The sequence below is a fragment of the Bacillus cereus group sp. MG1 genome (genome assembly GCF_040460035.1).
GTDB classification, from domain to species: domain Bacteria; phylum Bacillota; class Bacilli; order Bacillales; family Bacillaceae_G; genus Bacillus_A; species Bacillus_A cereus.
In genome coordinates this window covers 2,072,672-2,130,342 of sequence record NZ_JARVGY010000001.1, presented here as the reverse complement: position 1 = coordinate 2,130,342, position 57,671 = coordinate 2,072,672, and the positions used below count along the sequence as shown (strand labels likewise).

The following is a 57,671-nucleotide window of genomic DNA, read 5'->3' as shown; positions in this document are numbered from 1 at the left end:
GCATAAAAATTCCGATGGGATGCAAAAGGAGAGAATGACTATGAATAAGACATGGTGGAAAGAAGCGGTTGCTTATCAAATTTATCCACGAAGCTTTATGGATTCAAATGGTGATGGTATTGGAGATTTACAAGGTATTATTGCAAAACTGGATTATTTAAAAGATTTAGGTATAGATGTAATTTGGATTTGTCCAATGTATAAGTCGCCTAATGATGATAATGGTTATGATATTAGTGATTATCAAGATATTATGGATGAGTTTGGTACAATGGCAGACTTTGATGCTTTACTAGATGAAGTTCATAAGCGTGATATGAAGCTTATTATTGATTTAGTTATTAATCATACGAGTGATGAACATCCATGGTTTATTGAATCACGTTCATCTAAAGATAATCCGAAGCGTGATTGGTATATTTGGCATGATGGTAAAGATGGTGCGGAGCCAAACAACTGGGAAAGTATTTTTAATGGTTCGGCATGGGAATATGATGAAGAAACAGAACAATATTATTTACATCTATTCTCACGTAAACAACCAGATTTAAACTGGGAGAATAAAGAAGTTCGCGAAGTACTATATGATACGGTTAATTGGTGGCTTGATAAAGGTATTGATGGTTTCCGCGTTGATGCGATCAGTCATATTAAAAAAGAAGAAGGCCTCAAGGATATGCCAAATCCAAAAGAGTTAAAATATGTGCCATCTTTTGATAAACATATGAATGTGAAAGGTATTCAACCTTTATTAGAAGAGCTAAAAGAAAATACATTCTCTAAGTACGATATTATGACTGTTGGTGAAGCAAATGGTGTTAAGATTGAAGATGCTGAGCTTTGGGTTGGAGAAGAGCAAGGTAAGTTCAATATGGTATTCCAGTTTGAACATTTAAGTTTATGGGATGCAGAGAAGAAGAAAGACCTTGATGTTGTAGGATTGAAAAAAGTATTAACGAAATGGCAAAAAGGATTGGAAAATAAAGGATGGAACGCTTTATATATTGAGAATCATGATAAACCACGTATCGTTTCAACATGGGGAGATGACAAACAATATTGGCGTGAAAGTGCAACAGCTCTAGGAGCGATGTATTTCTTTATGCACGGTACACCGTTTATTTATCAAGGACAAGAAATTGGTATGACAAATGTTCAGTTGCCAAATATTGAAGATTACGATGATGTAGCAATTAAAAATTTATATCGCGAGAAAATTGCAGAGGGCGTACCACATCAAGATATGATGGAGATTATATGGGCTTCTTGCCGCGATAATTCCCGTACACCTATGCAGTGGAATGATGAGATGAATGCTGGTTTCACAACGAGTACACCTTGGTTTAGCATGAATCCAAATTACAAAGAAATTAATGTTGAGAAGCAAAAAAATGAAGAAAAGTCTATTTTCAATTTCTATAAGAAAATGATTGCTCTGAAAAAAGAGCACGATGTACTGAACTATGGTACGTACGATTTACTTTTAGAAGAAGATCCACAAATTTATGCATATACACGTACGTTACAGGATGAAAAAGTCATTGTAATTAGTAATATCTCAAAAGAGGAAGCTGTGTATAATGAGGGTTCATTTGCACTAAAACGCAAACGTTTGCTTTTAAATAACTATGAAGTTGCGGAACATGAAGAAGTAACAACAATTGCTTTAAAACCTTATGAAACAAGGGTTTATCGCATTTCATAATAAAAAAGGATGCTCTTTGAGCATCTTTTTTTATGAAAAAAATAAATTTCTATTGCAAAGTGAAAACGCTTTTATTAAAATAGATTTATGAAAACGGTTGCGCAAAGATAAAAATAAAGTAATATAAGGAATCGTTTTCATAAAGGGAACAGAAATTATAATTTAAATCATTATGTTGTTATAAATAAAGGGGAGGAAGAACAGATGAAAATTACGTCTTTTGATTTTTGGCAAAAGTTCGGGAAAGCTTTATTAGTTGTTGTAGCTGTAATGCCAGCAGCTGGTTTAATGATTTCCATCGGTAAGTTAATTGGTATGTCTGCTGGGGATGTTAACGCAGTTCATACAATCGCTCGCGTAATGGAAGACATCGGTTGGGCAATCATTACAAATCTACACATCTTATTCGCAGTAGCAATTGGGGGATCTTGGGCGAAAGATCGCGCGGGTGGTGCATTTGCAGCGCTATTAGCATTCGTCTTAACAAACCGAATTACAGGAGCTATATTTGGGGTAAACGCTGAAATGTTAGCGGATTCAAAAGCGAAAGTTTCTTCAGTAATAGCGGGAGATTTAATTGTAAAAGATTACTTTACTTCTGTACTTGGTGCACCCGCATTAAACATGGGAGTGTTCGTAGGGATTATCACAGGTTTCTTAGGAGCTACTTTATATAACAAATATTATAACTATAATAAACTGCCACAGGCATTAGCATTCTTTAATGGAAAACGATTTGTACCATTCGTTGTAATTCTTTGGTCTACAGTTACTGCGATTGTATTATCACTTCTATGGCCATTCATCCAAAGTGGGTTAAATGAATTTGGTCGCTGGATTGCAGCTTCAAAAGATAGTGCACCAGTTGTTGCACCGTTTGTATATGGAACGTTAGAGCGTTTATTATTACCATTTGGTTTACACCATATGTTAACGATTCCGATGAACTATACAGAGCTAGGCGGAACATATACGATGCTAACTGGTTCAAAAGTTGGACAAGTTGTAGCAGGACAAGATCCATTATGGCTTGCATGGATTACAGATTTAAATAATTTACTAGCAAATGGAGATACGAAGGCATATAACGATTTATTAAATAACGTTGTACCAGCTCGTTTCAAAGCTGGACAAGTTATCGGCTCAACAGCAGCGTTAATGGGGATTGCATTTGCGATGTTCCGTAACGTTGATAAAGAAAAGCGTGCAAAATATAAACCAATGTTTTTATCAGCAGCATTAGCAGTATTCTTAACAGGTGTAACAGAACCAATTGAATTCATGTTCATGTTTATTGCTCCAGTATTATATGTTGTATATGCTATTACAACAGGACTTGCATTCGCGCTAGCTGATTTAATTAACTTACGTGTTCATGCATTTGGATTTATTGAGTTAATTACTCGTACACCAATGATGGTTAACGCAGGTTTAACAAGAGACTTAATCAACTTTGTTATTGTTTCATTAGTGTTCTTCGGTCTTAACTTTACACTATTTAATTTCTTAATTAAAAAATTCAATTTACCAACACCAGGGCGTGCAGGTAACTATATTGATAATGAAGATGAGGCATCAGAAGGAACAGGAAATGTAAAAGACGGTTCACTAGCAACAAAAGTTATCGATTTATTAGGTGGAAAAGAAAATATTGCTGACGTAGATGCTTGTATGACGCGCTTACGTGTAACAGTAAAAGATTTAGATGTTGTTGCACCAGAAGCACAGTGGAAACAAAATGGTGCTCTAGGGCTTATTGTAAAAGATAAAGGTGTACAAGCGGTATATGGTCCGAAAGCTGACGTATTAAAGTCAGACATTCAAGATATGTTAGGTGCGTAATAATATGAAATTGCTAACTTTAAACTGTCATTCTTGGCAAGAAGAGAATCAAATAGAAAAGATACAATACCTTGCTAAAGTAATTCAAGAAGAAGAGTACGATGTCATCGCATTGCAAGAAGTAAGTCAGTCCATACAAGCTGAAAATGTATGCGGTAACAAGAAAGAAGATAATTTTGGACTTTTACTATTAGAAGAGTTAAAAGCGCTACATGTAAAAGATTACAATATTACTTGGGATTTCTCTCATATTGGTTATGACGTGTATGAAGAAGGATTAGCGATTATAACGAAGCATAATATTATAAAAGAAGATACGTTCTTCATTTCAGAAAACGAGGATACAACGTATTGGAAAACACGTAAAATTGTAAGTACAACAATTGCTTATAATGGTAAGGATATAACGTTTTACTCTTGCCATCTCGGTTGGTGGAATGATGAAGAAGAGTCATTCAAAGGTCAAGTTGATCGTTTGATGGAGCGTGTAGATAGCAATAAGCTCGCCTTCTTAATGGGGGATTTTAATAACAATGCTCGGTTGGAAGGCGAAGGTTATGAGTATATGATGCAAAAAGGGTTGTATGACACATATGAATTAGCAATAGAGAAGGATGAAGGAACGACTGTCCAAGGTGAGATTGCTGGTTGGGATGAAAATAAACATAATTTGCGAATCGATCTAATATTGTGTAACCAAAGTAAAAAAGTTCATTCTTCAAAAGTTATTTTTAATGGTACAAACAGAAATGTAATTTCAGATCATTTCGGTGTAGAGGTTCAATTGGATATATAATAGAAGAAATCCTCACAGAGAATAAAAGCTGTGAGGATTTTTTTTAGGAATACAAGTATTTCCAAGAGAAAATACTTGTATTTTTTATGACATTTCATATATATTTGTTATTATTGAATGTAAAACCGATTTGGTCATTTTGTATTCATACTTTGACTCACTTCGTTATATAATGAAGTAAGTGAAAGTTAATGGGAAAAAATAGTACGTTTTTGGTTAATACACGATGTAGAAAGTGATATAATTGCAAAATGCATGTATCATTTTCTAAAGAAGGAAAAATATATAATTAGGTGATAACTTCTATGAAACAAATTTGGCGTATTTATAAGACAGATTTACGGAATGTAGCCAAACATTGGGCTGCAATTGTTATTGTTTTAGGATTAATGATTTTACCATCGTTATATGCATGGTTTAACATTAAAGCTTCTTGGGATCCATATGGAAATACAAAAGAGGTTCCCATTGCAGTTTCCAACCAAGATGCAGGTTCTAATTTAAGAGGGAAAGATATTAATATCGGGAAAGAGATTGTAGACTCCCTTAAGAAAAACAAAAATCTTGGCTGGAAATTTGTAGATGAAAAACAAGCAATTTACGGAGTTGAGCGTGGGGATTATTATGCAAGTATTACGATTCCAAAAGACTTCTCTGAAAAAATTGCAACTGTTCTGGATGAAAATCCGAAAAAACCAGAACTGGATTACTATGTGAATGAAAAAGTAAACGCGATTGCACCGAAGATTACAGCAAAAGGTGCATCAGGTATTACAGAAGAAATTAGTAAAAACTTTGTAAAAACAGCAAACGGTGAGATTTTTAAAATTTTCAATGACCTTGGAATCGATTTAGAAACAAACTTACCAAGTATCGAAAAAGTAAAAGATCTTGTATTTAAGTTAGAAGCGCAGTTCCCAGAAATGAATACACTTATGGATAAGGCGTTAGATGATGCAACTCGAGCAGAAGATGTTGTGAAAGTAGCGCAAAAAGAGTTGCCGGTTGTAGAGAGTGTTATGAATGATGGGCAAGAGGCGTTAGGGAATTTAGATAAATTCTTTGCGAGAAATGATGAAACATTGAATCGCGCTCCGGGAACTATTAAAAATAATTTAACAGTAATGCAGCAGGGATTGGATGCTGCAGCGAAAATTACGGATTACTTAAAAAATCCGGCATTTGACTTTAATCTGACATTGCCAGATCCAGCTAAATTACCAGTCTTACCTAATATAACTATTCCACAAATACCAGAGATTCCAGCATTACCACAAGTGAATGGTGAAGGGTATAAAAATATTGCTAAAAATATTGATCAAACTGTAAACACTGTTTTCAATTCTACTCGTGTTGGAACGGCATATGTAAAGAGTGTTATGGATGGCCTTCAAAATAAAGGCGTGGATCCAGCTGTAGCACAGAAAAATGTGCAGGATGCTTCAAAGCTCCTCCAAGAGCGTATCGATAGTGTTTCATATTTGATTGATTTCTTTACAGCTTTCAAGGAATCAGCTTCCACGGAATTCGGTAAACAGTTCTTTGGAAACAGAGTGGAAAGTTTAACGGTGCTTAAAAATTCTATGGTGGACGCTAACAATAGGGTTAAGCATGTAGGAGATTTAATTAGTTCCGGACAAGAAGTTAAACAAGATGTGCGAGATGCTGTAAATCAAAAATTAGATGCAGTAAATAATTTAGTAAATCAAGCTGAAAAGGATTATAATGCAACGTTTGTAGCTGATTTTGAAAAAGCAGTAAGTACAGCTGAGCAACTGAAAAGTAAGGCTGAAAATGCGCAAGAAAATGCACAGCAGCTTAGAGGCAATTTAAATCAAGATATAAATAAGGCTAATGAGATATTAAACAATGGTAGAGAGAAATATGATAAAGCTGTAAATGATTACAGTAGATTAAAAACGGAGCTTGAAAAAGCAAGAGAAGACTTAAGTAACAAAGGTGTTAACGGATTAGATTCTACAAAAGTAGCCTTAAATGATTTGAATGGGCAGTTCAAAGCAAGTTGGAATTTAGTTAATGACATGATTCCAGTTCTGGAAAGTACAAATAAAGTGTTAGCTGATGTGAATAGTGATAAAAATCTTAATGGTACAATTTCTAAGTTAAATAAAGCAAAAGATGGTTTGCAAAAAGGAATGGATTTAACTGATAAAGGAATTGACGCTATTAATAAAGGTCAAAAACCAGCAGCTGATGTTATTGAAAGTATTAATCAAGTGTCTAAAAGTGTTTCGGGCCAAATTGGTGACATTTTAGCTAAATATGACTCAGAAATCACTCCAAATTTCAATGCAGCAATTGCTCGCACAAAAGAGATGTCTAAAAATACATCTCAAATTTTAAAAGAGGCAGACAAAAAGCTTCCAGATGTTAAAAAATTACTAGAAGATTCATCAAAAGGTTTAGTAGATGGTAAAAAGAAATTAGCAGACATTAAAGCTGAAATGCCAGCTACTGAGAAAAAGATTAAAGAATTAGCAGATAAAATTCGTGATTTTGAATCTGAAGAGGATTTAAAAGACATCATACGCTTATTGAAAAACGATGTTGAGAAGCAAAGTGATTACTTTGCGAATCCAGTAAATTTAAAAGAAAATAAATTATTTGCGATGCCGAACTACGGTTCAGCGATGTCACCATTCTATACAGTGCTTGCATTATGGGTAGGCGCATTATTAATGGTTTCATTATTAACGGTAGAAGTACACGAAGAGGGCGCGAATTATAAGAGCCATGAAATTTACTTCGGACGTTTATTAACATTCTTAACGATAGGTCTTTCACAAGCGTTTATCGTATCGATGGGAGATATATTCTTACTCGGTACGTACGTAGTCGATAAGTTCTGGTTTGTGTTATTTAGTTTATTTATTGGTGGAGTCTTCGTTTGTATCGTATACTCACTCGTTTCTATTTTCGGAAACGTTGGGAAATCGATGGCGATTATTTTACTTGTACTACAAGTAGCAGGATCGGGCGGAACATTCCCAATCCAAATGACACCAGCGTTCTTCCAAGCGATTTATCCGTTCTTACCATTCACATACGCAATTAGCGCAATTCGTGAAACAGTTGGTGGAATGCTTTGGGATATCGTAACGCGAGATTTACTTGTGTTAAGTGCTTTCGTAGTAGTTATGATTGTTGCTGCGTTATTACTGAAAACACCAATTAACAAATCAAGTGAAAAATTTGTTGAGAATGCAAAAGGAAGTAAAATCATTCACTAAAATAAAAGGTTCCTACCGATAGAGGTAGGAACCTTTTTGTTTAATCAAATTTTAATTTTTTTAATGCTTCCGCGAATGGGTTATTTAATGGTTCTTCTTCTTTTTTCTGTTGTTTCATATATTTTTGAACGTCGCGTTTATCGGCTTTGTTTCCAGATTCTTTTTTACGTCGCTCTTGGAATGTTGATAATTTCTCGCGATAGCCACATTTACATGCGAAAATTTGGCCTGCACCCTCACCACGTAATTCTAGTTTCTTTTTACATTGCGGACAGCGAGCATTTGTTGTACGAGATACATTTTTACGATGACCACATTCACGGTCTTGGCATACGAGCATTTTCCCCTTTTTTCCATTTACTTCTAGCATTGGTTTACCGCAATCTGGACAAGACTTCGTTGAAATGTTGTCATGTTTATATTTCTTATCACTCGATTTAATTTCAGCAACAATTTCTTTCGTATAGTTCTTCATTTCCGAAATGAATACTTCTTTCTTTAATTTTCCTTTTGCAATTGCTTCAAGTTTTTGTTCCCACTCACCAGTTAGTGTAGGTGATTTTAATTCTTCTGGTACTAAATCAAGTAATTGACGACCTTTTGATGTAATGTGAATATCTTTACCACGTTTTTCAATTAAGAAAGAATTGAAAAGTTTGTCGATAATATCTGCACGTGTCGCTACAGTACCTAATCCACCAGTCGATTTTAACGTATCAGCAAGTTGTTTATTTTGCGTATCCATATATTTTGTAGGATTCTCCATTGCTGAAAGTAAAGTTGCTTCATTAAAGCGTGCAGGTGCTTTCGTTTGACCTGATGTTTGCATAAGTAACTTTACAGTTAATGTATCGCCCTTTTCAATGTGAGGTAGAATCTGCTCTTTTACGTCATCAGTTACATCATCGTCTTCAAATCGATTTTCGTATACTTCCTTCCAACCAGCATGTAAAATCGTTTTTCCGCGTGCAATGAATGTTTCATTGCCGACCTTTGTGCGTAACGTTAGTTGTTCGTATTCGAATGCTGGGAATAAAACAGCTAAGAAACGTTTTACAACTAAATCATAAATTTTGCGTTCTTTATCTGTGAATGCTGCGAAGTTAACGTATCCTTCTGTTGGAATAATCGCATGATGATCGCTTACTTTACTATCATCAACAAATGATTTGTTAGGTTTGATAGGCTTTTGTAATACTTTATGTGCGAAGGGACGGTATTCTCCAACACCACATGCTTTTAGACGTTCTGGAAGTGTTCCAACGATATCAGATGAAATGTAGCGTGAATCTGTACGAGGGTACGTTAGTACTTTATGCTGTTCATACAATTTTTGCATAATATTTAATGTTTCTTTAGCAGAGTAACCGAACTTTTTATTTGCATCACGTTGCAATTCAGTTAAATCGTAAAGACCAGGAGAGAATGACTTCTTCTGTTTCTTATCAATTTCCACAACAGTAGCATTTTGTTTATCTAAACTTTTTACAATACCATCGATTTTTTCTTTATTAAAACTACGGCTATTGCCATTTGCATCTTGCCAAGTAAGTTTGAGCTTCTCCATTGTTTGAGCTTCGATGCCGTAGTAAGTTTGAGCTTTGAAGTTCTTTATTTCATCCTCACGACTAGCAATCATAGCAACAGTAGGGGTTTGTACACGGCCGCAATTTAACTGGGCATTAAAGCGAGTCGTTAAAGCACGAGTTGCATTAAGACCGATATACCAGTCAGCTTCTGAACGTGCAACTGCTGAAGCGTATAAATTGTCATAGGCTTTACCTGGTTTTAAATTTGCAAAACCATCTTTAATTGCTTTATCGGTTACAGAAGAAATCCATAAACGTTTGATTGGTTTATTTAGCTTAACTTTATCGATAATCCAGCGTGCGACTAATTCCCCTTCACGTCCAGCGTCTGTTGCTACAATAATTTCATTTACATCTTTTCTAAGTAGCTGACTTTTTACAGCATTAAATTGTTTACCAGTTTGTTTAATAACCGTTAATTTCAAACGCTCAGGTAGCATCGGTAAATCTTCTAAATTCCACTTTTTATATTTCACATCATAACTTTCTGGATCTGCTAATGTAACGAGATGACCTAAAGCCCAAGTTACAATATATTTACTACCCTCAAGATAGCCGTTTCCTTTTTTATCACACTTCAGTACACGAGCAATATCTCGTGCAACGGAAGGTTTTTCAGCGATTACAACGCTTTTTGACATATTAAAAACATCCTTTCAAATTTCCATAAGTTAAATATAGCATACATCTTCTTGAGATTCAGTTTCGCTCCATATTTGATCGGTTTTTAGTGGGATGAACAAAACACTCACTGATTAAAGTTTCACTTGATTATGTTTATTGTTATATAGGTTGCTTCTATATTAAATAGAAAAGTAAAGAACTTGTTATTTTACTAGAATAAGAGTAGACTTTGAAGTAGATGAATAATAAGCACATGGGAGTTTGTGGATACAAACTGAGAGTATGACTACTAGTCCGTCATTGACCATTTGAACCTGTTGGATAATGCCAGCGTAGGGAGAGTGTAAAAGCACATGTTCAGGCACTTTGCGTACGCGCAAAGTGTCTTTTTGTGTATCTCCCATCATTATAGTTAGGAGATGAAAAGGATGAATATGAAAGAAATTAGTAAAGTAGTGGATTTGGTGAGAGAATCTAATCCGCTCGTTCATAATATTACAAATGTTGTTGTAACAAATTTTACTGCTAACGGTTTGTTGGCACTTGGGGCATCGCCTGTAATGGCGTATGCAAAAGAAGAAGTAGCAGAAATGGCTAGCATTGCTGGAGCGTTAGTATTAAATATGGGGACACTTCGTCCTGAAGAAGTAGAAGCGATGTTACTTGCGGGTAAATCAGCAAATGCGAACAATGTGCCAGTACTATTTGATCCAGTTGGTGCAGGAGCAACTTCATATCGAACAGAAGTTGCGAGACATATTCCGGCTGAAATCGATTTAGCAATTATCCGCGGAAATGCAGCTGAAATAGCAAATGTTATTAATGAGAAATGGGAAATTAAAGGGGTAGACGCTGGTACTGGAAATGGCAATATTGTAAGTATTGCAAGGCAGGCAGCAGATGAACTAAATACAGTTGCGGTCATTACTGGAAAAGAAGATGTTGTTACAGATGGAGAGAGAACTATTGTTATTCGAAATGGTCACCCTATTTTAACGAAAGTTACGGGAACAGGTTGTTTACTAACTTCTGTAATAGGAGCATTTGTAGCAGTGGAAAAAGATTATGTTAAAGCAGCAGTAGCCGCATTAACGTTTTATGGTGTAGCTTCGGAACTGGCAGCTGCTAAGGCGGTAGAAAAAGGGCCTGGTAGTTTCCAAATTGAATTTTTAAATCAATTAGCGAATACAACTTCAGGTGATATTGAGAAGTATGGGAAGATTGTGGAGTTAGAGTAAGAGGGAGTGAAAGAAATGGCACGCATTGAAATAGATAAAATGTCTAAGCTATTGCAAGTGTATTTTATTATGGGAAGTAATAACTGCACGAGGGATCCTTTAGCTGTATTGAAAGAAGCGTTAGATGGTGGAGTGACACTTTTTCAGTTTCGCGAGAAGGGGGAAGGTTCTTTAATCGGAGAAGATAGAGTGCGCTTTGCAAAAGAATTGCAGACGCTTTGTAAGGAATATAGTGTTCCTTTCATTGTAAATGATGATGTAGAATTAGCCATTGAATTAGATGCAGATGGTGTTCATGTTGGACAAGATGATGAAGGAATTACATCTGTTCGTGAAAAAATGGGAGATAAAATTATCGGCGTATCTGCTCATACAATTGAAGAAGCACGTTTTGCAATCGAAAATGGAGCGGATTATTTAGGTGTTGGTCCTATTTTCCCAACGAGTACGAAAAAAGATACGAAAGCGGTTCAAGGAACGAAAGGATTAGCTTATTTTAGAGAACAAGGAATTACAGTGCCAATCGTTGGTATTGGTGGGATTACAATTGAAAATACAGCGGCAGTTATAGAGGCGGGTGCGGACGGTGTTTCAGTTATTTCAGCAATTAGTTTAGCGGAATCTGCGTATGAAAGTACGAGAAAATTAGTTGAAGAAGTAAAGAGAAGTTTGTAGGGAAGGAAGTGTAGTATTTTAAGTGCTACATGAAGAAATAGACTGCCCAAAATTTAAACAAATATTTGATTAAAAAAGCACAAACCTTTTTAAATAAAGGTTTGTGCTTTTTCTTTAAAACATAATTGAAATTAAGAGCATTCCAATGCCGATAGAAGTAAATGTTGCAATTAGGCCCGGAATCATAAAACTATGATTTAATACGTATTTACCGATACCTGTTGTACCAGTACGGTCAAAGTTAATGGCAGCAACGATTGTTCCATAGTTTGGAATGAAGAAATATCCATTTACTGCAGGGAACATCGCAATCAGTAGCGCTGGTGGAATACCAAGAGATAGTCCAAGTGGCATTAAGGCACGAACTGTTGCTGCTTGGCTGTACAGTAAAATAGATAGAATGAATAGTGCGATAGCAAATAGCCAAGGTGCACTTGTTACTAAATGCTGAATCGATCCTTGAATCATATTTAAGTTTCCATTAAAGAAAGTATCTCCCATCCAAGCGATACCGAAAATAGCAACAACTGCTGTTGCTCCTGCTTTAAAGACGTTACCAGATACAATGCTTTCTACATTTGGTTTACAGAAAATAATAATAAGAGCCGCGATAGTTAACATAACCATCTCAATTGTGTTCGGCATGGAAAGACGGGCTAACTTCCCATCAACTATCCATCCTGGACGAAGTGCTTCAAATGAACCAAGAAGTACAACAAGGAAGGTTCCTACAAGGAAAAGGATAACTGATAATTTTGCGCCCTTTACACCTACAAATTCTTTTTTCTCTTCAAGCTTAGGAATTAATCCTTCTTTTAATCGTTTTAAGTATTCAGGGTCTTCATTTAATTCTTTTCCCATCTTACTAGCAACAAATGCAGCTATCATACAAGCGATGAAAGTAGAAGGGATACTTACTTTTAAAATATCTAATAAGGTGATTTTATAGTCAGCTAACATTGCTAAAAGTGCAACTGTTGCAGCTGATATAGGACTAGCTGTAATTGCTTGTTGGGAAGCAATTACGGCAATTGACATTGGTCGTTCTGGTCTAATTCCGGATTCGCGAGAGACTTCAGCGATAACAGGAAGTACAGAATAAGCAACGTGACCAGTTCCTGCACAAAGTGTAAATAAATAAGTAACAATTGGAGCAAAGAATGTAATGCGTTTTGGATTTTTTCGTAATGCCTTTTCAGCTAGATGAACAAGGTAGTCCATTCCTCCAGCGGCTTGCAAAGCACCAGCAGCTGTAATTACTGCCAAAATCATAAGCATTACATCGATAGGAGGCGCCGTTGGTTGTAAGTGGAAGACAAAAACGAGTATTGCCATACCAACTCCACCCATTACTCCTAAACCAACTCCGCCTAGGCGTGCACCAATAAAAATACAGAGTAACAAGGTAAGAAATTGTAGCCAAAACATGATAAACTACCTCCGAAATTCATTAGTTAAGATATATTCGAATAGTTTAATTTGAATGAAAATTAAATAAATACCCGAAGAAATCCTTGTTATTTATACATTTTTTATTATATAACATAAAAAAAGTAACATTCACGTACTTTTTGAAATTATTTTGAAAAAGCAATTCATTAAAAATTTGTATTTATATCTCTAAATAAGTAGACATTTTGATTTATATGTTGTAATCTTTGAAAGAGAATAAATTAATTCTCATAGAACTCCCATATCGTTCAACTCGTTCAGCGAGAAAGGCAAACTGATGGAAACATGAGGACGCAAAACTACAGGAGCTAAGGTCGAAAGGCTACGCTAGCCAGTTACCGGACGGATAGGGTTGGTCTTGGCCAATGCTTTTACATTGGCTTTTTTTTATTCTCGAACATATTGAGAAACATTTTCAAACAAAATATTCATATATTTTGTTTTTTTGTTTATGTTGATTAAGGAAGGTGGATATTAATGAAAAAATATTGGCATAAGTTATCGTTCCTTCAAAAGAACGTCTTATTAACCGTATTAGTTATTTTGACACTTGTTGGAAGTATGGGTGCATTAAGTTTTAACATGTTTCAAAATAGTATGATGTCTTTATTTGAAAGGCAGTCTATTGAAACAGGAGAAATAGTATTGAAAAAACTGGATGTAGAATTAGTTAGAGACATGGCGAAAGATCCTACAGCCGAAAAAGTGAAAAAAGAAAAGTTAACAGAGAAATTAGATGAAGTATCAAAAGAATTGAAAAGCGTTGGACAAACGTATGTTACAGGAGCAAAGCCGAATGAAAAGCGAGAATTACAACTCGTTGGTTTGACTACAGAGTTAACAAATGCGTTTCCTATAAAGCCGGGAGATTATTATGAACAACCCGCTCATTGGATGAAGGCATACGATAAAGTGATTGATACGAAAAAGGCTCAAATGACAGAAGTATATGAAGATGAAATAGGTTCGTGGGTGACAATATTAGAACCAATTACAGATGGAGAAAACAATATTGTTGCAATTATTGCGGCTGACTTAGATGCTTCCATTGTTCCTATTACAAAAGAGAAGTTTATGATACAGGGCTTACTCTTCATCATTATTTCATTAGCAATTGCGACTATTACTCAATTCTTTATCGTGCGTCACTCGCTAGCTCCATTAAAAGATTTACGAGAAGGGTTACGTAAAATTGGTGAAGGTGACTTAAGTATTAAATTAAAAGAAAGACCAGATGATATTGGAATTATTAATGTTTATTTCAATAACACAATTGAAAAATTTAAAGGGATTATAGATAAAGTAAGGCAAACTGCTGAGCAAGTTTCTTCTTCTTCACAAGAATTGTCGGCGAGTACAGAGGAAAACAGCATGGCAGTTCAAGAGATTGCAAGTTCTATTGAAGGTTTAAGAGTAGGGGCACAGTCTCAAAAAACTTCAGTACAACAATGTTTAGGAATTGTACATGGAATGGAAGATAAGGTAGAAGAAATAACTGGGGCTGCAAAACAAGTTGCGGTTGCTTCTGAAGGTATGGAACAACATTCAATTGAAGGTAATGAAGTGATTGGACAAATTATTAATCAAATGAGTTTAATCCAAAATGCAGTACAAGATTTATCTTCCATCATTTATTCGTTAGAAACAAGGTCAAAAGAAATTAGTGATATCGTAACTGTAATTACAGGTATTTCAAATCAAACAAATCTATTAGCTTTAAATGCTTCTATTGAGGCTTCACGTGCTGGAGCAGCTGGAAGAGGGTTTGCAGTTGTTGCTGATGAAGTACGAAAATTAGCAGAACAAACGGAAGCGTCTGCAAAAGATATAGCGAAATTAATTGGTGAAACACAAGCTGAGACAGAAGATGCTGTAGTTTCCATGCAAAAAGGTTCAAAAGAAGTAGAAACTGGAATTTCGCTTGTTCAAAGTAGTGGAGATTTCTTTGAAAAAATCTCAAAATCAGCGCAATCTGTTACAGATCAAGTAAAAGCTGTTTCCGGTAATTCGAGTGACATTTTACAAAATAGCCAGAATATTGTTCAAGTCGTAAATGAATTATCACATATTGCAAATACTTATGCCAACAGCAGTAGTAATGTTGAAGAAAGCATGAAAGAGCAAGAAATATCAGTACAAGATATTGCAGAATTAGCGACTTCTTTAAGTTGGCTTTCTCAGGAATTGCAAGAGCTTATTGGTGAGTTTAAAAGCGAATAAGGAGAAAGTTCAATTCTAATCAAGGGGGGTATCTCCGCTACTGATTATGAATTGAACGAATCTGCCCTTTAATAAGGGATGAAAAAGGTGTGAATTTTCACACCTTTATTATATTTAAGAGAGGAATTTACATAAATATGAAATTAGTGATTTCTTATAATGAGATGATAAAAGAATTTTTAGGAAAAGTAGAAGGAAGTATTAAAATACCTAAAGATGTGCACGGAACAGAACTTAGGATAAAAAGGAAAACGGAACTGTTTTCAAATTTGACTCACATTGTAGATTTAATAGGAGCGACTGCAACGTGGTTATATCATATTTCTAAAGAAAAACATATTGTCGTGCTTTATCATGTAAGAGGAAATTTATTTCCAATTACTATTGAAGTTTCTAATTTTCTCTCCTATGAAAGTTTAAATTTACAAATTGAAGAGCAACTGGAGCAAATTAAAGAAATGAATGAGGAAGAAATAGAAGAGTTTCAAAACGGTAATACATTATATGAAATGTCACCTATTATTATTGGTGAAACATATTATGAGCTACAAGACACGAATACATTACAATTTGTATTTAGTAAAAATATGCAAAGTGTAGAAATAATATTTAATAGTGTTAATTGGAAAGAGACAACGATTACTCGTTATGCACAACAAATACAAGGTGTTTTAGTTGATATATCACAAAATACTAATAAGTATATAAAACATTTTAATATTATTACAGAGGCCGAGATGGCACTTTATAGTCAAGTGAATGATACGACAGCAGTATATCCTGAGAAAAGTATCGTCGATATGTTCTATAATACTGTTACTCAATTTCCAAATCGTATAGCTTTATCTTCAAGGGAAGGTACTTTAACTTATGAGGAGCTAAATAAAAAAAGTAATCAAATAGCTCATATGTTAATTAAAAACGGCGTCCAATTAGGAGACTATGTTGGAATATTTATGAAACGTAGCATAGACACAGTAGTAAGTATGGTAGCTATATTAAAAGCTGGTGCAGCGTATGTTCCGATTGATCCAGATTATCCGGAAAGTAGAATACAGTACATTATTCAAGATAGCCAAGCGAAAGTTATATTGATGAAAGAGACGCCTATAACATGTGATGGGGTTCAAACAGTTTCATTGTATGATAGTGAAACTTATGAAGATATAGATGTAAAGTTGTCTATTCATTGTGATGATGTAGCTTATATGATTTATACATCGGGTTCAACAGGGAATCCAAAGGGAACGATGTTAGCACATAGAGGCGTTGTTAATCTGTACACTTGGATGAAAAAGCAATATGAATTGACAGAAGAGGATGTATTTGCTCAATTTCCTTCCTTTAGTTTCGATGCTTCTGTATGGGAGTCATTTGCTTCTTTATTCTGCGGAGGAAACTTGTATGTACTATTAGAGGAAGAGCGATTGTCTGTAGAGGCATTTGCAAATGCAATCTATAAAGTGAAAGCAACTTCAATCTTGGCATTAGCAACAATTTTTGTTCGACAAGTAGCAACTTATTTAGCAGAAGAAGATATATATAAGCTAGCTTCCCTAAAAAGAATTGCGATTGGTGGTGAAATGTTGCCTGTAGAGGTTATTAAATTGTGGAGAGAAAGAATAGGTACAAATGTTGAAATTTATAATGTATACGGACCGACAGAATGTACTGTAGTGACGACAACCTATAAAATACCTAGTCAGTTAAATGAGGATGTTGCGAGTATTCCCATTGGTAAACCATGTGCTAATTATCAAGTTATGATTTTGGATGAGAATATGAATCTTTGTCCAATTGGTGTACCTGGTGAATTATATATAGATTCAGTGGGATTAGCAAAAGGGTATTTTAATAAGCCTAATAAAACAATTGAAGCTTTTATTCCGAACCCTTTTAATCCTATAGTTAATATATATAAAACAGGTGATATCGTTAAGTTGCTAGAGGATGGAAATATAGAGTTTTTACATCGGAAAGATGATCAAGTAAAAATTAGAGGACATCGTATTGAACTAGGAGAAATCCAAAGTAAAATTTCTCAAAATCATAATATAAAAGAAAATGCTGTTTTTGCTAAGAAGAGTAAGGAAGGTAGCCAATATTTAATCGCGTTCTATACAACTTTAAATAAAAAAGAAATACCAGAATTAGTTTATCAGTTACAAGAGCAATTACCAGATTATATGGTGCCATCTAAACTAATTTATATTAATGAATTACCACTTACACCTAATAAAAAGATTGATGTTAAGAAGTTAGCTCAGTTAGAAGAAAAGTATGAACCGGTTCGGCTACAAGAATATGTTGCACCTTCTAATAAAGCAGAAAAACAAATCGCGAACGCCTGGGCGGAAGTATTAGGAATTTCAAAAGTTGGAGTGCATGATGATTTCTTTACAATTGGTGGACATTCATTAAAAGTATTACGAGTCTTAACATTGTTAAAAGAAGATTTCTCACATTTAACAATTCAAGATTTCTTTAAAGAAAGAACGATATATGGATTAGCTCGAATTGAGCGAGAAGTAAAAGTAGAGAAAGAAGAAGTATTTCGTGAATATAAAGTGATTCACGAGCCAGATACTATCACGTATGCAAACGTTTTGGAAGAAATCCAGATTTCAAATGTCTTTTTAACAGGAGCTACTGGTTATTTAGGATCACACATATTATATGAATTGTTGAGAGATACATCTGCTACTATTTATTGTTTAGTAAGACCAACCAAAGATGTGCAGCAAAGAATTATAGATACATTAACAGGCTACTTTAATGATATATGTGAAGAATGGTTACAGCGTATACAGGCCGTAGCTGGTGATCTGGGAGAAGAGTATCTTGGGATGAGCGAAGAAGAATTTATGTTCATCAGTTCTAAGATGGATACGATAATTCATTGCGGTGCAGATGTAAGACATTTTGGAGATGTAAAACAATTTGAAAATATAAATGTCCAAGGAACTAGCCGTATGCTAGCATTAGCGGAGAAAGGTGCTACATTCCATTTTATTTCTACAATTGGTATCCCGTTAGAATTAGCGGTAGATCAATGGGATACATACATGAAAACTGGTGATTTTAATTACAGTGTAGACTTAGAGAATGTATATTCAAATAGTAAACTACAAGCGGAAAACATTGTTCGTGAAGCAATGAAAAATGGTTTGCGCGGAAATATTTATCGTGCAGGTAATTTAGCATGTCATTCAGAAACAGGTTCGTTCCAACAAAATATTGAAGGAAACGCATTTTATCGTCTTATTAAAACAATGCTATTAATTGGGAAAGCACCAAATGTGAAGTGGAAAGTTGATTTCACACCAATTGATTTTGCTAGTAAATCAATTGTATCGTATTTACAAGATGCGCAAATTGTAGGAGAGACGTTACATATTTGTCATCCACATCAAATTGAGTTTGAACAATTTATACAGCTAATTGGAGAGTGTGGATACAATCTTGAAATGGTTCCACTTTCAGAATATGTAAATACCGGACTTGCATTAGCGAAGGGAAATGAAGTAATAGCAGAGTTAATTGCTTCTCAAGTTGCAGGAGATGGAGCACAGCAATCTGAAATTGTAATGGGTACGCGTAGAACGAATGAATGGATTAAGAAAAAAGAATTGATAGTACCAGCAATTAATAAAGAATTTATACAGCAGTTATTAGCTCATGGTGAAAAAGTTGGTTATTTTCCAAAAATAATGAAATGATTATGCATGCTTTTGTTTGTTCAATAAAATAAATCATGCTACAATGAAAACGAATTAAGGACCGGGGAGCCAATTGGCTGAGAGGATGTAAGTAAACATCGACCCTCAACCTGATCTGGATAATGCCAGCGTAGGGAGTTACTTAAAGTGATGTAGCATATGTTATTCTGTAATAACTTGCATACAAGGCTTTCCTACGCAGTAGGAAAGCCTTTTCTTATTTTTGAAATTTAATTTTATAAGGGGGATTTTATTATGTCACAACAAGTTACAATGTCATTTTCAGTAGTACCACAAGCGAAAACGAAAGATGTATATTCTGTTGTCGATAAAGCAATTGAAGTTGTGCAACAATCGGGAGTTCGTTATGAAGTAGGGGCAATGGAAACAACTTTGGAAGGAGAATTAGATGTACTTCTTGATGTCGTTAAACGTGCGCAACAAGCTTGCGTCGATGCTGGAGCAGAAGAAGTGATTACTTCTATTAAAATCCATTATCGTCCAAGCACTGGTGTAACGATAGATGAAAAGGTTTGGAAGTACCGTGATGAATATGCAAAACCAGAAGCAATCTAAACTTATTACAACTATTTGGCTTATCCTTCTCATTGCGATATGGGAAGGATCTGTTTCATTATTTAAAATCGAACCGTGGATTTTACCAAAGCCTTCTGCCATTGTTCAAGAATTAATTGGGATGAAAGATTTACTATTACCAAATACGATGCAAACACTGCAGGAAGTTATAATTGGACTATTCTTTGCAATTTTATTGGGGACGAGTATCGCAATTATTATGGACGTTATACCGTTATTTCGTATTTTAATAAATCCATTGCTCGTTATTTCGCAAACAATTCCAATTGTTGTACTTGCACCGCTATTTATTATTTGGTTTGGATATGGGATGTTGCCGAAAGTAATGGTCGTAATACTCGTTTGTTTCTTCCCAATTGCGCTTAGTATTTTAGAAGGTTTTCAAACAGTAGATAAAAATATGCTGAAACTGTTACAAACAATGAAGGCGACGAAATGGCAAGTTTACCAGAAAGTAAAATTTCCAGCAGTGCTCCCATACTTTTTCTCAGGTTTAAAAATTGCAGTTACATATAGCGTAATGGGAGCAATTATCGGAGAATGGCTCGGTGCAAGTGAAGGATTAGGCGTTATGCTTACGAGGGCTACAAAATCCTTTTTGACTGCCCGAGTATTTGGTGTTGCAGCAATCATCGTTATGGTGACATTATGCCTGTATTTTATCGTAGAGTTTATGGCAAGAATAACAGCACCATGGATATATAGAAAGGACGGCAGAAAATGAAAAAAGGTTTGAAAGTTATGTTAGCTGCCTTAGTAGCGGTAGGTGTGGCTGGATGTAATCCGGCGAAGAAAGAAGAAAGTGCAAGTAAAGATCAAAAAGTAAAAGTAGTATTAGATTGGTTTCCAAATACGAATCATACTGGCTTGTATGTAGCGAAAACGAAAGATTATTACAAAAAGCAAGGATTAGATGTAGAAATTATTCAACCAGGTGACAATGTAACAGCAGAGCAAATGATAGCATCAGGAAAAGCAGACTTCGCAATAAGCGCACAAGAAAATGTAACGTTAGCTCGTGTAGAAGGAATTCCTGTTGTATCTGTAGGAGCGATTATTCAGCATAACACTTCAGCGTTTGCATCGCTTAAGAAAGACAATATGACGTCACCGAAAGATTTTGAAGGTAAACGTTACGGCGGCTGGGGAGGACCAGCAGAAGAAGCGACATTAAAGACGATTATGGATAAACATCAAGCTGATTTTAATAAAGTTGAAAAAATCATCTTAGGACAAACAGATTTCTTTAAATCAATTGGCCGTGATGCAGATTTCGAATGGATTTATTACGGTTGGGATGGTATTGAAGCGAAGCGTCAAGGAAAAGAGTTAAATACGATTATGGTGAAGGACTTAGATCCAGCGCTTGATTTCTATAGTCCTGTTATTATTACGAGTGAAAAACATACGAAGCAAGATAAAGACTTTGTGAAAAAGTTTATGAGTGCAACGACAGAAGGTTATAATTTTGCAATTAAGGAACCGAAAGAGGCTGCTGATATTTTAATTAAAGCTGTTCCAGATGTGAATAAAGATTTAGTTCAAGAAAGCCAAAAATGGTTAAGTACGAAGTATCAAGATGATGCTAAAGCATGGGGAGTACAGAAGGAAGAAATTTGGACGAATTACATGAATTTCTTATATGACAACAAAGTTATTAAGAAGAAAATCGATGTAAAAGATGCTTTTACAAATGAATTCCTTCCAAGTGAAAAATGAGCGGATTACAAATAAAAAATATAGTGAAATCTTTCGACGGAAAAAATGTATTAGAGAATATTAGTGCCTCTATACAAGAGGGAGAGTTTGTTTCCTTTGTAGGACCGAGTGGTTGCGGGAAAAGCACATTATTAAACATGATTGCAAATGTTGAAAAACCAACAAACGGGAACGTAACGTATAACGATAAGCAAGTACAAGAACAAGATGTTGTTAGTTATATGCCACAACAAGATTTATTGCTACCGTGGCGATCAGCTTTGCAAAATATCGTTCTTCCATTGGAAATCGAAGGGAAACCGAAAAAACAAAGGCTAACAGAGGGAATGGAAGCATTAAAGCAGTTCGAACTAGATGAATATGCAGACCATTATCCAGATGAATTGTCTGGTGGTATGCGTCAAAGAATTAGTTTTCTGCGCACATATTTATGTGAAAAGCCAATTATGCTACTTGATGAGCCTTTTGGTAAATTAGATGCATTTACAAAAATGGAAGTACATAGCTGGCTTTTAAACTCTTGGCATCAAGAGAAGCAAACAATCGTTATGGTTACACATGACCTAGATGAGGCAATCTTGCTTTCAGATCGCGTATTTATTTTATCTCAAAGACCAGCTTCAATAGTTGGCGAGGTACAAGTGAAATTACCTAGGCCGAGAACGATGGATATGTTAACATCACTCGAATTAAAAAAGGATAAAGAAGAGATTTTAAGTGTGTTAGCTCCTTATATGAAAAAATAGAAAAAGCTGATGTTTTAATTTTAGACGAACGGACTAATCATTTGGATGTAGAAACTAAGATGGCTTTATAGGAAGCATTACAACAATACAAAGGAACGGTTTTAATTGTCTCACATGAGCCTTCTTTCTATGAATCGTGGATAACAAAAGTATGGAATATAGAAGATTGGAATGCTGAACAATATGAATAAAGAAAAGGCATTAGCTTTTATGAGCTAATGCCTTTTCTTTGTGATTAACATGATTTTCGAGAACTCTTACATGAGAATTGTATGAAGAAGCACTCTTATGGTGCGCTTATAAGCGTGCTTTTTCTTTTGTTATATTTATAATAATACGAAAGCCTTTCCCTAACAGGTGACTATCTTTCTTTATATATATAGATAGTTCAAAATGGAATGAAAATAATTCCTTTATGTAAAGGATAATATGGATATTATAGGAAGACAATAGAAATTAAAGGAAATCCATGTAAAATTCAAATGAACTTCATATAAACTTCATATTAGAAACTAAATATAATTATAACAAGTTATTGAGATGTTTTTGATTTTTCATAAAATTAAAAGTTTGAATTTAGGAGGTATTGCTCAAACCTAAATTCAAACTTCAGTGAAGTAATTAATGGATATTACGTCTAGTTTTCGCTAATGACGGCATTTAAAAGTTCGGCAGAATTACCTGTTCCTGCACCGCCAATTGTAATAGATCCACCAGGAGGAATTTCACCATTCCATCCTGCGTTCGTAATTACATAATGATTATTTGTTTTACTACTAATTTTAGAATCCCAAACTTGTGTTAAATTGCCGCTATAATCAAATTCTAATTTCCAATTTTTAATAGGGTTCGTTCCATTATTTTTGATTATAATCGAGAAGTTATAACCGCTGCCCCAATTCGAAGTGACTGAAAATGTAGCAGTACCATTTCCATCAGGAGGTGTCGTATTAGCTTCATCCGTTTTGACAGTAAGAGCGGTAGGTTGTGATTTATTTCCAGCAGCATCTTTGGCAATTATTGAAAATTTGTATTCCGTATTAGGTTTTAAGTTTTTAATTGTAATGCTATTTGTTGTTGTACTCCATTTCTCTTCTCCAGCAGTAATTTCATATTCCGTAACTCCTACGTTATCAGTAGATGCAGTCCAGTTTAATTGAACTGAGTTTGAATTTTTATTCGTAACTACAATGTTTTTAACATTCGTTGGTGGCTCAGTATCTTTTTGATTAATAGGTCCACCAAGTAATTCTTTTACTAGCGTATCAAGTAATTTTGGACCACTGCAACTATATTTTGGACTTGTACGGCAATCTCCGCTTAGTTCCCAAAACATTGCTCCACTTAAACCTTTCGTCTTTATATAGTCTGTTTTGTATTTCATAGATTCATTGTCATCGTAGCTAATAAATGTGCCTGTAGTTGCATTATATAAGTAAGGTACTTTAGCTGTGTCATTCCAGTAGCGTACAAAACCATTTTTATTAACGTAATTGGCTGCTAAATCACCGTAATCATAGACACCTGTGTCACCGGTAGAGTAATCATCCCAAGTACCTTTAGAAGCAAGTTTCCCATCACTACCTGGTTTGCAAGGTTGATATTGTCCGTTATTTTCTTTGCCACAACTTTTCCAGCCACGTCCGTAAAAGGGTACGCCTAATACTAGTTTATCGACTGGAACACCTTCATTTGTATAAACATTTATAGCACCATCTACGTAAAAATTCGTATTTGCTGCTGGATCATTTGGATCCTTATATAGAGCTGCATTATGATTAGAAGTAGCTTCCCATCCGCCGTGGAAATCATATGTCATAATATTAATCCAATCGAGTATTTGAGAAATTTTCTTTAGTTCTGTATGATCAGCGTAGCGTTGGCTTGCACCTGAAGCGATTGTTAGTAAATATTGTTTGCCATCTTCAGCACCTGCTTTATTCAAAGCATTTCGGACGTCTTGAAGAAGGAGAGTGAAATTTTGTTTATCTTCAGGACGATAACTACCACCAGGAATCGTTTCAACGCCCGGATATTCCCAGTCTAAATCTACGCCATCAAACCCATATGCGCGAAGAAAAGCTACTGTAGATTCAGCAAATACTTTTCTTGTTTTTTCATCAGCGGCCATATCAGAAAAGCGGTTAGACCAAGTCCAGCCACCAACGGAAATAATTGTTTTTAAGTGAGGATATTTAGCTTTTAATCGTTTTAGTTCCCCGAAATTTCCGCAACGGGCATATTTATCGCAATCTTCCCAAGTTGTCCCTGAGCCAGGATACGATTTGGTAACATCAGCCCATGGTTCCCCGAGTACGAGAGTACCATTAGGAACCTCTTTATTTTGCAATGGTACACCAGATTCTTTACAGTTCCACGTTTGTTTATTTGGATTATCAGGATGAGTAGAAGGGTTTCCATGTTTTCCATTCCAACAAATATCCGCGAAAGCATAGTTAAGGTGAGTAAGTTTTGATGCATCAATGTCAGCAACTTGATAATTACGTCCGTAAACGCCCCACGAAGGAAAGTACCCAACAATTTTTTGACTTTGCTTTGGTGAATCTGCTAATGCGAGATTTGGAGTAATAAAATTTGTGAGAAAAAGAGGTAAGAAAAGTAGTAGGGATAGTAATAGCAGTGTGAATTTTTGAGACCTCATAGCCATTTCTCCTTTCAAAATAAAAGATATATTTAAAGGCATACGCCAATAAATCAAAATGAATCTAGACGTGTGAAACGTCTAGATAAAATGATCAGACATCACGAAGTCTATACAAGGGAGCTGGGGGTGATTAAATCGTAACAAATGTAAGATTTAGTGTAAACGCTTTATTAAGTTGAAAAAGACTTTCTCAATACAAAAAGGCTTGAATACAAACTATATATGAAAACGAAAGATTGGTATGGGAGGAAATAGCTCATTATAAATAAATTTGAGAAAAAATTGTATGGAGCCAATTATTAAAGACGTAGAAAGATAAGGAAATATCATGTAAAATAATAGTAAAAATATGTAAAGGAGGGAATAGTGTGGATGTGTTTTTGAACATTGCTGAAGAAAAAATTCGACAAGCAATACGGAATGGTGATCTTGATTATCTTCCGGGAAAAGGAAAACCACTACAATTAGAAGATCTTTCAATGGTACCTCCAGAACTTAGAATGAGTTATAAAATTTTAAAAAATGCGGGAATGATTCTACCAGAAATGGAACTACAAAAAGATATATTAAAAATAGAGGATCTAATTGCTTGCTGTTATGATGAAGCAGAGAGAAAAGAATTACAAGAAGAGTTAACAGCAAAAACGCTTCGTTTTCAGCAGGTAATGGAAAAGAGAAAGATTAAAGATAGTTCAGCTTTTCGTATGTATCAAGACAAAGTATTTCGTAAATTACGCTAAGAGGGATAAGATGACTACATTTAAAACGATAGAAGAATTAGCGACCTATATCGAAGAACAACAATTGGTACTTCTGTTTATTAAAACGGAAAATTGTGGTGTTTGTGATGTTATGCTAAGAAAAGTAAATTGCGTATTAGAGAATTATGATTACGTAGAGAAAATAGAGATATTACTACAAGACATGCAGGAGATTGCGGGGCGATATGGAGTATTTACAGGGCCAACAATTTTATTATTTCATAATGGAAAAGAAATTCTTCGTGAATCACGCTTCATTTCACTTGAAAATCTAGAGAGAACCATTCAATTATTCGAGGAATAAGGGAGGCTTTTAAATGGAATTTATTATTGTCATACTATTATTTGTTGTAGTTGGAACAATCGTAACAGCAGTTCGATCGAACAAAAAGAAGGTAAATCTTACAAAACAAAATAACATTCATAATTCATCTAACAGCTCATCACCATTATTTTTCTTTGCTGGATCTGATAATGATAGCTCGCATGATGGCGGCTCACATGATTGTGGAGGATCTTTTGGGGGAGATAGCGGAGGAAGCTGTGGTGGCGGTGGTGATTGATAAAAATGCGCCTTATATAGGCGTATTTCTTTTTAAACAAACGTTTGATTAGTCGGCTTACATATGCATAAACACAGTTAAACAAACGTTTGTTTAATATTTTTAACATACTAAGGGGAATGGAAATGAAAAGGGAACCGAAAGTGAAAAATAAGGGGAAAGTAGTGTTATTTTTATTAGCTGCGGGAGGCGTATTTCTTGTTAAATTAGCATTTAAATTTGGAACCATACATATGATTCGAACTTGGTTTGAAAGTACGTTTTCTTAAATAAGGAATATAGCCTCTTGCGATAGAGGTTTTTGATTTGTTATTATTAGACTGAACGGTCGGTTTAAAGAGGTGTGAATATGAGAAGAAGCGCAGAAGAGATAAAGAAAGAAATTGCATATAAAGCAGAAAGTCTATTTTCACAGAAGGGCTACGCAGCTACATCTATGGAAGAGATTTGTGAAATTACAGAGCGAAGTAAAGGAAGTATTTATTATCACTTTAAAAGTAAAGAAGAATTATTTTTATTTGTAGTGAAACAGCATACGTATGATTGGATTGAAAAATGGAATGAAAAAGAGAAGTTGTATAGCACTAGTACTGAAAAACTATATGGTCTCGCGGAATATCATGTAGAGGACATACAGCAACCAATTTCAAATGCAATAGAGGAATTCTCTATGAGCCAAGTTGTAAGTAAAGAGATTCTGGATGAACTGTTAGCTTTAACTAGAGAATCATATGTTATGTTTGAGAAATTAATTGAAGTAGGTATACAGTCTGGAGAGTTCCGTGAAGATAATACTCGTGATCTTATGTATATTGTAAACGGATTATTATCAGGACTTGGAGTGCTTTACTACGAATTAGATTATAAAGAGCTGAAACGTATTTATAAAAAGGCAATAGATGTATTGTTAAAAGGAATGGCAGCTGAATAATAGGTCAGTTGCTTTTCTTACAAAATAAATTAGACCGAACGGTCGGTTTATGAAAGGGGAATGAAAATGAACGCTTTATTTAAAAACCGAGCATTTATGCTCGTTATGGCGTCTGATATTTTACAACAATTTGCAATTTGGATCAGAAATATGGCTCTTTTGTATTTTATAATGGAGCGAACGAATAATGATCCAGTTTCTGTTTCGTTGTTATCAGTTATGGAATATGCACCTATTTTTATTTTCTCGTTTATCGGTGGTGCGCTAGCTGATCGCTGGAATCCGAAAAGAACAATGGTCGCTGGAGATGTATTAAGTGTACTGTCTATTATAGGAATTGTCTTGTTGTTAAAGCTGGATTATTGGCAGGCTATATTTTTTGCAACACTCATTTCCGCGATTGTAGGTCAGTTTTCTCAGCCCTCATCTTCGCGTATATTTAAGCGCTATGTAAAAGAAGGAGAGGTAGCAAATGCGATTGCATTTAACCAAACATTACAGTCATTATTTCTGATTTTTGGACCAGTGGTAGGATCGCTTGTGTATACACAACTTGGTTTATTTACATCACTATATAGCTTAATCATTTTATTTTTGTTATCTGCTATCGCCCTTTCATTCTTACCAAAATGGGTTGAAAAAGAGCAGGTGGCGAGAGACTCATTAAAAAATGATATAAAAGAAGGTTGGAAGTATGTTCTTCATACGAAAAATTTACGTATGATTACGATCACTTTTACAATTATGGGTTTAGCTGTTGGATTAACGAATCCATTAGAAGTATTTCTTGTAATTGAACGTTTAGGTATGGAAAAAGAAGCTGTTCAATATTTAGCGGCAGCTGACGGAATAGGTATGTTACTCGGTGGTATTGTTGCTGCAGTTTTCGCTTCAAAAGTGAATCCGAAAAAGATGTTTGTATTCGGTATGGGTATATTAGCCCTTTCATTTTTAGTAGAAGGGCTATCTACATCATTTTGGATTACTAGTTTCATGAGATTTGGAACAGGTATTTGTTTAGCTTGTGTTAATATTGTTGTCGGTACGCTTATGATTCAACTTGTACCAGAAAATATGGTTGGAAGAGTAAATGGAACGATTTTACCACTGTTTATGGGGGCAATGCTAATTGGAACTTCATTAGCTGGAGGATTAAAGGAACTAACTTCACTAGTTACTGTGTTTTGTATAGCGATGGCACTTATTTTATTAGCGATAGGGCCAGTTGTACGTATGCAAATAAAGAAAGAAGATATCGCTAACAAAGAGGCACTAACAAATTCATTAGCTTCAAAATAACTATTGTAAGGGAGCAATATTGCTCCTTTTTTCTTTGAGGAACTTTTGACAACTATATGAGCCAATTATATACTGATGTTGTAAAAACGATTTTACAGGTTAGGAGCAATGGTGTGAAAAATCAAATCTATGAATTACGCACTGAAAATAATATTTCACAAGGCGCATTAGCTGATAAATGTAAGGTTTCTAGACAAACGATAAATGCAATTGAGAATAATAAATATGATCCAAGCTTAGCGTTAGCGTTCCGTTTAGCTGAAGTATTAGGAACAACTGTTGATAAATTATTTTTGTACAAGCAGTAGAGTCGTTCATTATAAGGCGCACCTTTAAAAATAAAAAAGATCCTCTTCTTATGAGAAGAGGATCTTTTCTTATAGCGTTTTAGTCTTTGGACTAGGTGGTGTAACGGATGTATTATTTTCTGGAACTCTAGTTAGTAAGAATCCTCCGATAATAAATAGAACAATAATACTAAGAACACCAGCGTTTGTTTTTCCTGTTAATTGCGTTGTAACACCGACTAATACCGGACCCATAATTGCGGCAAACTTCCCAAATATATTATAAAATCCGAAGAATTCATTAGCAGATTCTTTTGGTACTAGTTTTGCAAAGTATGAACGACTTAGTGCTTGAATACCACCTTGAGATGTAGCAACTAACATTGCTAAAATCCAAAAATCAAGTGTCGTTTTTAAAAAATAAGCATATGTGCAAATAATGATATAAATAATGATACCGACATATAGCATTTTTTTGCCAGTAAATGTTTCAGATAATTTTCCGTATAGTAAAGCAAATGGACAAGCGACAATTTGTGTTACAAATAATATGATTAATAGATTCGTTGCACTAATACCGAGATCGGTTCCGTAAGCGGTAGACATAGTAATAATTGTATCGACTCCGTCAATATAGAAAAAGTAAGCGATTAGAAACATAAATACAGTTTTATATTCTTTAATATTTTTAAAAGTATCAGCAAGACGTTTGAAGCTCATTCTAATAGGTCTTGGATGACGCTCAATATAGTGTGTTTGCTCTACGTTTTTTAGCATTGGAATTGTAAATAACCCCCACCAAAGAGCTGTTATTGCAAAGGAAATTTGACTAGCAATGCCGACCGATAAGGGAATAGTTCCTTTTTGAGAAAGAATAATAAGAGCGATACAACCGATAAAAGGAATTGTACTCCCGATATAACCTAATGCAAATCCTCTTGTAGAAATTCGGTCCATTCTATCTTCAGAAGTGACGTCTACTAAAAATGCATCATAGAAAATGTTTGCTCCAGCAAAGCCGATTAAGGCGAGCATATAGCACCCTAGCAATAAGTACCACTGAGAGGTTGGAACGACTGCTAACATACTTGTAAATACGATACCGAGTCCAAAGAAGAATGTGAAAAAACGTTTTTTAAATCCTTTATAATCAGCAACTGTGCCAAGAATAGGAGCAAGTATAGAAATTAAAAGTGTTGCGAATGAGTTTGCATATCCCCAATATGCTGTTGAAGTTGCCCCAGATAGTCCAGCTTCTTTTGCAGCTGCTTTAAAGTAAATTGGAAATAATGCAGTTGTAATGACGAGCGAGTATACAGAGTTCGCCCAATCGTATAATATCCAGCTTTTTTCTTGTCTGGACATTTTTTTCATATAATGTTCCCCCTTAAATTTGTTTTACTAACAGTGTACAAAAATAAAAATTATAAAAAGAGAAACAGTGATGAATTTTACATAACTTTTACATATATACACAGTTCTTTACAATTGGAGTAAATCCTCTACAATTGCTCCGTCTGTTTCACCTAAGTGTAAACCGAGTAGTCTAGCGGATAGTTGGACCTTCATCAATAAGTCTCATATACGGGACGGTAAAGCCACTTTTTATTCCTTTCCCAGCAGCGATAAAAATTGTTTCATAGTTAGGTTTTGTTGGAGAGTATCCATGCGTACCAAATGTATATTTTTTACTAGGCGTAACATCTTTTTCAGTAATTTCTTTTATAAAATCTCCTGTATAGTTTTCAGTGAAATAATACCCTTCTCGTGCTTCTAACATGAATAAACAATTAACGTCTGCACCGCAGTCTTTGGCAGCTTCATCATGAAGTATAAATTCAATTCCGTTTTGTTTATTTTGAAGTAGTTCTTCAAGGAGTAGTTGTACCTCCCGGATTGTATCCGTATCATTTTTGTCCCTTACATATACATAGGCAGAGCCGTCGCAACTTTGGCAATAGGCTTTCCAGTCTACTAATTTTCCTTTTTTATTAAGAGATATAAGTCCTCTTTCATGGAATAGCACATTTAATTGGATGGATTTGTTTTCACTTAAAGCGCTATGATCACCAAGGGCAATAATTGTACTTTCTTCGTATAGGTCACTTTCTTTTAGTGCTTGAATAATTTTCCCTAGACGTTCGTCGTGTCTCTGGATAGCAGCTGTTGTTTCGTTAGATTCAAAGCCGTGATAGTGTCTTTGTGTGTCTAGATCGGTGAAATGTACGAACATGACATTAGGCTTTTTCGTCTGGATTGTATGCACAGCAGAGGCGAGGACGAAATCATCCAGCTCTGGTTGTGATAAACCATTTCTTATATGGCCGAAACGACGATTTAAATCTAATTGGTATAGTGGGCTACCGCTAAATAAGGAAACTAACACTTGATTTTGCCAAGGTCTATTGGGGAAAATTTCTGGTAAATTGTAATCGATGTTCGCTCTTCCAGTAACAGGCCATAGAAGGGCAGCTGTCGTTAAATTTGCTTTGCGCGCTTCATCATACAATGTTGTTCCTTTTATTGATTTTCGGTACCAATGCCAATCAGGTGATTCACGCCCTGGTTGAAGTAACGTATTGCTAACAACACCGTGCTTGTTAGGGTAATTACCAGTTACGATTGTTGAGTGGCTTGGATATGTTACAGAAGGATAAATTGGTTCTACTTTTTCGACAACCGTGCCCTTTTTTATTAGAGATTGGAAATGAGGTAGTTTTTGTAGTATAGGAAAATCTAAAGCTGATAAACAGTCGAATGATAAAATGATGACGTGGTTTGTTAATGCTTTATCCATAAAGTTCCCTCCTGATTATATAAAACCTATTATTATATATTACTATTAACACCTAGTAATAAATACATATATTTAGGTGAAAGTTTATTATTTATTTTCAGAAAAATTAAACATATAATTAAGTATAAGGGAATCTATGGAGGGAGGGAACACTATGGATTGGTTAGATGGATTTGGTATTTTTTACATCATTGGCGGAATCACGATTATCCTTGTATTTACTATTTCATATTTACTAAAGAAACGGTTTCCAGACAAACAGTTTGATATTATATTTGCACTTAGTTTAATACTTCTTTGCTTAGCGTCCTTTCCCGTTACAATGATGGTTATTGGTGGGTGGGAAGGAATGGGATATGGATTTATTGGTTTCTTCGTCCTAATTGGTACACTTATCGGTATGATTGCACATCAACTTGTGAAAATTACGCGGAAAAGCTACGTATAAAACTACAAAAAATGAAAAGGATATATAAAAATAAGAAAATTAGCTATTGTTTTAAAAAAGAATTTGTATTATGATAATCAACAAATTTATTTCGTTATAACGATGAAAAAGGACTAGTACATGTTCAACCTTTTTAGCAGAGAGAGAATCCGTCAGGCTGAAAGATTCTTAAAAAGGCAATATGGAACCTGCCTTTGAGTTCTGCATATGCAGCGGGAATTTCCCGTTATCAAAAAGAGAGCATGCGCAATTTTTGTGCATGAATCAGGGTGGTAACGCCGGCAAAGCTCGGTCCCTATTTAGGGACGCGGGCTTTTTTGTATTTTCTAGAAGGAGGAAGACTGACTATGGCAAAAGAACAAGTGCAAGCCATTACGAAGATGGAAGAGGACTTTGCGCAGTGGTATACCGATATTGTAAAAAAAGCCGAACTTGTTGATTATTCAAGTGTAAAAGGGTGCATGATTTTACGTCCGTATGGCTATGCCTTATGGGAGAATATGCAGAAGGTGATGGATGAGAAGTTAAAAGGAACTGGCCATGAAAATGTATATATGCCAATGTTTATCCCAGAGAGTTTATTGCAAAAAGAGAAGGATCATGTTGAAGGATTTGCTCCTGAAGTAGCATGGGTTACGCATGGTGGAGATGAAAAGTTAGCGGAAAGACTTTGTGTACGTCCTACATCTGAAACTTTATTCTGTGAGCACTTTTCAAAAATTGTGCAATCCTATAATGATTTGCCAAAGTTATATAATCAGTGGTGTTCAGTAGTTCGTTGGGAGAAGACAACTAGGCCGTTCCTTCGTACGACTGAATTTTTATGGCAAGAGGGTCATACAATCCATGAAACGGCAGAAGAATCGCAGGCTGAAACATTAAATATTTTAAACTTATATGCTTCTTTCTGTGAGGATTATTTAGCAATACCAGTTATTAAAGGACAAAAAACAGAAAAAGAGAAGTTTGCTGGAGCAAAGGCAACTTATACAATTGAAAGTTTAATGCATGATGGAAAAGCACTTCAAACAGGAACCTCTCATAACTTTGGCACGAATTTCTCAGAAGCATTTGATATTAAGTTTTTAGATCGTAACGGTAAGTGGCAATATGTGCACCAAACATCTTGGGGTGTATCAACAAGAATGATAGGCGGGCTAATAATGGTTCATAGTGATAATAATGGACTTGTAATGCCACCAAAAGTCGCTCCAGTGCAAGTTGTTATTGTACCGATTGCTCAGCATAAAGAAGGAGTTTTAGCAAAAGCAATAGAGTTACAAGAACATATTCAAAAGGTTGCACGAGTAAAAATAGATGCTAGTAATAAAACACCAGGCTGGAAATTTAATGAGTATGAAATGAAGGGGATTCCAATTCGATTAGAAGTTGGCCCTAAAGATATTGAAAAGAATCAAGTTGTACTTGTAAGAAGAGACACGAAGGAAAAAGAGTTTGTACCAATGGATCAATTAGAAGAACGTATTCCAGCATTACTTGAAGAAATTCATATTGCTTTATTTGATAAAGCAAAAGCATTTCGCGATGAGAATACGTATGTTGCGACAAATTTCGAAGAGATGAAAAAAATAGCTGACGAAAAGCAAGGCTTTATTAAGGCAATGTGGTGCGGGGAATTAGCTTGTGAAGAAAAACTAAAAGAAGAAGTTGGAGTATCTTCACGTTGTATGCCTTTTGAGCAAGAGCATTTAGCTGAAGAATGCATTTGTTGTGGTAAAGAAGCTAAACAAATGGTGTATTGGGGAAAAGCGTATTAATACTTTTTCTGATAGGTGATAAAAAGGACTTTGGGCTGCATAATAAAATGCAATCCAAAGTCCTTTTTAGTTTTATAAAGTATTTCATGTATTCTTTAGATGGAAGTATGTTGCTCTTATTTTACGTTTTTACGACGAATAAACAGTAACATACCAATTAGGAATATTGAAAGACCCATTAAAATAGATATAGGGTAATGCGTTGCGGTATTCGGTAATTTATCACCTTGTTTTTTCGTATTATCTTTTACATTACCCCCTTGAGAACCGTTGCCCTCCTGAGAATTGCTATCGCCTTTAACACGATTGCCACCTTGAGAGCCATTACCGCCGTGTGAGCCACTGCCACCAGAACCATCGCCACCAGAACGGTTACCACCAGAACCGTTACCGCCAGAACCGCTGCCACCAGAGCCGTTGCTACCAGAACGGTTACCACCAGAACCGTTATCGCCGGAACCATTGCCGCCAGGGCCACTGCCACCGGAACCATTACCGCCGGAACCGTTGCCGCCAGAGCCGCTGCCACCAGAGCCGTTGCTACCAGAACCGTTACCGCCAGAACCACTGCCACCGGAACCACTGCCACCGGAACCGTTTTCACCAGAACCACTGCCGCTAGAACCGTTGCCACCAGAACCGTTATCGTCGGAACCATTGCCGCCAGGGCCACTGCCACCGGAACCATTACCGCCGGAACCGTTGCCGCCAGAACCGCCAGAATCACTGCCGCTAGAACCGTTGCCACCAGAACCGTTATCGTCGGAACCATTGCCGCCAGGGCCACTGCCATCAGAACCGTTACCGCCGGAACTGTTGCCGCCAAAGCCACCAGAACCGTTTTCACCAGAGCCGCTGCCACCGGAACCACTATCGTCCTGAGAACCGTTATTTCCTGGAGGTTTATTATTATCCTTTGAGTTTCCTTCTGCAAAATGATCGCTATTTTGTACAATAGCGTTTGTTAATGGTTGGAAGTTTTCAGTTGCAGCATTACCGATATTTAAACCGCTAAAAAAAGATAGAGAGAGTGTTGATGCTAAAATGAAGATTTTCGTCATGGTTTTCCTCCTAAGAAATGAATGTTCCATCTAAAATACATCCCTTTGTAATATTTCTTAGGAAAAAGAGTTTTATGCAAAAAAAACTATATATAGAAAAAGGTGGTATATTTGTCAAAGCAGAAAAGAGTTAATGTAGATTTCCTACAAATAATAGAGGTGGAGAATTTACATTCATAACGGTAGAGGAAGTGGCAGTAGATGAAAAAGTATATAGCGTTTGATATTGGCGGTACGCAAATTAAGTATGGCATTATTTCAGAAGCAGGGAGAGTATTAAAGCGTAAAACAGTTGCAACAGAAATTCACTTAGGCGGAGAACAAATTATTCAAAAACTCATTCTTTTATCAAAAAAATTAATGAATGAACATACTATTGCCGGAATTGGTATTAGCACTGCGGGAATTGTGACGGGAGGCGCGGATCATATTCCGGGATATAGTACTATTCCTATTATTGATAGATTGCAAGAGATATTAAAAGTTCCAGTATCGATTGACAATGATGTGAATTGTGCAGCGTTTGGAGAAAAGTGGAATGGTAGTGTAAGAGAGAAAGAGAACTTTATTATGCTCACCATTGGAACAGGAGTTGGGGGAGCAATTTTTATAGATGGAGAATTGTACCGAGGACATTCATTTAGTGCTGGTGAATGGGGGAATATGCTAATAGAAGGAAAAACGTTTGAAGAGGTTGCTTCGATTTCAGGATTAATTCGGCTTGTAAGAAAATATAAAGGCAAAGGCGAGTGGAATGGGAGAACAATTTTTGAGTTGTATGATAAAGGAGATAGAGAAGTTGCTCAAGCAGTTGGGATTTTCTTTAAACATTTGGCAATCGGAATTAGTAATCTTGCTTATATTTTTAATCCAGAAACAATTATTATTGGGGGAGGAATTACCGATAGAGGAAATGAGTTTTTAAAAGAAGTAAAAGAAGAGGTCAGTAAATACTTAAATCAAGAGATTTATAATAATTGTGAGATTGAACTTGCACAAAACGGTAATTGTGCAGGAATGATTGGTGCTATTTACCACTTATTACATCATCATAAGTAAATTATATGAATGTTTTCATATAACTGAGAATTTATCCTTTTTATCAATAGGTAAATAATGCTACAATATAAGAGAAGAATACAATATTTTCCGATATGGAAAATGCTTTGTAGAAAGGGAGAAACTTCATGCCTATTATTTTAGAAAAAGGTCAAAAGATCGATTTAACGAAAGGACAACCAAAAGTAGCAAAACTACAGGTTGGCTTAGGCTGGGATCCAATTGGGCAATCAGGTGGATTTCTGTCTTCATTATTTGGAAGTAAACCAAATATAGATTGTGATGCATCTGTTGTTATGTTAGAAGGAGATCGTTTTTTAAACAAAAATGATTTAGTTTACTTCGGAAACAAACTTTCTACTTGTGGTAGTATTATTCATTCAGGAGATAATTTAACAGGTGAAGGCGAAGGTGACGATGAAACAATCTTTGTAGAATTACATAAAGTCCCAAGTCGTATTAACCGTTTAGTATTCGTTGTAAATATTTATGACTGTGTAAACAGACGTCAAGACTTTGGTATGATTCGTAACGCTTATATTCGTATTCAAAATCCTCATACAGGTGAGGAATTAGCACGTTATAATTTATCAGAAAACTATGCTAGTAAAACAACTTTAATTGCAGGAGAAATGTATCGCTACGAAAATGAGTGGAAGTTTTCAGCAGTTGGAGAAGGCACGCAAGATAAAAACTTAAGTGAGATTGTATCACGTTATCAATAGGATAAACTAAGGAGGAATTTTTAAATGGCATCTATTTCTTTAAAAAAGGGACAAAAGGTAGATTTAACAAAAACAAATCCAGGTTTATCAAAGGTACTTGTAGGGCTTGGCTGGGATACAAATCGTTATGATGGACAAGCTGATTTCGATTTAGATGTTAGTATCTTTTTAGTAGGTGCGAACGGTAAAGTTTCAGGAGCAGAAGATTTCGTTTTCTATAATAATCCCAAAGGTGCGAATGGTGCTGTAGAGCATTTAGGAGATAACCGAACTGGTGAAGGCGAAGGCGATGATGAAGCGATTAAAATCGATTTAAAAAATGTTCCTGCTCACATCGAACGTATTTGTTTCACAATTACAATTTATGATGGAGAAGGCCGCAGCCAAAACTTTGGTCAAGTTTCTAACTCATTCGTACGTATTCTCGATGAAGAAAAGAATGCAGAGTTAATTCGTTACGATTTAGGAGAAGATTTCTCTATTGAAACAGCGGTAGTAGTAGGTGAATTATACCGCCATGCAGGTGATTGGAAGTTCAATGCAATCGGAAGTGGATTCCAAGGTGGGTTAGCGTCTCTATGTAATAACTTTGGTTTAGATGTAGAGTAATAGATTTAATTTATATATCCATTGGTGAAATGCATGTTTACTGATGGGTATATTTTTAAAGATAAAAATATAGAGGTGAATATAAATGGCTATTCAGTTACAAAAAGGACAGAAGATTGATTTAGGTAAGACGAGTCCTGGTTTAACAAAAGCAGTAATTGGTCTTGGATGGGATATTAAATCTTATGATGGCGGAGACGATTTCGATTTAGATGCATCTGCTTTTTTATTAGATGCGAACGGGAAATGTACGAAGGAAACTGATTTTATCTTCTATAATAATTTAAAGTCTCCTTGTGGATCAGTTTTACATACTGGCGATAACAGAACAGGTGAAGGCGAAGGCGACGATGAGCAACTTGTTGTAGATTTGAAAAAGGTTCCAGCAGACGTTCATAAAATTGCTATTACAGTTACAATTTATGATGCGGAAGGCCGTAATCAAAACTTTGGACAAGTAGGAAACGCATTCGTTCGTTTAGCGAATGAAGAGACGAACGAAGAAGTTCTTCGTTTTGATTTAGGGGAAGACTTCTCTATCGAAACAGCAGTTGTCTTTTGTGAATTATACCGTCATAATGGACAGTGGAAGTTTAATGCAGTAGGAAGTGGATTCCAAGGTGGTTTAGGTGCGCTTGTAAGAGCGTATGGCTTGGATGCATAGAAAGGAAACGATATTCGTTTCCTTTTTTTGACCTTTCTATAAATCTAGCAAAGAATAGGGGATAAAGGTAAGATGAGTATTTTGCAAGGAATCCTTGATACGTATGCTCAGTTTTTCGACTTGGACATGTGGATTAAAGTGTTGCAAGATCCAGTATCTTGGGGATTAATTGGTACACTTGTTGTACTTGAAGGGTTGTTATCTGCTGATAACGCACTTGTGTTAGCGGTAATGGTAAAACACCTTCCTGAAGAGAAACGTAAAAAAGCATTATTCTATGGACTTATTGGAGCTTATATATTCCGCTTTATTGCAATTGGAATCGGAATGTTCTTAATTAAATTATGGTGGGTAAAACTTCTTGGTGCACTTTACCTTGCTTGGTTATCAGTAAAATACTTTATTGATAAGCGTAAAGGTGCAGGTGAAGAAGAGGAAGCTCATGGTATGAACCAAAACAGTATTTTCTTCAGAATGCTCGGTGTCTTCTGGGGAACAGTTGCAATGGTCGAATTAATGGATATCGCATTCTCTGTAGATAGTGTACTTGCTGCATTTGGTGTATCTAATGAAGTTTGGATTTTATTATTAGGCGGAATGCTAGGTATTTTAATGATGCGTGGTATTGCCGGTGTATTCTTGAAATTATTAGAGCGTATTCCAGAGCTTGAAACGACAGCATACATTTTAATCTTAATTATTGCATCGAAAATGTTACTGTCTTTAATCGAGATTGAGATTAGTCATACACTATTCTTTATTATTTTAGTTGTAGCATTTGGAGCAACATTTATAATTCACTACATGAAGAATTCTGGACAAGCTAAAGAAGAAGTTGCAGCTACTAAAGAAGATAATAAATAATTGAAATGGGTTTGCTCGTTTTGCGAGCGCCCATTTTTTATAACAAAAAATAGTTTATAATAGAAGAAGGACTTAGAAAAAACGTAACTGTTTTTGGAGGTGAACTGTTGTGTTTTCACGTTTTACACTTCAACCATATGCATTAAAAGATGAATCAGATTTAAAGCAATTTGAAACGCTTTTAGAAAAACGTCCACAATATGAACTGACAGAGAATGAGATGAAATTTAGTTATATAGCATGTCGAATCCTTGGCGTTCCTAATGATGTAGATGAATATTTTAATGAACTGTTTGATTATAGTGAAGCGAAAGGAATCGAAGTTTTACACGAACAAAATTTAAACAAAGTGATTGATTCGGAAAAGCTTCGTCATATTCAAGAAGTGTTCGGATTACATCAAGAAGCACCAAATGGTCTGACAGTAAATAGGTTAGTTGCACACTTATCTGGGAAACAACTTTTACCGAAAGTAGACAATCCTGATTTACAGCATTACATACATACGACGTTTATTTCACTATTGAAATTATATGAGAAACAACATAATCAGTCGTTAAAGACAGAAGGCTTCCGTCGTTTCTTAATCGACATAATTAAACTAAGCGAAAATTATGTAGCGAAGTGGTTTACTACGATTAATTATAAGAAACAGATGCCGCGTATCGTTTGGTATGGTGATGCACAGGAAAGCCGTATATATTTCTTATACTTTCTTATTATGCTCGGTTGTGATGTGCTTTATTATCACCCAGAAGGAAAAGATGGATTTGAGAATGTTGATGAAGAGGGAAGGACCTTTATTGTGTCTCATCCAGGCCGTATTTCTCTTGAACCATTTCCAGATCGCCGCCGCGAGCGTGTGGCAACAGTAGCGTATCAAGCTTCAAAAGAAATTGAGCAAGTACTTCACCACGATAATTCACTGCTGTACAAGCCGTGGCAATTCCGTTCCTATACGCCTGTAGCTCGTACACTAAAAACAACATATGATGAGCTCTTTTTAATTACGAAAGAAAAGGCGTTTGTACGCCCGACATTCTTTGTTGAAAATAAACATATTTATATCCCTTCTTTATTTGCGAAAATATCAGGCGTTTCAAAGAATGATAAAGAGTATTTTCAACGATTAAAGGCTGTTACATCATTTGATAACAGTATACTAGTTAATACATTCCCATTTACGAAAGAGCAAAAAGCAAACTTCCAATATCATTATCGAGATGCATTAGACCGTGGGGGGAAATTACATCCTGATCTAATTATGAATAGCCATTGGTGGCCGCATAAGCGTTTACCGGAAGGTTTACAACATGGGATTGCAGAAGCGATTATCCATACGTGTGAAAGTGAAATGTGCAAACCAATTGCGAAAGAGACAAAACAAGATGTAGCGCTATATGTTTTCGCGCAACTTTCTCAAATACCACCGAATATTTTAGAACAGCTTGAGAAATTTGATTATTCACAAGATGTGCCGAAAATTGTTATATTTAATAATGAGAAGAGTGGAGAGTTAACTCGTTCTGATGCTGTTTTATTACTATTTTTAAATCAAATTGGAGTAGATGTATTCCATTTCAATCCAACGGGAAGAAACGATATTGAACCGTATATTGAAGCGGGGGCATTTGATTCCCATTGGCTTGAAGAGGTTAATTTCGATCTTGAGTTTCATGGTTCATCAGCCTATAAAAATTTATCACAAACAATAAAAGGACTATTTCGTCCATTTTTATAAGGAAAGGGAGAATACCATATGAATAACCCAGTCGTACTAGATCCGAAAACAGAATTAAATGAGCAAACAGCACAAGATATTCGCTTGCAACTTAGACAAGATGCGGATGTACAACGTATTTATAATGCAGTAGATATTAAAGATCAATTAGAATTAATTGAACTTGGAAAAGAACCTTCTATGGAAATTTCACGTTTTGCTGATCAAATTTTACATACAATGTCATTATCAAAGATAGAAGATTCTGGTGAATTATTAAAACAGCTTGGTAAAATTATGGACAGATTTGATAGCAAAGACTTTGCGGAAGAGAAAAGTGGTTTCTTCTCACGTATGTTCAAAAAAGCGGATAAAATGATTGAACAAATCTTTAGCAAGTATCAAACGATGGGCCGTGAAATTGATAAAGTGTATGTGGAAATTACGAAGTACCAAGATGAGATGAAAAAATCAATTGGTACGTTAGATGGCTTGTATGAGCAAAACTTAAAATATTATTTAGACTTAGAGAAGTACGTAGTAGCAGGAGAAATGTTATTAGAGCGTTTAAATACAGAGTTAGTTCCGATGTATGAAGAGCGTGTGCGTAATAATGATCAATTAGCAGGTATTGAATTAGAGTCGCTTAAAAACTCGGTTGAAATTTTAGAGCAACGTATTGATGATTTAGAAAAAGCGCGTATGGTTGCGCTACTTACAGCACCACAAATTCGTATGATTCAACGTGGTAATAATAAATTAATTGGTAAAATTAATACAGCATTTATTACAACGATTCCTATTTTTAAAAATGGTATCATTCAAGCGGTAAATGCGAAGCGTCAAAAGCTTGTTGCAGATTCTATGGCTGAACTGGATCGCCGTACAAATGAATTACTTAAGAAAAATGCACAAAATATCGCAACGCAAAGTGTAGAAGTAGCGAGATTATCAGGTTCTTCTAGTATTAAGATGGAAACACTTGAGGAAACTTGGAACATTATTTCAAGAGGTATGCAAGAAACACAACAAATTGAAGAACAAAACAAACGTGAGCGTGAAGAAAGCCGCAAACGTATGGCTACATTAACAGAGAATATCAAAAAAGAATTACAAGGATAAAGTGAAACTTTAATCAGTGGGGTTTTGTTCATCCCCACCGATTATTAGCCTTCACAATTGGACATTTATGGGCAGTTAATCTACCACCTAACTTCTTTGCTCAAACTGAATTTTGAGGTGGGAGTTTTACTGCACGGAAAATAGTAGGGTAAATGAAAAGGCAATGAGGACTATTCCTCATTGCCTTTTAGTTTCTCTTCACTAATTTAATAATCTCATTCACAATAAGTGGAATGATACTTAATAAGAGAACAAATCCCCAATCTCGCATCGTTAATGCATGTACACCGAATATATTTGCAAGGGGCGGGATGGAGATGATACAAACTTGCATAAGAACACCGATAAGAAGGGAGAAGACTAAATATTTATTTGTAAAGATCCCAATGGAAAAAATTGATTTCGTTCTTGAACGCAAGTTAAATGAATGAACGAGCTGAGAAAAACTAAGAACGACAAATGCCATCGTTTGAGCGTGTAATAGAGCATCCTCATCAATTTGCTCTGGGAAAAGAGGGAATAAATGTGTATCTCCAGTATAGAACTTTGCTCCGGCGATAAAGGCTATTAGCGTCAAAAGCCCAATGACAATCCCATTGAAAATAAGGAAAGGAACGCTACCACTAAATAAGCTTTCTTTCGCATGTCGTGGTTTTTCCTTCATCACATCAGGATCTTCAGGATCAACCCCAAGTGATAATGCAGGCAGGGTATCTGTAATTAAATTTACCCACAAAATGTGAATAGGTCGTAGTGGTGTTGCCCAGCCGAGTAAAATGGCTAAAAATAAAGTGATAATTTCTCCGAAGTTACAAGAGAGTAGGAAGAGAATTGATATTTTTATGTTACGATAAATATTTCTACCTTCTTCAACGGCTTTCACAATAGATGAGAAATTATCATCTGTTAACACGACATCTGCTGCCCCTTTTGCAACGTCTGTTCCTGTAATGCCCATCGCTACGCCAACATCAGCTTGCTTTAAAGATGGTGCATCATTGACACCATCACCAGTCATAGAAACGATATTTCCTTTCGCGCGTAATGCCTTTACAATTTTCACTTTATGCTCTGGAGAGACTCTAGCGAATACATTTAAATGATTAATTTTGCTAGCTAGTTCTGTATCAGAAATGTTATCTAATTCAGTTCCAATCATAATTTCCGATATTTCTTCAGCAATGCCAAGTTCTTCAGCAATGCCAAGTTCTTTGGCAATTGCAAAGGCGGTATCTTTATGGTCACCGGTAATCATAACTGTGCGAATACCGGCTTTTTTACATTCTTTAATTGAATCTTTCACTTCAGTTCGTGGTGGATCAATCATACCGACAAGACCAATAAAGATAAGATTTTCTTCAAGATGATTTATATCCATATCGTTTGAATTGTATTGTTTAAATGCGAATGAAAGTACTCTTAAAGCTTCTTGAGACATTGCTCCGGCAGATTCTAATATTTGATTTTTATCAGAATCAGTTAAAATCTCGATTTTGCCGTTTTTAAAAATATGGGTACATCGAGGTAAGAGCTTATCGATAGCGCCTTTCGTCATGCTATAGTAGCTTTCATCGTATGTATGCACGGTTGACATCATTTTACGATCTGAATCGAAAGGTACTTCGTTAACACGTTCATGTATTTTTTCTAAATAATCTTTTTGCATGTTAAAAGTGGTTCCAGCAACGAGAAGTGCAATTTCAGTCGGGTCTCCCGTTTGTGATTCGTTATTATAAGACGCATCATTACATAGCACCATATTTTCTAACAATAGACGTTGCGCATCATTATTTACATTTAAACTTTCTAAGCGATCGTATGTGTTATCACTATAAAAGTGAGTAACGGTCATTTTATTTTGCGTTAACGTACCTGTTTTATCTGAACAAATAATTGTGACAGAACCGAGGGCTTCAACAGCTGGTAGTTTGCGAATGATAACGTTTTGTTTAATCATACGTTGCACACCAATTGCAAGAACGATGGAAACGATAGCTGGCAAGCCTTCTGGAATAGCTGCAACGGCTAAACTAATAGCAGTCATAAACATTTCTAACGTATCCCGGCCTTGTAAAAAACCGATGAGGAACATAATGATACAAATAGCTACAGCGACAAAGCCTAAATATTTTCCGACTTGTGCTAAGCTTTTTTGAAGTGGTGTCATATCATCGTCTGCTTCATGTAAAAGGGTAGCAATCTTACCAATTTGTGAGTTCATTCCAGTTTCAACAGCAACACCGACGCCTCTTCCGTATGTTACAAGAGTAGACATAAAGGCCATGTTTTTTTGATCGCCGAGTGGTACTTGTTCATCACTTTGCATGGAAGGGTGGTAGATTGCATCTTTATCAACAGGGACAGATTCACCAGTTAGAGCAGATTCTTCAACTTTTAAATTTGCGGTTTCAATAAGGCGTAAATCGCATGGGATATATCGTCCGGCGTCGAGCATAACGATATCACCTGGAACGACGTGCTCAGATGGAATTTCTTTTAGTTCACCATGTCTCTTGACGATGGCTTTAGGTGTTGCCATCTTTTTTAGTGCCTCTAAAGCTTGTTCTGCTTTAGATTCTTGGACAACACCGATAACAGCATTTAAAACTACAACAAGCGCGATAATACTGGCATCCGCCCATTCACCTACAAAGGCAGAAATAAGGGCAGCAATAATAAGGACATATACGAGGACGTCATTAATTTGGGCGAAAATACGCTGCCATAAAGTGCGTTTTTGTTTTGTAGCTAATTCATTAGAACCGTATTGCTTTAAACGTTCACTTACAATTTCATCTGTTAAACCGTGTTGTTCGTTTGTTTCTAGGTCAATTAATGTTTGATCTTTCGTCTTACTGTACCAATTGCTCATAAGTAAGCACCTCCAGTAAAAACAGTTAGCAATGGTAGTGTTGCTATTATTTGTGAGTAGTATGTATGGAGAAAAATCTAAGGTGAGGTTCTACTTCTATTGTACAATATTTTACAGTTGGTTGAGGGAAAGAGAAGAGTTGTCATGAATTTGTTGGAAATAAAAAAGAGCCTCATATAAGAGAGGCTTTTTTACTTTTTAATTAATGTACCTAATTCTTCTGTAATAGCTTGCATTTCACTAATGCTGAATGTTTCACGTTTCATAACATGATCATAAATGTCACGTAAATCTTCGTACATTTCTTCGTTAAAACTAGCAGCTCTCATCGCTCCAGCATTAACCATACGTAATTTTTCTTTAATAGCTTCGACCATATATTCAACGTTTTCTTCTGACTTTACGGATAAATCCACCGAAGTGTCCCCCTTTAAAATAACATAAGGCTATCTTAACATTTTTTATCATTTTCGTTAATGAATCTTTTCAATCCCATTAAATTAGTAGGGATTTCCTTTATATTTAATAATTGGTTGTTTATACTATAAGTATATATAAAGAAATGCACCAAGAAGGGAAGAAACAAAAGTATGGTTCAAGTATTGTTTGTTTGTCTTGGGAACATTTGCCGTTCTCCGATGGCAGAAGCGATTTTTCGAAATCTTGTCGTAAAAGAGGGACTTGAAGAGAAAATTGTCATTGATTCTGCAGGAACTGGAGATTGGCATGTTGGCCATCCGCCACATAAAGGAACACAAAAAATTTTAAAAGAAAATGCAGTCACTTTTGAAGGAATTAAAGCAAGGCAAGTAGAAAAAGAAGACTTAACAAAGTTTGATTATATTATTGCCATGGACAACAAGAATATAGCAGATTTAAAAAGTTTAGGTAAAACTGGAGGCTATATTGGTAGGCTGTCCGACTTTGTTCCAGACGGTGGCTGGACAGACGTTCCTGACCCTTACTATACAGGGAATTTCCAAGAAGTATATGACCTTGTAACAGAAGGGTGTGCAAAGCTATTAGCTTTCATTCGAAATGAACAAGGAATATGAGGAAGCTTAGAAAGAAATACTTTCTAACATAAGAAATGAAAGGGTGAAGGAATATGGCAAAGAAAAATAATATTGCTCGAAACATTGCGATTGGTGTAGCGGCAGGTGTAGCTGTATCCATGTTAAAGAAAGAAAACCGTGAAAAAGTAAAAAATGCAGCAGAAAAAGCAAAAACAAAGATGATTGAAATTGGTGAAAATGCAAAGATTAAAGAAAAAGTGCAAACTGTTACAGATAAAGGACGCGAACTTGCTGATTTCAATGTGGTAAAAGCGAAAGTAGCAGAAATTAAAAAATTAACGCCATCTGTTGTAGAGACGTTAAAAGAAACGAAAGAAATTTTTAGTAAGAAAAAAGTTGAGCCAGAAGAAAAGCCAGAAACGATTGAAATTCAAGCTGTATCTCCAAAGGTAGATGAGCTGAAAGCAGAAGAAGAGCCAGTAGTTGCTGAAGATGGTGGTATGAAAGAAGCGCGTGAATTATTTATGAAAGACTCAAATGCAGTGGAAAAAAAAACTGAAGCGTACATTGAGTTAAAGCAAGATAAAGAAGAGAAGAAAAGCGTTTAAACATATATGAGAAAAATTTTAGAAAAGGTGAGAAGAAATCGTACTTATTCGTTTGGTAAAGATTTATATGACCGGACGATGCGCGATGATGTAGCGGGCTTGGCAGCACAGCTCGCTTATTTCTTCTTGCTTGCAATTTTTCCTGGGCTCGTTTTCTTAATTACGCTTCTTGGATTTATTCCCATTCAAACAGAGGATGTGCTTAGTTTATTAGAGGTTTATGTACCAGATGATGCAATGAACTTAATTGAGGTAAATGTAGATAAAGTTGTAAACCAGCAAAATGGTGGTTTATTATCATTTGGTTTATTATCCATGTTATGGTTTGCCTCAAATGGTGTTAATGCGGTTATGAATGCTTTTAACCGCGCTTATGACGTGAAGGAAACACGTTCTTTTATTACAACAAGAGCGTTATCAATTGTGTTTACATTAGCTATTATTTTTATGATTGTCTTTGCATTAATTGTTCCGGTATTCGGACAAGTTATTGGAGCAGCAGTGTTTAAAGCACTCGGTTTATCAGATAGTTTTTCTTTCGTGTGGAGCATTACACGATTAGTAGCGAGTTTCTTCGTGCTATTTGCTTTGTTTAGTTTCTTATATACATTTGCCCCAGATCGAAAGTTAAAAAGAAGAGAAGTTATTTCAGGGGCGTTATTTGCTACTGTAGGATGGATTGTGGTATCGTACTCATTTGCTTATTATGTAGATAAGTTTGCGAATTACGCCAATACATATGGTGGTCTCGGTGGTATCATTATTTTAATGTTATGGTTTTACTTAACTGGATGGGTAATTTTACTTGGCGGTGAAATTAATGGTTTACTCCACCATTATAGAACCGGTGACAATAATTCCCGTAATGAATAATGAGCTCTTGTTCCATAATAAAAAGGAACAGGGGGGATATTTCATGAGTAATAATAAAAAGAACCATAATAATAAAAGTAATAATAAACAAAAGAGCAGTTCGCATCCAAAGCATAAAACGAGTAGCAGTGCGAACGGTCATAATAGCTATCATTAAAAAAAACGGGTCCTCTATGAGGGACCCGTTTTATTTGCTGCCTTTTAATAATCGTAAGCCATTCAAAATGACAAGAATCGTACTTCCTTCATGGCCAATAACACCGAATGGAAGAGCTAAAAATTGCAAGAAGTTTGAACAAATTAGCATGGCAATAACGGCTAGCGAAAAGATTACGTTTTGCTTCACAATACGGTTCATTCGTTTTGATAAACGAATTGCTTGGGAAAGACGAGATAGTTCGTTCTTCATCAGTACAACATCCGCAGTTTCTAAAGCTACATCTGTTCCTTCTCCCATTGCGACACCAATGCTAGCAGTAGCTAGTGCAGGTGCATCATTTATACCGTCTCCGACCATTGCTACTGTACCGTATTTTTCTTTTAACTTTTTAATCGTTTCAACTTTTGTTCCTGGTAAACATGATGCGTAATATTCCTTTATATTACTTTCAGAGGCAATTGCTTTTGCCGTTTCTTCATTATCTCCAGTAATCATAATTGCTTCGACACCAATGCTTTGTAATTCACGAATAGCAGCTATTGTTTCTTGGCGAAGCGTATCTTTTAAAGCGATAAGTCCAAGAATGCCTCCCTCATCACTAATATAAACGACAGTTTTACCTTCCTTTTCAAGTGAGGCAGAAATACCATTATGAAATGTTTTTGTTTCTTCACCGATAAAATCAGCTTTACCTATTTTATAAGCGTTGTTTTCGAATATTCCTTTTAGCCCAAAACCAGTTACATCTTCAACCTTTTCAGGTTTTTTTAATGTAATGTCGTACGCATGTTGTGCATATTTAACAATAGATGCAGCCAAAGGATGTGTAGAGTGACTTTCAATGGATGCTGTAATAGAAAGTACTTCTTTTTCTGTCATATTTTCTCGAACATATACATCTGTTACGGTAGGTTTTCCTTCTGTTAATGTTCCTGTTTTATCAAAGGCGATTGCTTTTACTGAAGCGAGGCGTTCTAAATGTATGCCACCTTTAAAGAGAATTCCATTTCTTGCTCCGTTAGAAATTGCAGATAACGTTGCTGGTGTAATGGCAGCAACGAGTGCACAAGGAGATGCGACTACAAGTAAGATCATAGCGCGATAAAACGTTTCATTCCAGCTCCAGTCAAGTAAGAAATGAGGAACGAACATCATAAGCGCAACAACGAGTAGTACACCTTTTACGTATGTTCCTTCAAACTTTTCGATGAATAGTTGTGATGGTGATTTTTCACTTTGTGCACTTTGGACGAGACGGATAATTTTTTGGAATAATGTTTGATCGCTTGGCTTCGTAATTTTAACTTCGATAGCACCACGTAAATTTACAGTACCTGCAAATACTTCATCGCCATGTCTTTTCTCATTTGGAATAGGTTCTCCCGTGATTGCTGCTTCATCAATATTTGTTTCACCGTTATGAATCGTACCGTCAGCGGGAACACGTTCACCTGGTTTAATTAAAATAATGTCGTTAATTTGTAACTCTCCAACAGGAACACGTTCCTCCGTTCCGTTGGAAATGCGTAATGCTTCTTCGGGTTGTAAGTCAAGAAGAGCGGAAATTTCTTTTTGGCTCTTACTTAATGTATAAGATTCCATAGCACCGCTGAGCGCAAAGATAAAGATTAAGATAGCCCCTTCTGCCCAGTAGCCAATAATTGCAGCACCAATAGCTGCAAAGAGCATTAGCATTTCAACATTTAGCTCTTTTTCTTCAATCGTATCTTCAATGCCTTCTTTCGCTTTTGCATATCCACCAACTATATAAGCAAGGATATAGTAAGTAATACCTACATTCATTACATCGTTCTTTGTGAATAACCAGCCAACTAAAATAAAAATACCAGATGCTACTGCAAATACAAGTTCATAATGTTTTTTTAATGTGTCCCATAAAGAGGGATGAGAAATTGTTTCTTTTGACTGTAACGTTTTTACTTCTGAGTTCATTACTACCCGCTCCTTCCGCATTCTTATTGAGAAAAATAATCAAAATCGAAACCCCTATAAAACGACGAAAGCTGCCATCCATAATGGATAGCAGCATTTCTGTTGAATCTGTTTTTAATAGTTCTTATGTTGTAATTATTCTATAGTATATCATATGTTTTTATGAGATGGTACGGTTTTGTTTCAAGTATAAACGGAAAACTTGTGTTTTCGCAACTCCTCTGGTATATATGAATATTGTTCATAAAAAGATCGGAAAGGAAGACAACAAGTGAAGACAGAGAAAATTTTTACCCATCCGATTGGCGTATTTATTGCTGCAATAGTAGCAACTTTTTTATGGGGAAGCGCATTTCCTTTTATTAAATTAAGTTATGTTGAACTTGGAATTCAACCACAAGAAGTTGGAGAGCAAATATTATTTGCCGGTTATCGTTTCTTTTTATCTGGAGTCATGCTCTTATTATTCTTTAAAGTGTTAGGAAAAGATATGAGCTTCAAAAAAGGAACAGGGAAACAGTTAATACAAATTGGTTTATTCCAAACGTTTCTTCAATATATCTGTTTTTACATTGGAATGAGTTATAGTTCAGGAATTGAAGGAGCTATCATTTCAGGAACATCATCATTCTTTCAAATTTTACTCGCCCATTTTTTATATAAAGATGATGCTCTCAATATGAGAAAATTAATTGGGGTATCTATTGGTTTTTGTGGCGTCATTTTAGTAAATGTGCCGAGTGATGGTAGCTTATCATTTCATTTTGGGATCGGAAGCTTATTACTTCTTAGTGCAGCAATGCTGTATTCATATGGAAACATATTAGCAAAAGAAGGTAGTAAAACATTAGATGTTGGCTATATGACAGCATACCAAATGATTTTTGGTTCTATAGGATTATTATGTATAGGGGCTTTACAAGTTGGAGTCATGCCATTTACATTTAGTCTACATGCACTACTTATGCTAATTTATTTATCTTTCTTATCTGCAGCTGGTTTTTGCATTTGGAATACAATTATGAAGTATAACAAGGTTGGAAAAGTATCTATGTATATGTTCTTTATACCCGTATTTGGTGTGTTATTATCGAGCATGATTTTAGGTGAAGCAATTCATTCATTTGTGCTACTCGGTTTAGCATGTGTAGCCGCGGGAATCATTGTGGTAAATAGGACACCAGCTAAGCAAAAAATGGAGCAAGAAAAACAAGTAGCATAGAGAGCAGAAAAGCGATTACAATGGAAGAACAGTACTGTTCTTCTTTTTTCATAGAAAAAGGATAATAGACTAAGTGTAACGAAAAAAGATACAAAAAGCATTTATTGAGGAGAAAATATTATGAATCTACTTTACGTGGTGTTAATTGGGCAAATATTTCTTTTTTTTATTGGTGCAATTTATGCAATGGGGCAGACAAAAAGAACGAAAGATAATATGCCGTTACCTTTAGCAATTCGTCTTATTCTTAGTTTTTCTTTAACAGGTAGTGCAATTTGCATATGGTTACAAGATCCATCTGTAGAGTATAGTACGTGGGTTGCACTTGGTATGACTTTATCGACTGTGGGAGATTTGTTTATGGCTGGGCTGATTCCAATTGGTCATCGATTAATTGGAGGGATGGTTACTTTCGCTCTTGCTCATTGTTTTTATGTAAAAGCATTTTTGCAAACAGGAATTTCATGGAATGGTTTTTGGATTGGCTTACTCGTATATGGGCTCTTTCTAATTGTAGGATGGTTCTTCTTTATCCGAAATGATAAACAGGATAAGTTGTTTACGATAGGAGCTCTAATTTACGGATTGTGGGTTGGAGGAATGGCTTGCTTTGCATTCGCCTTATATTATGAAAATACAGGGATATGGTGGATACCAGCGTTTGGTGGCTTACTGTTTGTAATTTCTGATTTCATTATTGGCGTGACAGATATCGGAGGGCGTAAATTGAAGTATGAGCCACTTTGGATTTGGCTTACATATGTAGCTGCTCAAATGTGTATTGTATATGTGGGATTATAAAAAGATACTCTCAAAAATAGTGGATAGACTATTTTGAGAGTATCTTTTTTGCTTGTTAATTTGATCAGTATTTTTATTGTGAAATTTCTAATATTATAATTTTACAATTCAGAATTTTGTAGAAAATCACCGGTCGTATTATTTATAATAAAAGTAAAAAGATGATGAGTTGGTGAAATGATGCAAAAGAAAAAACGTTGGCGTGAATTCTTTGGAACTATTGCAATTGCATGTTTATTGGTGTTTTTGGCGAAAATTTTTGTGTTTTTTCCGACGACTGTAAAAGGAGCATCTATGAGGCCAACGTTGCAAGATGGAGATAGGGTGATTGTTAATAAGTTAGCAAAACAATTTGAAAGCTATGGGAGAGAAGATATTATTGTTGTGAAAACAGATAATTTTTATGTCAAAAGAGTGATTGGATTGCCTGGAGATATAATTGAGATGAGAAATGATCAATTATATGTAAATTCTGAAATGAAAGATGAAGAGTATTTGGATAGTAATAAAAAACAAGCAGAAAAAAAACTTATGAATTTAACAGAGGACTTTGGACCGATTACAGTTCCTAAAAATAAGATTTTTGTTATGGGAGATAATCGCTTAATAAGTAAAGATAGTAGAAATGGTTTAGGTTTTATTGATAGAGAAGATGTGTTAGGAAAGTTAGCAGGCATTTATTATCCGTTTGAACATATGAAAATAATAAAGTAAAAAAACCAAGCAAATTTTAGTTTGCTTGTTTTTTTTGTTAAACAGTAGGAGATTCGTTTGATACAAAGATATCTTCATGTTTCTTTGTAGTACTTAAAACAAATTTATGTTGTAGTAATTGTAGTTTAAATAACGCCAAAGGATCATGATATGTTTCTGGATTGCTTCTTAGCGTCGCTAATGTTTGCTCGTCTTCCTGTATCTCAAGTTGAGCTGCATCTACATTTTGTTTCAATATATTAAGTGGATCTTTGAAGAACATCATGATATCACGTTCTAATGCACCTTCAAATACTTCAAATTGAAGGAAGAATTGTTTGGAAATTGTGTGAGCAATTTCTGTATAGTCTTCTGTTTCAATATATTGTTTATATTTGTTGGCGAGCATAGATTGGTTTTTTTGCATATTACCAAATAATTTTCCGGCACTTTTTAAGAAAAACTGTGTCGGTGTAAAGCGTAATAAAATATTGATGTTCGTTACTGTAATTCGATTTGTCATTCGTGCAACATCTCGATTCCAATCATCTAATAATTTGAAATCGCAAGGAAGTTTCATACGTTCTTCTTTATATAATTTATTAAACGTTTCACTCATTTCATCTAAATAAGCTTGAGCTTGAATAAATTCATTATGTGCTGTTTCAATCCATTCTTGAATAGACCCAGTAAATTTAGGAAGAAGTACCTGTTGTACATGCTTTTGAACACGTTCATTCATTGCAGCATTTAATTCTTCATGAACTAGTTTGAAATCACTATCTTCTTGAACAAGATCAGAGCAACTCTGTAATAATTCAGGAATTTGAGAATGTATATCTCGTGTAATTTCTTCTTTCGTTAAAAGATAGGATTCGGTAATAGAGCGAATTTTATCTTTTTCAAGAGCAGTAAGGTTATTAATAAATCCAGTAAGTTTCACTGAGATGTGTTTATTCCAGCGTACGGATTTTACTAATGTATTTTCTAATTCCACACGTTCATTTATGAGATAAGCAATTGTCTTTTGTGTAAACCATATTAGCTTTTCTATACGTTCTTTTTCTATATCGCGTTTTGCAAGATTAGAGAGAATAGATTCTGTTACATCTCCAAGTTGCTGGCTACTCTCTTGCGAAGGAGAGTATGGGAAGAATTGTGCATCTGGAAAATGTACTTTAAGTTTACTAATTAGTTTTTCATTAGTAGTCGTATTATTTGTGTGTAATACGAAGTGAATTTGTAAGTTTGGTACTTGTTCACGTAAATAAATTAATGTATCAATTTCTTTACTATGCAATGGTGAAGAAGAATTTAATACGTAAACAAGACTATCTGCTGCTTGTAAGTATTCAAAGTATGCATTGTTTTTATCCAATTGCTCTTGAATGGATGGTGTAAGAAGAAATGTAAACTTATTTTTTCTTAAAAACCTACTTGGTAGCTTAATTTCTATACATTTTTTCTCAAGTTCTGACTGAGCAGATGTAGCCGTTATTTGATGGAATTCATCAAGGTTAGGGATATTTCGTATATCTAACTCGGTAAATTCTGTTATTTCAGTTTGACTAGCGTCTTTAAATAGAATAGGAGTTGTTAAAGTTTCAGTTAAGATGTTCTCTCCCAATATTGAATTAACAAATGATGTTTTATCATGGTCACTAGTTCCAGCTATTAGTAGTGGTGTGACATTTAAATCACATAGTTCATGGACTAGTAGCGTAAATTGATGACTTAAATCTACATCATTTTTCTCAGCCCATACAGCGATTGTTTCGAATAAATGAGAAACTGTTTCCATATTTACATCTGCTTCAGCTGATGTATTAGAAAGTAAGGATCCAGCACTTTTTACGAGTAATGATTCTAAAGTTGTAGGTGAGACTTCATTCCATGCTAACACTGCTGCAGAGACAACTAGAGAATCTTTTGCTTTCGTTAAACTAAACCAATTTGTTAATAAATTTGGTACAAGTCCGTTTAATTCATGCATAAAATGATTTCCGGTAATTAATGCAAAGTATGTTTCTTGATAGCGAGTAGAAATTTCATTCCAATCGTCATTATTGTCTGTTTCAATATGCAAGAATAAATGATTAATACTTTGAATCCAAGGAAGGTATAAGGATTCATGTTGATAGCTATTCCAAAGAGCAATAACAAGCTCTTTAAATTGAGCTTGATCAACAGCATATAGAGCTTTTAAAGACTCATAGAAATATTCAGGCTTAATATTTTTTGTAAATCCTTTGTTTATGTAATTTATTAACGTATCAAACCAGTGTAAAGATTGTGTTCGAATACCTTCTTGAACAGCTAGTTCGATAGCGTTGTTCCAATCTTCTTGTTTTTCATAGAAAGAACGTGCAATTGCAGTAATATTTGGATAATCCGGTTGGAATGCAACAGCTTCACTAATCGTCTTAAAAGCGAGTCCTAAACGATCTTGTTCGATATAAAGAGAAAGAAGTTGTAAGGAAACCTCCATCGTAAGAGTTGTATCTTCCGTTTGAATAGATTGATAAATTTCTTCTGCCTTTGGTAAGAATCCTAGTTCAAAATAAGCATCTGCAATATTTTTTGTCGCCCAAAGTGCAAGAGCATTATTTACTTTTTCCCATTTAAATATAGCTGCTTCAAAATCTTTATTTTGATAATAAAATTCACCTTGAGCAAATCGAATATTAGAAATGTTGGAGAATTCATTTTTAGATTCATTTATATATGCTTCACCGAGTACTTCCGATGCAGGAGTAGAAGTTTCTTCTGTTAAAAATGTTTTATAGTAAACTTTTTGAATAAATTGATTTTCAATGGTCATGTTCGTTCCCCCCTGTATAATTTAGAAAAATGATGTCGTATGTAAAAGGGTGTATGTTCTTTTAATAGGTAGAAGTTGCATTATATAGACCAAACTATGTTTTTGCTAGATATATCATTTTTCTTGAGAGTTAAACCGTTGCGAAAAGTAACTTTCCTTTATTGTAACAAAAAAACACGCATATGAATTTTTATTTTTTATCGGGTTATTTGCGGGCAGTAAGAATCTAATCTCAAAATTGTTGAATGTAAGTAAGTTATGTGGGAGTCGGGATGTCTATAGAAGCAAGATTGGCATAGGTTAATAATTAGTAGAGGATAAACAAAACTCCCACTGATTAAAGTTTCACTTTATCTCTGTTAAAGGAAAGAATAGAAGTAGAGTTCATTATAAAAACAATGTATAGTGAATATGTATACCATGTTTGCCTTAAAGATAGAAAGGGTACAATGTGGAATAACGATCGTGCATAGGATGTGTCTTCCGAATGGAACAACATATTGGCGAGTTAATCGCGCATTATGGCTATTTTGGAATTGTTATAGCTTTGGCTGGTGGGATTGTCGGATTACCGATACCAGACGAGTTTTTATTGACCTTTGTTGGTTATAATGTTTCAAAAGGAGTTATGTCAGGAACTGCTGCTTTTTTAAGTGGGATGGCTGGTGCGATGTTAGGGATCACGTTAAGCTACATATTAGGTTTAAAACTTGGGCTCCCTGTTTTAAAGAAATATGGGCCGAAAATTAGAATTAAAGAACATCACATTGAAAAAACACATATTTTATTTGAAAAATATGGGCCATTTCTTTTAATGATTGGTTATTTTATACCGGGAGTACGTCATTTAACGGCATATTTTGCTGGAGTATCAAATTTGACATTTTGGCGTTTTTGTTTGTACGCTTATGGTGGTGCGCTTATTTGGATAAGTGTTTTTATTGGGCTTGGCTGGAAGTTAGGCGAGAAGTGGCGCTTCGTTGAGTATAGTTTACATCATTATGGAATATGGATTTTATTAATTTCAGCAGTTGTTACATGTGTTGTATGGTTGTACATAAAGAAAAAGAAAAACCGCTAATAGCGGTTTTTTTTAGCTGAAAGCAATAAATAATACACCAGCTGTAATAAAGACTACACCAACACCGGTCATAAAGTTTAACTTTTCACCGAGGATAATCATAGCGAGAATGATAGAAAATACGACGCTTAATTTATCGACAGGAGCTACTTGTGAAACCTTTCCTGTTTTGAGGGCAAGAAAATAAAATAGCCATGACGAAGCACCTGCAACCCCACTTAATGTGATAAATAGCAGTGCTTTTTTATTTAGCAGTACGTCGCCGATATTTTGAAATTTACCTTGTATGATAATAACGCCTATCATAAATAATGCCATAATAATAGATCGAATTGTTGTTGCAACGTTTGCATCGATTCCGTCTAAACCAAACTTTCCAAAAATAGATACAAGGGCAGCAGCAATTGCTGATAATAGTGCAAATAAGAGCCACGAACTCATAGTAAAATTCCTCCAATCTTACAGTATTATACATGAAAATGATTCTCATGTATAAAGTTGAAGCAATTGAGCTTTATAGGAAGTGCGACTTCAACTTAACTTCTTGCTCCACCTGAATTTTAAGGTGGGAGTTTTACTGCCTGCAAATAGTGGGCTAAATAACGAAATAATCCCCACCTTATATTTTTAATAAGGTGGGGATTATTATACTACTCTGCAATTTCCTCATATAAAAAGTACGTTACATTATAAATATGTTCTACTTCATCGTCTGTCATAAACAGTAATTCGTCACGCTCAATCCCTTTTTTCTTTTCAATAAACTCAATCATGTTTTTGCGTTCTTCTCTCTTCATCAATTTTATTTCTCCTCTCAATCTGTTTTAATACAGTTTATTTAAGTTACTGCTATTATATAACAGAATCTTTAGAAGGTTCCACCTATTTTATTGTTTTTTCAAAAAGAACTTTTCGACAAAACAAGCCCACCTAAGGAGGGGCTTGTTTTATTTTATAGTCGTAAAAACTCAGGCTCCGTCGTACCGGCACCATCAATGTAATAAATTGTGTCGGGATTGATTTTTATCAATACGTAATTAGGGTCTTCAGGACCGAGTAACCAACGTTTTAAGCTATTATTCCAAAACTTGTTTTTTAATGTTGAGTCTTCCTCGATTGAAGCTAACCCTTCAACTTCAATATAATCTTCATCTAATTTTTTTCCTTCACGTCCAAGTAGTACATGTACATTTGGATTTTTTTCGATATCTGTTATCTTTTTTGATTTTCGATCTGTTGCAACATATAGTACAAAATCTTCATGGAAAAACATCATAAAGGCGCTATGAGGTTTCTCGTTACGTACTGTAGATAATACACCAGTACGTTGTCCTTGAATAATAGTTGCAATTTTCTCTTTTAAGTGCATATTCTTTACCTCTTTTCCTAATTTATATTTTCTCTGTTTAAACAAGATAATTTAAATATCTTTCATACTGTTTTCTTTAAGTCGATTTTTTAAACGTAATCGTGATGAAATCGGACAAGTTAGGAGAAGAATAATAATAATATTGAGGAGAAATACATACGATGGAAGGATGAAAAGCATGTTTAATAAAATATTTCTTATAGTAGCACTTATAGGTGTACCACTATCTGTACTTGGCAAAACACTTCATTGGCCAGAAACAATTATGTTCGCTGTGTATTGTATTACGATTATCGCATTAGCTGGTTTTATGGGGAGAGCAACAGAGAGTTTAGCAATTGTTTCTGGTCCTAGAATAGGCGGATTATTAAATGCTACTTTCGGTAATGCTGTTGAACTTATCATTTCAATTTTTGCACTTCAAGCAGGGTTAATTGAAGTGGTGTTAGCTTCTTTAACCGGTTCTGTACTTGGAAATTTATTATTGGTAGGAGGGTTATCTTTCTTTGTTGGAGGTCTTAAATACAAAAGACAAAGTTTTAATGTATATGATGCAAGGCATAATTCAGCTTTATTAATATTTGCTGTTGTTGTGGCCTTTGTTATTCCAGAGATCTTTTCAATGAAGATGGACGCTGGCAAGACGTATCAATTAAGTATAGGTGTTTCTATTATT

General features: G+C 35.2%; 48 protein-coding genes, 2 pseudogenes, 3 riboswitches and 1 other annotated feature (1 of these 54 cut by a window edge). Of the genes and pseudogenes, 37 read left to right on the top strand and 13 right to left on the bottom strand.

From position 1 onward, the window contains the following. Positions 1-40 precede the first annotated feature (40 nt). The 4 genes from QCI79_RS10995 to QCI79_RS10980 all read left to right on the top strand — a co-directional run bounded on the left by QCI79_RS10995 (position 41) and on the right by QCI79_RS10980 (position 7,594). Positions 41-1,705 (top strand): glycoside hydrolase family 13 protein, encoded by a 1,665-nt coding sequence (locus tag QCI79_RS10995; RefSeq protein WP_001044704.1) that lies wholly within the window; start codon positions 41-43, stop codon positions 1,703-1,705. A 204-nt stretch (positions 1,706-1,909) separates the two neighbouring features. Then, positions 1,910-3,547: a PTS transporter subunit IIBC gene (locus QCI79_RS10990; protein ID WP_000705559.1), complete on the top strand. Its 1,638-nt coding sequence runs from the start codon at positions 1,910-1,912 to the stop codon at positions 3,545-3,547. Positions 3,548-3,551: 4 nt separating this feature from the next. Then, positions 3,552-4,343, top strand: a complete 792-nt coding sequence (locus tag QCI79_RS10985; RefSeq protein WP_000771987.1) for an endonuclease/exonuclease/phosphatase family protein — start codon at positions 3,552-3,554, stop codon at positions 4,341-4,343. A 305-nt stretch (positions 4,344-4,648) separates the two neighbouring features. After that, positions 4,649-7,594, top strand: coding sequence for a YhgE/Pip domain-containing protein (locus QCI79_RS10980; RefSeq protein WP_000810092.1), 2,946 nt, complete (start codon positions 4,649-4,651; stop codon positions 7,592-7,594). A gap of 40 nt (positions 7,595-7,634) precedes the next feature. Here QCI79_RS10980 and topB read toward each other — a convergent pair whose 3' ends face one another. Continuing rightward, positions 7,635-9,824 carry a DNA topoisomerase III gene (gene topB / locus QCI79_RS10975; RefSeq protein ID WP_000047299.1) on the bottom strand — a complete coding sequence of 730 codons (2,190 nt, stop codon included), beginning with the start codon at positions 9,822-9,824 and terminating at the stop codon, positions 7,635-7,637. A gap of 226 nt (positions 9,825-10,050) precedes the next feature. Then, positions 10,051-10,163: riboswitch (TPP riboswitch) on the top strand. A gap of 72 nt (positions 10,164-10,235) precedes the next feature. Here topB and thiM point away from each other — a divergent pair. After that, positions 10,236-11,045, top strand: coding sequence for a hydroxyethylthiazole kinase (thiM, locus tag QCI79_RS10970; RefSeq protein ID WP_001056093.1), 810 nt, complete (start codon positions 10,236-10,238; stop codon positions 11,043-11,045). Positions 11,046-11,060: 15 nt separating this feature from the next. Further along, positions 11,061-11,720: a thiamine phosphate synthase gene (gene thiE / locus QCI79_RS10965; RefSeq protein WP_000090967.1), complete on the top strand. Its 660-nt coding sequence runs from the start codon at positions 11,061-11,063 to the stop codon at positions 11,718-11,720. A 114-nt stretch (positions 11,721-11,834) separates the two neighbouring features. On the opposite strand, the gene QCI79_RS10960 is transcribed toward thiE, so the two are convergent. After that, on the bottom strand, positions 11,835-13,148 hold the full coding sequence (locus QCI79_RS10960) for an anaerobic C4-dicarboxylate transporter family protein (protein WP_000498691.1): 1,314 nt from the start codon (positions 13,146-13,148) through the stop codon (positions 11,835-11,837). A gap of 282 nt (positions 13,149-13,430) precedes the next feature. After that, positions 13,431-13,515, top strand: a riboswitch (cyclic di-GMP riboswitch). A 134-nt stretch (positions 13,516-13,649) separates the two neighbouring features. Between QCI79_RS10960 and QCI79_RS10955 the strand changes: the two genes are divergently transcribed. The 7 genes and pseudogenes from QCI79_RS10955 to QCI79_RS10925 all read left to right on the top strand — a co-directional run. Further along, entirely contained in the window at positions 13,650-15,392 is a 1,743-nt protein-coding gene (locus tag QCI79_RS10955) for a methyl-accepting chemotaxis protein (protein WP_000761081.1), read from the top strand. A gap of 137 nt (positions 15,393-15,529) precedes the next feature. Further along, on the top strand, positions 15,530-19,111 hold the full coding sequence (locus QCI79_RS10950) for a non-ribosomal peptide synthetase family protein (protein ID WP_000780002.1): 3,582 nt from the start codon (positions 15,530-15,532) through the stop codon (positions 19,109-19,111). 52 nt (positions 19,112-19,163) lie between these two features. Then, positions 19,164-19,265: riboswitch (TPP riboswitch) on the top strand. A 101-nt stretch (positions 19,266-19,366) separates the two neighbouring features. Next, positions 19,367-19,687, top strand: a complete 321-nt coding sequence (locus tag QCI79_RS10945) for an MTH1187 family thiamine-binding protein (RefSeq protein WP_000082906.1) — start codon at positions 19,367-19,369, stop codon at positions 19,685-19,687. Further along, the gene (locus tag QCI79_RS10940) at positions 19,659-20,432 is read left to right on the top strand and encodes an ABC transporter permease (RefSeq protein WP_001057166.1); all 774 of its coding nucleotides are present in this window, start codon (positions 19,659-19,661) and stop codon (positions 20,430-20,432) included. The genes QCI79_RS10945 and QCI79_RS10940 overlap by 29 nt, the downstream gene beginning before the upstream one ends. Further along, positions 20,429-21,427: an ABC transporter substrate-binding protein gene (locus QCI79_RS10935; RefSeq protein ID WP_000715568.1), complete on the top strand. Its 999-nt coding sequence runs from the start codon at positions 20,429-20,431 to the stop codon at positions 21,425-21,427. The genes QCI79_RS10940 and QCI79_RS10935 overlap by 4 nt, the downstream gene beginning before the upstream one ends. Continuing rightward, positions 21,424-22,173 carry an ABC transporter ATP-binding protein gene (locus QCI79_RS10930; RefSeq protein WP_000016078.1) on the top strand — a complete coding sequence of 250 codons (750 nt, stop codon included), beginning with the start codon at positions 21,424-21,426 and terminating at the stop codon, positions 22,171-22,173. The genes QCI79_RS10935 and QCI79_RS10930 overlap by 4 nt, the downstream gene beginning before the upstream one ends. After that, a pseudogene (locus QCI79_RS10925) lies at positions 22,170-22,364 on the top strand (P-loop NTPase family protein); the annotation flags it as partial. The gene QCI79_RS10930 and the pseudogene QCI79_RS10925, both read left to right, overlap by 4 nt. A gap of 446 nt (positions 22,365-22,810) precedes the next feature. Here QCI79_RS10925 and QCI79_RS10920 read toward each other — a convergent pair. After that, positions 22,811-24,835 (bottom strand): glycosyl hydrolase family 18 protein, encoded by a 2,025-nt coding sequence (locus tag QCI79_RS10920; protein WP_021728709.1) that lies wholly within the window; start codon positions 24,833-24,835, stop codon positions 22,811-22,813. 371 nt (positions 24,836-25,206) lie between these two features. On the opposite strand from QCI79_RS10920, the gene QCI79_RS10915 reads away from it, so the two are divergent. The 7 genes from QCI79_RS10915 (at position 25,207) to QCI79_RS10885 (ending at position 28,700) form a co-directional block, all read left to right on the top strand. Then, positions 25,207-25,578, top strand: a complete 372-nt coding sequence (locus QCI79_RS10915) for a DnaJ family domain-containing protein (protein ID WP_000382372.1) — start codon at positions 25,207-25,209, stop codon at positions 25,576-25,578. Positions 25,579-25,588: 10 nt separating this feature from the next. Then, positions 25,589-25,903 (top strand): thioredoxin family protein, encoded by a 315-nt coding sequence (locus QCI79_RS10910; RefSeq protein WP_000206517.1) that lies wholly within the window; start codon positions 25,589-25,591, stop codon positions 25,901-25,903. Positions 25,904-25,916: 13 nt separating this feature from the next. Next, entirely contained in the window at positions 25,917-26,162 is a 246-nt protein-coding gene (locus tag QCI79_RS10905) for a hypothetical protein (protein WP_000394369.1), read from the top strand. 125 nt (positions 26,163-26,287) lie between these two features. After that, positions 26,288-26,431, top strand: coding sequence for a hypothetical protein (locus QCI79_RS10900; protein ID WP_000817981.1), 144 nt, complete (start codon positions 26,288-26,290; stop codon positions 26,429-26,431). Positions 26,432-26,511: 80 nt separating this feature from the next. After that, a complete protein-coding gene (locus tag QCI79_RS10895) occupies positions 26,512-27,093 on the top strand; it encodes a TetR/AcrR family transcriptional regulator (protein ID WP_001254434.1) in 582 nt (193 codons plus the stop codon). 66 nt (positions 27,094-27,159) lie between these two features. Continuing rightward, positions 27,160-28,392, top strand: coding sequence for an MFS transporter (locus QCI79_RS10890; protein ID WP_000992568.1), 1,233 nt, complete (start codon positions 27,160-27,162; stop codon positions 28,390-28,392). Positions 28,393-28,448: 56 nt separating this feature from the next. Then, positions 28,449-28,700 carry a helix-turn-helix transcriptional regulator gene (locus QCI79_RS10885; RefSeq protein WP_002023181.1) on the top strand — a complete coding sequence of 84 codons (252 nt, stop codon included), beginning with the start codon at positions 28,449-28,451 and terminating at the stop codon, positions 28,698-28,700. A 69-nt stretch (positions 28,701-28,769) separates the two neighbouring features. Here QCI79_RS10885 and QCI79_RS10880 read toward each other — a convergent pair whose 3' ends face one another. Next, positions 28,770-30,053 carry an MFS transporter gene (locus QCI79_RS10880; protein WP_000738812.1) on the bottom strand — a complete coding sequence of 428 codons (1,284 nt, stop codon included), beginning with the start codon at positions 30,051-30,053 and terminating at the stop codon, positions 28,770-28,772. A gap of 108 nt (positions 30,054-30,161) precedes the next feature. After that, positions 30,162-31,476: pseudogene (locus QCI79_RS10875) on the bottom strand (alkaline phosphatase family protein). A gap of 154 nt (positions 31,477-31,630) precedes the next feature. On the opposite strand from QCI79_RS10875, the gene QCI79_RS10870 reads away from it, so the two are divergent. Both QCI79_RS10870 and proS read left to right on the top strand, forming a co-directional pair. Next, the gene (locus QCI79_RS10870) at positions 31,631-31,924 is read left to right on the top strand and encodes a YesK-like family protein (protein WP_000383858.1); all 294 of its coding nucleotides are present in this window, start codon (positions 31,631-31,633) and stop codon (positions 31,922-31,924) included. Positions 31,925-32,017: 93 nt separating this feature from the next. Then, positions 32,018-32,224 (top strand) — a binding site (T-box leader). Positions 32,225-32,271: 47 nt separating this feature from the next. After that, positions 32,272-33,702: a proline--tRNA ligase gene (gene proS / locus QCI79_RS10865; protein ID WP_001040992.1), complete on the top strand. Its 1,431-nt coding sequence runs from the start codon at positions 32,272-32,274 to the stop codon at positions 33,700-33,702. A gap of 116 nt (positions 33,703-33,818) precedes the next feature. On the opposite strand, the gene QCI79_RS10860 is transcribed toward proS, so the two are convergent. Further along, on the bottom strand, positions 33,819-34,763 hold the full coding sequence (locus QCI79_RS10860; protein ID WP_071699940.1) for an LPXTG cell wall anchor domain-containing protein: 945 nt from the start codon (positions 34,761-34,763) through the stop codon (positions 33,819-33,821). 201 nt (positions 34,764-34,964) lie between these two features. Between QCI79_RS10860 and QCI79_RS10855 the strand changes: the two genes are divergently transcribed. The 7 genes from QCI79_RS10855 to QCI79_RS10825 all read left to right on the top strand — a co-directional run bounded on the left by QCI79_RS10855 (position 34,965) and on the right by QCI79_RS10825 (position 41,526). Beyond that, on the top strand, positions 34,965-35,822 hold the full coding sequence (locus QCI79_RS10855; protein ID WP_000759850.1) for an ROK family protein: 858 nt from the start codon (positions 34,965-34,967) through the stop codon (positions 35,820-35,822). 128 nt (positions 35,823-35,950) lie between these two features. Then, a complete protein-coding gene (locus QCI79_RS10850) occupies positions 35,951-36,547 on the top strand; it encodes a TerD family protein (protein ID WP_001121578.1) in 597 nt (198 codons plus the stop codon). A gap of 24 nt (positions 36,548-36,571) precedes the next feature. Beyond that, on the top strand, positions 36,572-37,156 hold the full coding sequence (locus QCI79_RS10845) for a TerD family protein (protein WP_000146720.1): 585 nt from the start codon (positions 36,572-36,574) through the stop codon (positions 37,154-37,156). Positions 37,157-37,241: 85 nt separating this feature from the next. Next, the gene (locus tag QCI79_RS10840) at positions 37,242-37,820 is read left to right on the top strand and encodes a TerD family protein (protein ID WP_001007532.1); all 579 of its coding nucleotides are present in this window, start codon (positions 37,242-37,244) and stop codon (positions 37,818-37,820) included. A 72-nt stretch (positions 37,821-37,892) separates the two neighbouring features. Continuing rightward, complete coding sequence (locus QCI79_RS10835; protein ID WP_021728445.1) at positions 37,893-38,684, top strand: TerC family protein; 792 nt, start codon at positions 37,893-37,895, stop codon at positions 38,682-38,684. Positions 38,685-38,793: 109 nt separating this feature from the next. Further along, positions 38,794-40,425 carry a YceG family protein gene (locus QCI79_RS10830; protein WP_000492868.1) on the top strand — a complete coding sequence of 544 codons (1,632 nt, stop codon included), beginning with the start codon at positions 38,794-38,796 and terminating at the stop codon, positions 40,423-40,425. Positions 40,426-40,443: 18 nt separating this feature from the next. Continuing rightward, complete coding sequence (locus QCI79_RS10825; RefSeq protein ID WP_001064404.1) at positions 40,444-41,526, top strand: toxic anion resistance protein; 1,083 nt, start codon at positions 40,444-40,446, stop codon at positions 41,524-41,526. Positions 41,527-41,713: 187 nt separating this feature from the next. Here the strand turns inward: QCI79_RS10825 and QCI79_RS10820 are convergent, their stop codons facing one another. Together QCI79_RS10820 and QCI79_RS10815 are read right to left on the bottom strand one after the other, a co-directional pair. Beyond that, the gene (locus QCI79_RS10820) at positions 41,714-44,398 is read right to left on the bottom strand and encodes a cation-translocating P-type ATPase (RefSeq protein ID WP_021728444.1); all 2,685 of its coding nucleotides are present in this window, start codon (positions 44,396-44,398) and stop codon (positions 41,714-41,716) included. 191 nt (positions 44,399-44,589) lie between these two features. Further along, a complete protein-coding gene (locus QCI79_RS10815) occupies positions 44,590-44,814 on the bottom strand; it encodes a DUF1128 domain-containing protein (RefSeq protein ID WP_000366196.1) in 225 nt (74 codons plus the stop codon). Positions 44,815-44,988: 174 nt separating this feature from the next. Here QCI79_RS10815 and QCI79_RS10810 point away from each other — a divergent pair, with 174 nt between their 5' ends. From QCI79_RS10810 to QCI79_RS10800, 3 genes are read left to right on the top strand one after another with little or no spacing between them, the layout of a single operon-like run. Then, positions 44,989-45,453, top strand: coding sequence for a low molecular weight protein-tyrosine-phosphatase (locus QCI79_RS10810; protein WP_000250916.1), 465 nt, complete (start codon positions 44,989-44,991; stop codon positions 45,451-45,453). A gap of 53 nt (positions 45,454-45,506) precedes the next feature. Further along, the gene (locus QCI79_RS10805; protein WP_021728443.1) at positions 45,507-46,022 is read left to right on the top strand and encodes a DUF4075 domain-containing protein; all 516 of its coding nucleotides are present in this window, start codon (positions 45,507-45,509) and stop codon (positions 46,020-46,022) included. Between the two features lie 6 nt (positions 46,023-46,028). Further along, positions 46,029-46,895 (top strand): YihY/virulence factor BrkB family protein, encoded by an 867-nt coding sequence (locus QCI79_RS10800; protein WP_001226536.1) that lies wholly within the window; start codon positions 46,029-46,031, stop codon positions 46,893-46,895. 187 nt (positions 46,896-47,082) lie between these two features. Here the strand turns inward: QCI79_RS10800 and QCI79_RS10795 are convergent, their stop codons facing one another. Beyond that, a complete protein-coding gene (locus QCI79_RS10795) occupies positions 47,083-49,008 on the bottom strand; it encodes a heavy metal translocating P-type ATPase (protein WP_021728442.1) in 1,926 nt (641 codons plus the stop codon). A gap of 271 nt (positions 49,009-49,279) precedes the next feature. On the opposite strand from QCI79_RS10795, the gene QCI79_RS10790 reads away from it, so the two are divergent. The 3 genes from QCI79_RS10790 (at position 49,280) to lepB (ending at position 51,745) form a co-directional block, all read left to right on the top strand. Beyond that, a complete protein-coding gene (locus QCI79_RS10790) occupies positions 49,280-50,230 on the top strand; it encodes a DMT family transporter (RefSeq protein WP_000845730.1) in 951 nt (316 codons plus the stop codon). Positions 50,231-50,350: 120 nt separating this feature from the next. Continuing rightward, positions 50,351-51,031 (top strand): lysoplasmalogenase, encoded by a 681-nt coding sequence (locus QCI79_RS10785; RefSeq protein WP_001051071.1) that lies wholly within the window; start codon positions 50,351-50,353, stop codon positions 51,029-51,031. A gap of 177 nt (positions 51,032-51,208) precedes the next feature. Next, positions 51,209-51,745, top strand: a complete 537-nt coding sequence (gene lepB, locus QCI79_RS10780; protein ID WP_000983311.1) for a signal peptidase I — start codon at positions 51,209-51,211, stop codon at positions 51,743-51,745. A gap of 37 nt (positions 51,746-51,782) precedes the next feature. Here lepB and QCI79_RS10775 read toward each other — a convergent pair whose 3' ends face one another. Next, positions 51,783-54,545, bottom strand: coding sequence for a tetratricopeptide repeat protein (locus QCI79_RS10775; RefSeq protein WP_000151409.1), 2,763 nt, complete (start codon positions 54,543-54,545; stop codon positions 51,783-51,785). Positions 54,546-55,032: 487 nt separating this feature from the next. Here QCI79_RS10775 and QCI79_RS10770 point away from each other — a divergent pair, with 487 nt between their 5' ends. Next, positions 55,033-55,626 (top strand): DedA family protein, encoded by a 594-nt coding sequence (locus tag QCI79_RS10770; RefSeq protein WP_000434873.1) that lies wholly within the window; start codon positions 55,033-55,035, stop codon positions 55,624-55,626. 12 nt (positions 55,627-55,638) lie between these two features. Here the strand turns inward: QCI79_RS10770 and QCI79_RS10765 are convergent, their stop codons facing one another. The 3 genes from QCI79_RS10765 to QCI79_RS10755 form a co-directional block, all read right to left on the bottom strand. Further along, the gene (locus QCI79_RS10765) at positions 55,639-56,067 is read right to left on the bottom strand and encodes an EamA family transporter (RefSeq protein WP_000100296.1); all 429 of its coding nucleotides are present in this window, start codon (positions 56,065-56,067) and stop codon (positions 55,639-55,641) included. A 209-nt stretch (positions 56,068-56,276) separates the two neighbouring features. Next, positions 56,277-56,423 carry a BH0509 family protein gene (locus tag QCI79_RS10760; RefSeq protein ID WP_000817786.1) on the bottom strand — a complete coding sequence of 49 codons (147 nt, stop codon included), beginning with the start codon at positions 56,421-56,423 and terminating at the stop codon, positions 56,277-56,279. Between the two features lie 155 nt (positions 56,424-56,578). Next, positions 56,579-56,995, bottom strand: a complete 417-nt coding sequence (locus QCI79_RS10755; RefSeq protein WP_000550211.1) for a pyridoxamine 5'-phosphate oxidase family protein — start codon at positions 56,993-56,995, stop codon at positions 56,579-56,581. Between the two features lie 178 nt (positions 56,996-57,173). Between QCI79_RS10755 and cax the strand changes: the two genes are divergently transcribed. Next, positions 57,174-57,671, top strand: partial view of a calcium/proton exchanger gene (gene cax, locus QCI79_RS10750; protein ID WP_000482133.1) — the start only. The gene runs 558 nt beyond the window's last position; 498 of the gene's 1,056 nt are visible here — the first part of the coding sequence; its start codon is at positions 57,174-57,176; the stop codon falls past the right edge of the window.

Coding starts and splice junctions, on each gene's coding strand:
- QCI79_RS10835 (WP_021728445.1), top strand. CDS start 37,893: ATGAGTATTTTGCAAGGAATCCTTGATACGTATGCTCAGTTTTTCGAC.
- QCI79_RS10920 (WP_021728709.1), bottom strand. CDS start 24,835: ATGAGGTCTCAAAAATTCACACTGCTATTACTATCCCTACTACTTTTC.
- QCI79_RS10895 (WP_001254434.1), top strand. CDS start 26,512: ATGAGAAGAAGCGCAGAAGAGATAAAGAAAGAAATTGCATATAAAGCA.
- QCI79_RS10940 (WP_001057166.1), top strand. CDS start 19,659: ATGAATATGCAAAACCAGAAGCAATCTAAACTTATTACAACTATTTGG.
- QCI79_RS10910 (WP_000206517.1), top strand. CDS start 25,589: ATGACTACATTTAAAACGATAGAAGAATTAGCGACCTATATCGAAGAA.
- QCI79_RS10825 (WP_001064404.1), top strand. CDS start 40,444: ATGAATAACCCAGTCGTACTAGATCCGAAAACAGAATTAAATGAGCAA.
- QCI79_RS10900 (WP_000817981.1), top strand. CDS start 26,288: ATGAAAAGGGAACCGAAAGTGAAAAATAAGGGGAAAGTAGTGTTATTT.
- proS (WP_001040992.1), top strand. CDS start 32,272: ATGGCAAAAGAACAAGTGCAAGCCATTACGAAGATGGAAGAGGACTTT.
- topB (WP_000047299.1), bottom strand. CDS start 9,824: ATGTCAAAAAGCGTTGTAATCGCTGAAAAACCTTCCGTTGCACGAGAT.
- QCI79_RS10905 (WP_000394369.1), top strand. CDS start 25,917: ATGGAATTTATTATTGTCATACTATTATTTGTTGTAGTTGGAACAATC.
- QCI79_RS10990 (WP_000705559.1), top strand. CDS start 1,910: ATGAAAATTACGTCTTTTGATTTTTGGCAAAAGTTCGGGAAAGCTTTA.
- QCI79_RS10870 (WP_000383858.1), top strand. CDS start 31,631: ATGGATTGGTTAGATGGATTTGGTATTTTTTACATCATTGGCGGAATC.
- QCI79_RS10945 (WP_000082906.1), top strand. CDS start 19,367: ATGTCACAACAAGTTACAATGTCATTTTCAGTAGTACCACAAGCGAAA.
- QCI79_RS10985 (WP_000771987.1), top strand. CDS start 3,552: ATGAAATTGCTAACTTTAAACTGTCATTCTTGGCAAGAAGAGAATCAA.
- QCI79_RS10770 (WP_000434873.1), top strand. CDS start 55,033: ATGGAACAACATATTGGCGAGTTAATCGCGCATTATGGCTATTTTGGA.
- QCI79_RS10955 (WP_000761081.1), top strand. CDS start 13,650: ATGAAAAAATATTGGCATAAGTTATCGTTCCTTCAAAAGAACGTCTTA.
- thiM (WP_001056093.1), top strand. CDS start 10,236: ATGAATATGAAAGAAATTAGTAAAGTAGTGGATTTGGTGAGAGAATCT.
- lepB (WP_000983311.1), top strand. CDS start 51,209: ATGATGCAAAAGAAAAAACGTTGGCGTGAATTCTTTGGAACTATTGCA.
- QCI79_RS10760 (WP_000817786.1), bottom strand. CDS start 56,423: ATGAAGAGAGAAGAACGCAAAAACATGATTGAGTTTATTGAAAAGAAA.
- QCI79_RS10795 (WP_021728442.1), bottom strand. CDS start 49,008: ATGAACTCAGAAGTAAAAACGTTACAGTCAAAAGAAACAATTTCTCAT.
- QCI79_RS10820 (WP_021728444.1), bottom strand. CDS start 44,398: ATGAGCAATTGGTACAGTAAGACGAAAGATCAAACATTAATTGACCTA.
- QCI79_RS10935 (WP_000715568.1), top strand. CDS start 20,429: ATGAAAAAAGGTTTGAAAGTTATGTTAGCTGCCTTAGTAGCGGTAGGT.
- QCI79_RS10785 (WP_001051071.1), top strand. CDS start 50,351: ATGAATCTACTTTACGTGGTGTTAATTGGGCAAATATTTCTTTTTTTT.
- QCI79_RS10855 (WP_000759850.1), top strand. CDS start 34,965: ATGAAAAAGTATATAGCGTTTGATATTGGCGGTACGCAAATTAAGTAT.
- QCI79_RS10885 (WP_002023181.1), top strand. CDS start 28,449: ATGAGCCAATTATATACTGATGTTGTAAAAACGATTTTACAGGTTAGG.
- QCI79_RS10960 (WP_000498691.1), bottom strand. CDS start 13,148: ATGTTTTGGCTACAATTTCTTACCTTGTTACTCTGTATTTTTATTGGT.
- QCI79_RS10840 (WP_001007532.1), top strand. CDS start 37,242: ATGGCTATTCAGTTACAAAAAGGACAGAAGATTGATTTAGGTAAGACG.
- QCI79_RS10805 (WP_021728443.1), top strand. CDS start 45,507: ATGGCAAAGAAAAATAATATTGCTCGAAACATTGCGATTGGTGTAGCG.
- QCI79_RS10980 (WP_000810092.1), top strand. CDS start 4,649: ATGAAACAAATTTGGCGTATTTATAAGACAGATTTACGGAATGTAGCC.
- QCI79_RS10775 (WP_000151409.1), bottom strand. CDS start 54,545: ATGACCATTGAAAATCAATTTATTCAAAAAGTTTACTATAAAACATTT.
- QCI79_RS10800 (WP_001226536.1), top strand. CDS start 46,029: ATGAGAAAAATTTTAGAAAAGGTGAGAAGAAATCGTACTTATTCGTTT.
- QCI79_RS10880 (WP_000738812.1), bottom strand. CDS start 30,053: ATGAAAAAAATGTCCAGACAAGAAAAAAGCTGGATATTATACGATTGG.
- QCI79_RS10890 (WP_000992568.1), top strand. CDS start 27,160: ATGAACGCTTTATTTAAAAACCGAGCATTTATGCTCGTTATGGCGTCT.
- QCI79_RS10930 (WP_000016078.1), top strand. CDS start 21,424: ATGAGCGGATTACAAATAAAAAATATAGTGAAATCTTTCGACGGAAAA.
- QCI79_RS10995 (WP_001044704.1), top strand. CDS start 41: ATGAATAAGACATGGTGGAAAGAAGCGGTTGCTTATCAAATTTATCCA.
- thiE (WP_000090967.1), top strand. CDS start 11,061: ATGGCACGCATTGAAATAGATAAAATGTCTAAGCTATTGCAAGTGTAT.
- QCI79_RS10950 (WP_000780002.1), top strand. CDS start 15,530: ATGAAATTAGTGATTTCTTATAATGAGATGATAAAAGAATTTTTAGGA.
- QCI79_RS10860 (WP_071699940.1), bottom strand. CDS start 34,763: ATGACGAAAATCTTCATTTTAGCATCAACACTCTCTCTATCTTTTTTT.
- QCI79_RS10810 (WP_000250916.1), top strand. CDS start 44,989: ATGGTTCAAGTATTGTTTGTTTGTCTTGGGAACATTTGCCGTTCTCCG.
- QCI79_RS10845 (WP_000146720.1), top strand. CDS start 36,572: ATGGCATCTATTTCTTTAAAAAAGGGACAAAAGGTAGATTTAACAAAA.
- QCI79_RS10755 (WP_000550211.1), bottom strand. CDS start 56,995: ATGCACTTAAAAGAGAAAATTGCAACTATTATTCAAGGACAACGTACT.
- QCI79_RS10765 (WP_000100296.1), bottom strand. CDS start 56,067: ATGAGTTCGTGGCTCTTATTTGCACTATTATCAGCAATTGCTGCTGCC.
- QCI79_RS10850 (WP_001121578.1), top strand. CDS start 35,951: ATGCCTATTATTTTAGAAAAAGGTCAAAAGATCGATTTAACGAAAGGA.